The sequence below is a fragment of the Streptomyces sp. NPDC059696 genome, from assembly GCF_042733745.1.
Taxonomy (GTDB): domain Bacteria; phylum Actinomycetota; class Actinomycetes; order Streptomycetales; family Streptomycetaceae; genus Streptomyces.
Map to the genome: position 1 here is coordinate 54,985 of NZ_JBHWFG010000011.1, position 57,374 is coordinate 112,358.

47 protein-coding genes and 3 tRNA genes (1 of these 50 running past the window's edge) are annotated in these 57,374 nt (G+C 73.7%); 31 read left to right on the forward strand and 19 right to left on the reverse strand.

Features of this window, described 5'->3' with window-relative positions:
- Positions 1-125 precede the first annotated feature (125 nt).
- The 3 genes from ACFV20_RS14620 to ACFV20_RS14630 form a co-directional block, all read right to left on the reverse strand.
- Positions 126-974: an SMP-30/gluconolactonase/LRE family protein gene (locus ACFV20_RS14620; RefSeq protein ID WP_385656204.1), complete on the reverse strand. Its 849-nt coding sequence runs from the start codon at positions 972-974 to the stop codon at positions 126-128.
- Positions 971-1,744 (reverse strand): IclR family transcriptional regulator, encoded by a 774-nt coding sequence (locus tag ACFV20_RS14625; RefSeq protein WP_385656205.1) that lies wholly within the window; start codon positions 1,742-1,744, stop codon positions 971-973. Before ACFV20_RS14625 ends, ACFV20_RS14620 begins: the two co-directional genes overlap by 4 nt.
- A gap of 248 nt (positions 1,745-1,992) precedes the next feature.
- Complete coding sequence (locus ACFV20_RS14630; protein ID WP_385656207.1) at positions 1,993-2,952, reverse strand: trypsin-like serine peptidase; 960 nt, start codon at positions 2,950-2,952, stop codon at positions 1,993-1,995.
- A gap of 314 nt (positions 2,953-3,266) precedes the next feature.
- Here ACFV20_RS14630 and ACFV20_RS14635 point away from each other — a divergent pair, with 314 nt between their 5' ends.
- Positions 3,267-4,889, forward strand: a complete 1,623-nt coding sequence (locus tag ACFV20_RS14635; RefSeq protein ID WP_385656209.1) for a M6 family metalloprotease domain-containing protein — start codon at positions 3,267-3,269, stop codon at positions 4,887-4,889.
- Positions 4,890-5,118: 229 nt separating this feature from the next.
- Positions 5,119-5,424, forward strand: a complete 306-nt coding sequence (locus ACFV20_RS14640) for a hypothetical protein (protein WP_385656211.1) — start codon at positions 5,119-5,121, stop codon at positions 5,422-5,424.
- A gap of 406 nt (positions 5,425-5,830) precedes the next feature.
- Here the strand turns inward: ACFV20_RS14640 and ACFV20_RS14645 are convergent, their stop codons facing one another.
- Positions 5,831-7,084: a PucR family transcriptional regulator gene (locus ACFV20_RS14645; protein ID WP_385656213.1), complete on the reverse strand. Its 1,254-nt coding sequence runs from the start codon at positions 7,082-7,084 to the stop codon at positions 5,831-5,833.
- Between the two features lie 2 nt (positions 7,085-7,086).
- Entirely contained in the window at positions 7,087-7,239 is a 153-nt protein-coding gene (locus ACFV20_RS14650; protein WP_385656215.1) for a hypothetical protein, read from the reverse strand.
- 215 nt (positions 7,240-7,454) lie between these two features.
- On the opposite strand from ACFV20_RS14650, the gene ACFV20_RS14655 reads away from it, so the two are divergent.
- From ACFV20_RS14655 to ACFV20_RS14700, 10 genes are all read left to right on the forward strand, one after another.
- Complete coding sequence (locus ACFV20_RS14655) at positions 7,455-8,450, forward strand: DUF3068 domain-containing protein (RefSeq protein ID WP_385656217.1); 996 nt, start codon at positions 7,455-7,457, stop codon at positions 8,448-8,450.
- A gap of 219 nt (positions 8,451-8,669) precedes the next feature.
- A complete protein-coding gene (locus tag ACFV20_RS14660) occupies positions 8,670-9,821 on the forward strand; it encodes a glycosyltransferase family 4 protein (protein WP_385656218.1) in 1,152 nt (383 codons plus the stop codon).
- The gene (locus ACFV20_RS14665) at positions 9,818-10,597 is read left to right on the forward strand and encodes a class I SAM-dependent methyltransferase (protein WP_385656220.1); all 780 of its coding nucleotides are present in this window, start codon (positions 9,818-9,820) and stop codon (positions 10,595-10,597) included. The genes ACFV20_RS14660 and ACFV20_RS14665 overlap by 4 nt, the downstream gene beginning before the upstream one ends.
- Positions 10,594-14,769, forward strand: coding sequence for an alpha-(1->3)-arabinofuranosyltransferase family protein (locus ACFV20_RS14670; RefSeq protein WP_385656221.1), 4,176 nt, complete (start codon positions 10,594-10,596; stop codon positions 14,767-14,769). The genes ACFV20_RS14665 and ACFV20_RS14670 overlap by 4 nt, the downstream gene beginning before the upstream one ends.
- Complete coding sequence (locus ACFV20_RS14675) at positions 14,766-16,013, forward strand: condensation protein (RefSeq protein WP_385656223.1); 1,248 nt, start codon at positions 14,766-14,768, stop codon at positions 16,011-16,013. The genes ACFV20_RS14670 and ACFV20_RS14675 overlap by 4 nt, the downstream gene beginning before the upstream one ends.
- Positions 16,010-16,756, forward strand: a complete 747-nt coding sequence (locus tag ACFV20_RS14680; protein ID WP_385656225.1) for a methyltransferase domain-containing protein — start codon at positions 16,010-16,012, stop codon at positions 16,754-16,756. The genes ACFV20_RS14675 and ACFV20_RS14680 overlap by 4 nt, the downstream gene beginning before the upstream one ends.
- A 15-nt stretch (positions 16,757-16,771) precedes the next feature.
- Positions 16,772-17,677 (forward strand): hypothetical protein, encoded by a 906-nt coding sequence (locus ACFV20_RS14685; protein ID WP_385656458.1) that lies wholly within the window; start codon positions 16,772-16,774, stop codon positions 17,675-17,677.
- On the forward strand, positions 17,674-17,895 hold the full coding sequence (locus ACFV20_RS14690; protein WP_385656227.1) for a Trm112 family protein: 222 nt from the start codon (positions 17,674-17,676) through the stop codon (positions 17,893-17,895). The genes ACFV20_RS14685 and ACFV20_RS14690 overlap by 4 nt, the downstream gene beginning before the upstream one ends.
- Complete coding sequence (locus ACFV20_RS14695) at positions 17,892-18,719, forward strand: FkbM family methyltransferase (RefSeq protein WP_385656229.1); 828 nt, start codon at positions 17,892-17,894, stop codon at positions 18,717-18,719. The genes ACFV20_RS14690 and ACFV20_RS14695 overlap by 4 nt, the downstream gene beginning before the upstream one ends.
- A complete protein-coding gene (locus tag ACFV20_RS14700; RefSeq protein ID WP_385656231.1) occupies positions 18,685-19,293 on the forward strand; it encodes a hypothetical protein in 609 nt (202 codons plus the stop codon). Before ACFV20_RS14695 ends, ACFV20_RS14700 begins: the two co-directional genes overlap by 35 nt.
- Here ACFV20_RS14700 and ACFV20_RS14705 read toward each other — a convergent pair.
- From ACFV20_RS14705 to ACFV20_RS14720, 4 genes are all read right to left on the reverse strand, one after another.
- On the reverse strand, positions 19,284-20,030 hold the full coding sequence (locus ACFV20_RS14705) for a hypothetical protein (protein WP_385656232.1): 747 nt from the start codon (positions 20,028-20,030) through the stop codon (positions 19,284-19,286). The two genes, ACFV20_RS14700 and ACFV20_RS14705, sit on opposite strands and share 10 nt — an antisense overlap.
- 41 nt (positions 20,031-20,071) lie before the next feature.
- A complete protein-coding gene (locus ACFV20_RS14710; protein WP_385656234.1) occupies positions 20,072-20,908 on the reverse strand; it encodes a hypothetical protein in 837 nt (278 codons plus the stop codon).
- A 199-nt stretch (positions 20,909-21,107) separates the two neighbouring features.
- Positions 21,108-22,478 (reverse strand): MFS transporter, encoded by a 1,371-nt coding sequence (locus ACFV20_RS14715; protein ID WP_385656235.1) that lies wholly within the window; start codon positions 22,476-22,478, stop codon positions 21,108-21,110.
- A gap of 66 nt (positions 22,479-22,544) precedes the next feature.
- The gene (locus ACFV20_RS14720; RefSeq protein ID WP_385656237.1) at positions 22,545-23,423 is read right to left on the reverse strand and encodes a RimK family alpha-L-glutamate ligase; all 879 of its coding nucleotides are present in this window, start codon (positions 23,421-23,423) and stop codon (positions 22,545-22,547) included.
- A gap of 335 nt (positions 23,424-23,758) precedes the next feature.
- On the opposite strand from ACFV20_RS14720, the gene ACFV20_RS14725 reads away from it, so the two are divergent.
- The 7 genes from ACFV20_RS14725 to ACFV20_RS14755 all read left to right on the forward strand — a co-directional run bounded on the left by ACFV20_RS14725 (position 23,759) and on the right by ACFV20_RS14755 (position 35,401).
- Positions 23,759-25,264, forward strand: coding sequence for an acyl-CoA synthetase (locus ACFV20_RS14725; protein WP_385656238.1), 1,506 nt, complete (start codon positions 23,759-23,761; stop codon positions 25,262-25,264).
- Positions 25,257-26,621: a carboxyl transferase domain-containing protein gene (locus ACFV20_RS14730; RefSeq protein ID WP_385656240.1), complete on the forward strand. Its 1,365-nt coding sequence runs from the start codon at positions 25,257-25,259 to the stop codon at positions 26,619-26,621. The genes ACFV20_RS14725 and ACFV20_RS14730 overlap by 8 nt, the downstream gene beginning before the upstream one ends.
- A gap of 80 nt (positions 26,622-26,701) precedes the next feature.
- Positions 26,702-27,040: a CU044_2847 family protein gene (locus ACFV20_RS14735; protein WP_385656242.1), complete on the forward strand. Its 339-nt coding sequence runs from the start codon at positions 26,702-26,704 to the stop codon at positions 27,038-27,040.
- The gene (locus ACFV20_RS14740) at positions 27,037-28,725 is read left to right on the forward strand and encodes a trypsin-like peptidase domain-containing protein (protein ID WP_385656244.1); all 1,689 of its coding nucleotides are present in this window, start codon (positions 27,037-27,039) and stop codon (positions 28,723-28,725) included. The genes ACFV20_RS14735 and ACFV20_RS14740 overlap by 4 nt, the downstream gene beginning before the upstream one ends.
- A gap of 78 nt (positions 28,726-28,803) precedes the next feature.
- Positions 28,804-29,811 carry an AAA family ATPase gene (locus ACFV20_RS14745; RefSeq protein ID WP_385656246.1) on the forward strand — a complete coding sequence of 336 codons (1,008 nt, stop codon included), beginning with the start codon at positions 28,804-28,806 and terminating at the stop codon, positions 29,809-29,811.
- The gene (locus tag ACFV20_RS14750; protein WP_385656247.1) at positions 29,801-34,195 is read left to right on the forward strand and encodes an SAV_2336 N-terminal domain-related protein; all 4,395 of its coding nucleotides are present in this window, start codon (positions 29,801-29,803) and stop codon (positions 34,193-34,195) included. Before ACFV20_RS14745 ends, ACFV20_RS14750 begins: the two co-directional genes overlap by 11 nt.
- Before the next feature lie 168 nt (positions 34,196-34,363).
- Positions 34,364-35,401 (forward strand): rod shape-determining protein, encoded by a 1,038-nt coding sequence (locus ACFV20_RS14755; protein WP_385656248.1) that lies wholly within the window; start codon positions 34,364-34,366, stop codon positions 35,399-35,401.
- A gap of 15 nt (positions 35,402-35,416) precedes the next feature.
- Here ACFV20_RS14755 and ACFV20_RS14760 read toward each other — a convergent pair whose 3' ends face one another.
- Both ACFV20_RS14760 and ACFV20_RS14765 read right to left on the reverse strand, forming a co-directional pair.
- Positions 35,417-36,370, reverse strand: a complete 954-nt coding sequence (locus ACFV20_RS14760) for an anti-sigma factor RsbA family regulatory protein (RefSeq protein ID WP_385656249.1) — start codon at positions 36,368-36,370, stop codon at positions 35,417-35,419.
- Positions 36,367-36,711, reverse strand: coding sequence for an STAS domain-containing protein (locus ACFV20_RS14765; protein ID WP_385656250.1), 345 nt, complete (start codon positions 36,709-36,711; stop codon positions 36,367-36,369). Before ACFV20_RS14765 ends, ACFV20_RS14760 begins: the two co-directional genes overlap by 4 nt.
- A 188-nt stretch (positions 36,712-36,899) precedes the next feature.
- Between ACFV20_RS14765 and ACFV20_RS14770 the strand changes: the two genes are divergently transcribed.
- The 6 genes from ACFV20_RS14770 (at position 36,900) to ACFV20_RS14795 (ending at position 42,306) form a co-directional block, all read left to right on the forward strand.
- Positions 36,900-37,598 (forward strand): ANTAR domain-containing protein, encoded by a 699-nt coding sequence (locus ACFV20_RS14770; protein WP_385656252.1) that lies wholly within the window; start codon positions 36,900-36,902, stop codon positions 37,596-37,598.
- A 158-nt stretch (positions 37,599-37,756) separates the two neighbouring features.
- On the forward strand, positions 37,757-37,918 hold the full coding sequence (locus ACFV20_RS14775) for a hypothetical protein (RefSeq protein WP_385656253.1): 162 nt from the start codon (positions 37,757-37,759) through the stop codon (positions 37,916-37,918).
- Between the two features lie 175 nt (positions 37,919-38,093).
- Complete coding sequence (locus tag ACFV20_RS14780) at positions 38,094-38,336, forward strand: DUF6411 family protein (protein ID WP_385656255.1); 243 nt, start codon at positions 38,094-38,096, stop codon at positions 38,334-38,336.
- A gap of 69 nt (positions 38,337-38,405) precedes the next feature.
- Positions 38,406-39,371, forward strand: coding sequence for a YihY/virulence factor BrkB family protein (locus tag ACFV20_RS14785; RefSeq protein ID WP_385656257.1), 966 nt, complete (start codon positions 38,406-38,408; stop codon positions 39,369-39,371).
- A gap of 67 nt (positions 39,372-39,438) precedes the next feature.
- Positions 39,439-41,364: a polyprenyl diphosphate synthase gene (gene uppS, locus ACFV20_RS14790; RefSeq protein WP_385656259.1), complete on the forward strand. Its 1,926-nt coding sequence runs from the start codon at positions 39,439-39,441 to the stop codon at positions 41,362-41,364.
- A 168-nt stretch (positions 41,365-41,532) separates the two neighbouring features.
- Complete coding sequence (locus tag ACFV20_RS14795) at positions 41,533-42,306, forward strand: sulfite exporter TauE/SafE family protein (RefSeq protein WP_385656261.1); 774 nt, start codon at positions 41,533-41,535, stop codon at positions 42,304-42,306.
- 20 nt (positions 42,307-42,326) lie between these two features.
- Here the strand turns inward: ACFV20_RS14795 and ACFV20_RS14800 are convergent, their stop codons facing one another.
- The 4 genes from ACFV20_RS14800 to ACFV20_RS14815 all read right to left on the reverse strand — a co-directional run bounded on the left by ACFV20_RS14800 (position 42,327) and on the right by ACFV20_RS14815 (position 44,811).
- The gene (locus ACFV20_RS14800; protein ID WP_385656460.1) at positions 42,327-44,105 is read right to left on the reverse strand and encodes a cation:proton antiporter; all 1,779 of its coding nucleotides are present in this window, start codon (positions 44,103-44,105) and stop codon (positions 42,327-42,329) included.
- Between the two features lie 291 nt (positions 44,106-44,396).
- Positions 44,397-44,470 (reverse strand) — tRNA-Ile (locus ACFV20_RS14805).
- 190 nt (positions 44,471-44,660) lie between these two features.
- Positions 44,661-44,733: transfer RNA gene (locus tag ACFV20_RS14810), tRNA-Asn, on the reverse strand.
- A 5-nt stretch (positions 44,734-44,738) separates the two neighbouring features.
- Positions 44,739-44,811 (reverse strand) — tRNA-Asn (locus ACFV20_RS14815).
- Between the two features lie 159 nt (positions 44,812-44,970).
- Here ACFV20_RS14815 and ACFV20_RS14820 point away from each other — a divergent pair.
- The 4 genes from ACFV20_RS14820 (at position 44,971) to ACFV20_RS14835 (ending at position 50,646) form a co-directional block, all read left to right on the forward strand.
- Positions 44,971-45,276, forward strand: a complete 306-nt coding sequence (locus ACFV20_RS14820) for a YtxH domain-containing protein (protein ID WP_033306263.1) — start codon at positions 44,971-44,973, stop codon at positions 45,274-45,276.
- Between the two features lie 147 nt (positions 45,277-45,423).
- On the forward strand, positions 45,424-46,872 hold the full coding sequence (locus tag ACFV20_RS14825) for an FGGY-family carbohydrate kinase (protein ID WP_385656263.1): 1,449 nt from the start codon (positions 45,424-45,426) through the stop codon (positions 46,870-46,872).
- A 112-nt stretch (positions 46,873-46,984) separates the two neighbouring features.
- Positions 46,985-48,718, forward strand: coding sequence for an ABC transporter ATP-binding protein (locus tag ACFV20_RS14830; RefSeq protein WP_385656265.1), 1,734 nt, complete (start codon positions 46,985-46,987; stop codon positions 48,716-48,718).
- Positions 48,718-50,646 (forward strand): ABC transporter ATP-binding protein, encoded by a 1,929-nt coding sequence (locus tag ACFV20_RS14835; protein ID WP_385656267.1) that lies wholly within the window; start codon positions 48,718-48,720, stop codon positions 50,644-50,646. Before ACFV20_RS14830 ends, ACFV20_RS14835 begins: the two co-directional genes overlap by 1 nt.
- 156 nt (positions 50,647-50,802) lie before the next feature.
- On the opposite strand, the gene ACFV20_RS14840 is transcribed toward ACFV20_RS14835, so the two are convergent.
- Complete coding sequence (locus ACFV20_RS14840; protein ID WP_385656269.1) at positions 50,803-52,101, reverse strand: RNA polymerase sigma factor; 1,299 nt, start codon at positions 52,099-52,101, stop codon at positions 50,803-50,805.
- A 139-nt stretch (positions 52,102-52,240) separates the two neighbouring features.
- Between ACFV20_RS14840 and ACFV20_RS14845 the strand changes: the two genes are divergently transcribed.
- Both ACFV20_RS14845 and ACFV20_RS14850 read left to right on the forward strand, forming a co-directional pair.
- Positions 52,241-52,858, forward strand: coding sequence for a hypothetical protein (locus ACFV20_RS14845; RefSeq protein WP_385656271.1), 618 nt, complete (start codon positions 52,241-52,243; stop codon positions 52,856-52,858).
- Positions 52,855-53,853 carry a nucleotidyl transferase AbiEii/AbiGii toxin family protein gene (locus ACFV20_RS14850; RefSeq protein ID WP_385656273.1) on the forward strand — a complete coding sequence of 333 codons (999 nt, stop codon included), beginning with the start codon at positions 52,855-52,857 and terminating at the stop codon, positions 53,851-53,853. Before ACFV20_RS14845 ends, ACFV20_RS14850 begins: the two co-directional genes overlap by 4 nt.
- Positions 53,854-53,859: 6 nt before the next feature.
- Here the strand turns inward: ACFV20_RS14850 and dnaG are convergent, their stop codons facing one another.
- The 3 genes from dnaG to ACFV20_RS14865 form a co-directional block, all read right to left on the reverse strand.
- Positions 53,860-55,779 carry a DNA primase gene (gene dnaG, locus ACFV20_RS14855; protein WP_385656274.1) on the reverse strand — a complete coding sequence of 640 codons (1,920 nt, stop codon included), beginning with the start codon at positions 55,777-55,779 and terminating at the stop codon, positions 53,860-53,862.
- A gap of 47 nt (positions 55,780-55,826) precedes the next feature.
- The gene (locus tag ACFV20_RS14860) at positions 55,827-57,092 is read right to left on the reverse strand and encodes an NAD(P)/FAD-dependent oxidoreductase (RefSeq protein ID WP_385656276.1); all 1,266 of its coding nucleotides are present in this window, start codon (positions 57,090-57,092) and stop codon (positions 55,827-55,829) included.
- A 134-nt stretch (positions 57,093-57,226) separates the two neighbouring features.
- On the reverse strand, positions 57,227-57,374 hold the end of the coding sequence (locus tag ACFV20_RS14865; protein ID WP_385656278.1) for a deoxyguanosinetriphosphate triphosphohydrolase. It continues 1,130 nt past the right edge of the window; 148 of the gene's 1,278 nt are visible here — the last part of the coding sequence; its start codon lies off the right edge, out of view — the gene reads right to left on this strand; it ends in the stop codon at positions 57,227-57,229.

The window sequence follows — 57,374 nt, forward strand, 5'->3', positions numbered from 1 at the left end:
CACGGGGCCCGGGGGGGGCCCACCGTGGGGGGGGCCCCGCACGGCCACCCTGGGCCCCCCCGGGGGGGGGGCCCCCGGCGGGGACGCGGCGGCGAGGGCGTTTCGTCCGGTGCCCCGGCGCCTCGTCAGCCGGCGAACGCGGGCTGGGCCAGTCCCTTGCCCGCCCCGGGCACCACGAACAGGGAGCCGGCGAGTGCGGGCGGCTCGGTCAGTCCCACCCGGGCCGTCGTCACATACAGGTCGGTCAGCCCGTCCCCGCCGAACGCACACGCCGTCACCAGCGACACCGGCAGCTCGATCACCCGGTCCAGCTCACCGTCGGGTGTGTAGCGCCGCACCGCCGACCCCTGCCACAGGGCGACCCACACGCACCCCTCGGCGTCCACGGTGAGACCGTCCGGGAAACCGGCGCTCTCCTCGATCACGGCGAGGGTCCGCCGCCCGGAGAGCCGCCCGTCCGCGTGGTCGAAGACGTCCACGCGCCGGGTCGGGGTGTCGATGTAGTACATGAGGCGCCCGTCGGGGCTCCATCCCGTGCCGTTGCTGACGGCCACGTCGTCGAGCACGACCTCGGCCGTGCCGTCGCCGGTGAGGCGGGACAGGGTGCCTCCCCCCGGCGCCTCGTCGTAGCGCATCGTGCCCGCCCACAGCGCGCCGTCGGGCGCGACGGCGGCGTCGTTGGCGCGGCGGCCGGGGACCGGCTCGTGGTGGAGCCAGCGGAAGGTGCCGTCGGGGTCCAGGAGGCCGACCCCGTCGCGCAGGTTCAGCACCAGGCCGCCGCCGGTACGCGGCTTGACGGCACCGATGTGCTGTTCCGTGCGGCGCAGGGTGCGGCGTCCGGTGGCCGGGTCGTAGGTGTGCAGGCGGGAGCCGAGGATGTCGATCCACAGCAGCCGGCCGGCCGCCGCGTCCCAGGTCGGCCCCTCGCCGAGCTCGGCCTCGGCCCGCACGGCGACCTCGTAGGGCACCGTCATGCCGTGCCCCGGTGCCCGAGGTGCTCGGACAGCTCGGCGGCGCCCTTGGCGGCGAGCTGCTCCAGCTCGGCCCGGCGCTCCTCGCTCCAGCGGATCATGGGCACGGAGATCGACAGGGCGGCGACGACCTGCCCGGTGCGGTCGCGGACCGGTGCGGCCACGCAGGACACGTCCGGGTTGGACTCGCGGTTCTCCACGGCGAGGCCGCGCTCACGGATCTCGGCCAGGGCCTCGCGCAGGGCGGCCGGGTCGGTGATGCTGTTGGGGGTCATCGCGGCCAGCTCGGCACCGTCCGGGATCCGCGCGGTGAGCTCCGGCTCCGGAAGGGAGGCCAGCAGCATCTTGCCGACGGAGGTGCAGTGGGCGGGCAGCCTGCGCCCGGCCGCCGACACCATCCGTACGGCGTGCGTGGAGTCGACCTTGGCGATGTAGATGACGTCCGTGTCCTCCAGGATCGCCACGTGCACGGTCTCGTCGCAGGTCTCGGCGACGGACCGGGCGACCTGCTGGCCCTCGGCGGCGAGGTCGAGCTGCTCGGAGTAGCGGGCTCCGAGCTGGTACGGGCGTACGCCGAGCCGGTAGCGTCCGGGCTGGCCGGGCACCGGGACGATGTACTTCCGCGCGGCGAGCGTGGTCACCAGTTCGTGCACGGTGGTGCGCGGCAGCTGGAGCCGGCGCACGATGTCGGGGGCGGAGAGCGTCCCGTCCCCGTCGAGAAAGAGCTCGAGAATGTCGAGAGCCCGGGTCACGGCTGGTACGAGGCGTCCCACGACCGGCCCCCTCCCTTGTACGTCTCAGGCGCCTGTGTTCGAGATATCAACAGGCGATCGGCATGACGAACACAGGCTAGCCATAGAGGTAGGCCCGGGCAATGGGCGGAGGCGGGGAAGGGTCCGGGGACGCCGGGACCGGGCACGCGGGCGGGCGAGGCGGACACGCGGCGGCGAGGGAACGGACGCGCACCGGCAGGAGCCGCGTTCCTGCGGCGGCTCCTGCCGGTGCACAGGCGGGCCGTGTATCAGGGGAAGTCGGCCCTGGCCTTGTTGACGAGCCGGGTCAGGTTGTTGCCCCCGGCGATGGCGTTGTAGTTGCCGAAGACGCCGCCGTTGGCACCGGCGCTGGCGACGCCGACCACGAAGGGGCCCTCGGGCCAGAAGCCGAAGACCGGGCTGCCCGACATGCCCTTGAGGAAGTCACCGGTCTTGGTGATCAGCATGCGGCCGCCGCCGAGGTCGAAGTCGTCCTCGTCGAGGAAGAAGCCGGTCTGGAAGTTCGCGGCGGTGGCGTGCAGGAGCGGCTCGTAGGCGATGTTGAACCAGTTCGCGGTCTCGTTGTCCCAGCCGGAGTCGTAGGTCCGGCAGCCGAAGGCCCCGAAGCTGTCGCCGAGCCTGCGGTCCAGCATCACGATCGCGTAGTCGTCGTCGGCGCTGCTGTACGTCACGTCCACGATGTGCTCATAGGCCATGATGTGGGTCGCCCCGGCGGCGGCGATCTGGGTGGCTCCCTGGACCATGGTCACGGAGACGGTGAGCTGCTGCCAGTCGATGCAGTGGCTGGCGGTCAGGACGTGCCGCGGCCCGATCAGCGCGCCGGATCCGCTGCGCGATCCCGAGAAGACGTGACAGGCCAGCACCCAGGGGAAGGTCCGGTCGTCGTAGACGCGCCGGCCGTCGGGGTTGAAGACCAGGAGCGGTTCCAGTTCCTGTCCGGCGAAGACCAGCTGCGGGGGCTCGCCGACCGGGAAGCGGTTCGGTTCGAGCCGGACGCCGTCCTGCCCGGCCGGCATCGACGGCGCGAGGTCGGGCGCCGCCGGCTCCCCGGCCGGTGGGGCCTTCACCGGGACCACCGTCGACTTGGGCAGTTCGGCCGGCTTGAAGCCGTTGGGGTCCGGGGCGTCGTGCTGCGGGACCCGGAGGGGGGCGGTGCGGATCTCCGCGGCGGAGAGCGGAGGGCGGTGGGAGTCCGGGGTGCCGGTCATGGCGGTGCTCCACACAGAGGTGTGCGACGGGAGCGGCGCTGGGGGTGGTGAGTGCGAGGGCCCGCGCCGGGGATCGGGGGCGACCCGATGAAGTTGAACGTTGTGCCGTCCTGTTGAGGACTTCGCGCGGGCTCGGCGGCCCGGCGCTCCCTTCCATCAAACCTCGGATCGGCCCGGCGCGCATATGCACACCGAGGGCCCCGCGACGGGGAGATGGACCGCGCGCGAAGGGGGCCGGCCCGTGCGGTTGCGACGGTTCGGGCGGCGTGCGTCACTGGCCGAAACCCGACCTTCTCACTCCGAGAGGCACCACCATGTCCGACCATCTCCCCCGCCGTAGGGGCGCGGTCGCCGTCCGCTCCGACTTCTGCGCCGTATCCCCGAGTCCCGAACTGCGCGAGCGGCTCCAGGAGGAGCGGCTGCGCATCGAGTCCGCCTCGCCGCTGGGCAGCCAGTTCGTCGTGGGCGGCCAGCCGCGCCACCCCGGCTTCAACGACGGCACGATCAAGCCACCCGACGAGTTCCCCGTGGGCACGCCCCGGGAGTCCATCGCCGCAGCGGCGGCCGAACGCGCCCCGCTCACCGGCGCGGTCCGTGTGGTCGTCATCCTCGCCGACTTCGCCGACAAGGAGATGACGGCCACTCAGGAGCACTTCGAGGAACTGTTCTTCTCCCTCGGCTCGATGCCCCACGGCAGTGTCCGCGAGTACTTCCGGGAGGCCACGCACGGTCTGGTCGACATCGTCGGCGAGGTCGTCGGCCCGGTGCGGCTGCCGAAGAAGCTGTCCTTCTACGCCAACGGCAACTTCGGCATCGGCCGGCCCTCCGGCGAGGCCCGGGCGCAGCTGATGGCCCGGGACACCGCGCTCACCGCCGACCCGCAGATCAACTACGCCCCGTACGACAACGACGGCAACGGGTTCGTCGACGCGTTCATCGTCGTGCACGCGGGGCGGGGCGGCGAGGTCACCGGTGACCCCGGGGACATCTGGTCGCACAAGTGGGTCCTGCCGGCGGCCTACAACGCCGACGGCGCACGGATCTTCGCCTACCTCACCATCCCGGAGGACGCCAAGATCGGTGTCTGCGCGCATGAGTTGGGACACCTCGTCTTCGGTTTCCCGGATCTGTACGACATCGACGACTCGTCCGAGGGCGTCGGCAACTGGTGCCTGATGGGCGGCGGTTCCTGGGGCGGCGGCGGTGACATCCCGACGCATCCGTCGGCCTGGTGCAAGATCGACCAGGGCTGGGCGACGGTGTCCAACGTCACCGGTCCGACGACGCTGTCCCTGCCCGATGTGAAGAACAGCCACCAGGTGCACCGGCTGTGGACCGGGGGGCTGCCGGGCAGCGAGTACTTCCTGCTGGAGAACCGCCAGCGCACGGGGTACGACCAGTCACTGCCCGGCGAGGGGCTGCTGATCTGGCACATCGACGAGCACCAGCCGGACAACTCCGACGAGACCCACTACATGGTGGGTCTGGTGCAGGCGGACGACGAGCGGGATCTGGAGCTCGGAGGCAACCGCGGCGACGCCGGGGACGCCTACCCCGGCAGCTCCGGCAACACCGCCTTCGGCCCGTCCACCGCCCCCAGTTCGCACTCCTACGCGGGCGCCGCGACCGGCGTCTCCGTCACCGGCATCTCCGCCTCGGGCCCGACGATGACGGCCACCGTCGAGGTCACCGTGCCGGGTCCCGTCCACATGCCGGTCCACGCCGGCGCGGGACGCCCGGCGCCGGCCGCCGAGACCGGGCTGGCCGAGACGGTCCACGCCCTCCAGGCCCGGCTCGACGCGCTGGAGCAGCGGATGAGCGGCCCCTCGCGCGCGCCCGAACCGACCGCCGAGGCGGGTTCGCAGCCTGACCTCAACGGCGCGCCGCGTGCGGCGAACTCGGCCGGCGGCGTGGGGCACTCGTACCGTCGGCCGTAGGTCCTCGTACCCGTCGGGCCCCGTCGCCCGTCCTCCGGGCGGGCCGGGCCCCCGCGGCGTCCGGTGCGGCGAGCGCGCGTGCCGGGCGTCGCGGGGCCGGCGGGACTCCGCGGGCACGGGCACCGGCACCGACACCGGCACTGGCACTGGCACCGGCACCGGCACCGGCACCGGGGGCGGCAGCGAGGGCGGCAGCGGGGACGGCAGCGGGCGCGTGGAGGTGAGCGGGATGGTGCAGGCGATCGAGAATCTCACCGCGCTGGACACCCGGCTGGTCGCCTCCGGTCCGCACCCACGGCTGGACGGCTGGGCCCAGCTGCTCGTCGACGTGCTCGACGCGCGGCCGGTCCCCGGCTACGCCGACCTGCTGTCCCGGTACGTGGGCGAGCGTTTGGAACTCGCGGTGCCCGGCGCACGGGTGGAGGGCCTGCCTCCGGGGACCGTCATCCGGCTGAGGGCGAAACTCGCGGGCGGCCGCGCGGTGGCCGAGAAGCAGCCCCCGCCGGGCACGTTCGCGACGGAGCCGCCCCCCTGAGAGACACCTGCCCCTCCCCGGCCGCGGGAAAGCGCGTGCACCCCCGTCCCACCGGCCACTGCGGGCCGTGCGCCCGGGTCCCCGCAGGAACGGCATTTCCGCCCCGGGCTCCCCGCTGGCGCGGCATACCGGCCCGCGCGTGCACCCCCGTCCCACCGGCCACTGCGGGCCATGCGCCCGGGTCCCCGCAGGAGGGGCATTCCCGCCCCGGGCTCGGCGCGGCATACCGGCCCCGGGCTCCCCGCAGGCGCGGCATACCGGCCCGCGCGTGCACCCCCGTCCCACCGGCCACTGCGCGCCGTGCGCCCGGGTCCCCGCAGGAACGGCATTCCCGCCCCGGGCTCCCCGCAGGCGCGGCATACCAGCCCGGGCTCCCCGCAGGCGCGGCGTAGCGGCGCCGGGCGTCTCACGCTCGTCTTCGTCGTTCTGCCATCGCTCCCAGCTCGCCGCGCAGCCGCTGTGCCCGCAGCACCAGTTCCAGTTCGAAGCGGCGGTCGGGGTCGTCGATCTCGTCGCCCCACAGTTCGCGGATCTGGCGCAGGCGGTAGCGGACGGTCTGGGGGTGGACGCCGAGGCGGGCGGCGACCTCGGGGGCGCCGCCGCGGGTCTCCAGCCAGGCCAGGAGGGTCTCGGCGAGGCGGCGGCCGTGCGTGGGACCGCAGTGGGTCAGGGGGGCCAGGCATCTGAGGGCCAGGTCGTCGATGAGTTCCTCGGGCTGGAGGAGGACCAGGGCCTCGGTGTGCTCGGTGCAGTGGAGGATCTCGCCTGAAGGAAGGAGGTCACGTTCCATCAGACGGACCGCCGCCTCCGCCCAGCGCAGCGACTTCGCCGCGTCGGTGAGCGGGACGGGCGGCCCGATCGCGCCGGACCATCCGGCCAGGGCCCGGTGCAGCAGCTCGGGGCGGCCCGCGGCGTCCGGCTCGGGCACGACCATGCGCGGCTGCTCGTACTCCATGTCGAGCAGGACGCCCTGGCCGACCGCGGGGGCCATCGCCTCCCGGGCCGGGCGGAGCAGCACGCCGACCGCGACCTTCGCCGGTAAGGGCCAGCCGATGCGGGCGGCGCGTTCGGTCAGGGCCTCGGCGGGGTCGCCGCGGTGGTGCTCGGTGAGCAGCAGCTCCATCAGGCGGCGTTGCAGACGCAGGCGTTCACCGGCCTGGCGGGCGGCGGCCTCGGCGTAGCCGCGTACGGACTGGTCGACCAGTCCGTCCAGGTACTCGTAGCCGGCGTCGACGAGTTCGTACATGGCCGGAGGCGGGATCTCCACGCGCTGGCCGATGTCGGCGAAGCGGCGCCAGGCCAGGCGTACGCCCATGCGGTAGATGGCCTGGAGGGAGTCGAGGGAGCGGCCGTTCAGGCCCTCGCCACGGCCGAAGTCCTGGAAGACGCCCGGCGGGACGGTCGGGCGGCCCTCCGCGTGCTCCAGGTGCTGCACGAACACCTCGATGGCGCGCCGGATGCCGACCAGGGCCATCGGCTCGCCGGAGTCGTCGAGGACGACGGGCAGGTGCGGGTATTCCCGCTGGATCTCGCGGAGGATCTCCTCGGCGAGCCCGGGCGCCTCGGCCATGGCGATCGCGGCGAACCGGCGCACCTGGAAGCGCGGTACGGCGTGCCAGGCCGAGAGCGTCGTGACGGCTGCGGTGCGGGCGGCCGTCACCGTCAACTCCCCTGACCGTCTCGTTCGTACGTGATCAGGGGGGTGTTCGGCTGGTCGGGTGTGGCTTCGAGCAGCGCGACCACGCCCAGCGCGGCGCCCACGGCGAGGGCGGCGGCGAGCGCGACGGTCAGCGCGGCGGCGAGCAGTCTGGACATCGCAGGGTCAGCCTCTCTGTCCGGATGCGTCCGGAGGTCCTCCGGAGGTCGCCCCACCCCGGGCACCCCGTCCCTGCCTGTCGCGCCCAGTCTCGACAAGCATTGACACCCCGTCAAGAGCGGCCTACGGTTCCCGGCCCAGCCGCACGCGCGCATCCCGCCGCCGTGCCGGCCCTCTCGTACGTCGAGCCGTCCCAAGCCACTGGAGTGCCCGGATGCGCCGTACAACCTCTCCCTTTTCGCTGGTCATGCTGGGTCTCGGCACGTTCCTGCTGGTGCTGGCGCCGCTGCTTGCCTGGTACGTGGAGCCGCGTGCCGCGGTCAACCCGATCGACATCGACACGACCGCCGTCTACACCGGCCGGGGCAGTGTCTTCGACACCGACCGGATCGAGACGGTGCCCGACCGGAAGATCACCGTGACCCAGCGGGTACGGGGCAACGTCGAGGACAGCGAACGCAGCGGCACCACCGTCTGGGACGTGACGACCACGGTCGACACCGACAAGTCCCTGCCGGCCGCCGATCCGCACGACGCGCTGGACTTCGTGCCGCACCGCTGGGTGATGGACCGCCGGACCACGCGCCCGGTGCACTGCTGCGGGGAGAAGCCCTACATCGAGGGGGAGGCGTATCTGAAGTTCCCCTTCGACGTGCAGAAACGCTCCTACCAGTGGTGGGACAACAGCCTCGGCGACACGGTCGTGCTGCGCTACCGGGGCACCGCGAAGATCCAGGGGTACACCGGCTACCGGTTCACCGGCTCGGTGCCGCCGACGCGGACCGGGACCCGGATGGTGCCCGGCAGCCTCGTCGACCAGCCGAACCGGCCGCAGGTGCTGGCCGAGGAGTGGTACTCCAACCATGGCTTCGAGCTGGTCGTGGACCGGGCGACGGGCCGGGTGGTCTACGCGCGGACCGGTCCCCGGCGGACCCTGCGGGCGCCGGGCGGGAAGAAGGACGCGGCGGTGCTGCTGGACAGCCGGAACGTGGCGTTCACGACCGCGACGCAGAAGGAAGCGGTGCGGCAGGCGAAGCGGGACAGCGGGCAGTTGCGGCTGGTGGGCACCACGCTGCCGATCGGGGCGGCGGCGGCCGGTCTCGTGCTCGCCGCGGTGGGTGGCGTTCTGGTGGTGCGCGGGCGGAAGGAGCCGGAGAACCCCGTTCCGGCCGATACGTCCGGTACGCCCCAGCCCAGCCTCACGATGTGATGTGACGTCAGCTCCAACAAAGCCCGAAATTGTCACGCCGGTGAGTAGCCCTGGAGAACGTCCGGGCGAAAACTGTCCAACCCCACCCGAGCACCTCCCGTCCACACTCCCCTCCCAGGAAGAGCTCAGGCTCCCCACGGGCCGACCCCACCGTGGCCGACCCTCCCCCCACGTCTTCCCCACGCTGAGTTCCGCACCCCGAGACGAGTTGGAGCACCCATGCCCCAGCACGTGCCGTCCTCGCTGCGCACCGCGTCCCTCAGCGCGCCGCAGCACTCCCCGGCGCTCCCCCCACATCCGCGCCGGATCGTCTTCCTCGCCCATCGTGATCTGGGCAATCCGTCCGCCGGCGGGTCCGAGCTGCTGGTCGACCGGCTCGCCGACGGCCTGACCGGCCTGGGCCACCACGTCACCCTGCTGTGCGGGGGCCCGGCGTCGTTCCGCGCGTACCGGGTCGTGTCGGCGGGCGGCCCGTACGGGCACTACCTGCGCGCCAGATCGGCGTTCACCCGCCGGGTCGGCGACTGCGATCTGCTGGTCGAGGTGTGCAACGGCATGCCGTACCTGGCGCCGCTGTGGCACCGGGGGCCGACACTGACCCTGGTCAACCACGTCCACACGGACCTGTGGAGGATGCGCTTCGGCGGGCCGCTGGCACCGGCGGCACGGATCGGCCGAAGACTCGAACACTGGGCGCTGACCGGGGCGCAGCGGCGGAACCTGCTGGTCGCGGTGTCCTCCTCGACCGCCCACGCGCTGCGGGCGATCGGGGTCGAGCGGGACCGGATCAGAGTCGTGCACAACGGGGTCGAGGAGCCGGGACCGAGGGCCGACCGCTCACCCGAGCCGCTGTTCGTCGCCGTCGGGCGGCTGGTCGAGTACAAGAGGGTCGATCTGCTGCTGCGGCTCTGGGAGCGGGTGCGGCCGGTGACCGGCGGGCGGCTGGTGATCGTCGGTGACGGGCCGGAGCGGGAACGTCTGGAGCGGCTCGCCGGTCCGGGTGTGGAGTTCACCGGGTACGTGACGGAGGCCGAGAAGCACCGGCTGCTGTGTGCGGCCTGGCTGTTGCTGCATCCGTCCGCGGTGGAGGGATGGGGTCTCGTCGTGACGGAGGCCGCGGCCCGGGAGACGCCGAGTGTGGCGTTCGACGTGCCGGGGCTCAAGGACTCCGTGGTGGACGGTGAGACCGGGATCCTGGCGCGGGGTGAGTCGTCGTTCGCCGCGGCGTGGTGTGCGCTGGCGCTGTCCGGGCGGCGGCGGGAGCTGATGGGCAAGGCGGCCCGGGAGCGTGCGGCGCAGTTCCGGTGGGACCGGACGGTGCGGCAGTTCCGGGTGGTGGCCGCCGAGGCGGTGAGGGGCTTCGGGCCGTGAGGCGGCCTGCGGTACGTCGTGGCTGGTCGCGCAGTTCCCCGCGCCCCTATGAGCACGACCCCTCGTTGAGAAGATCTCTTGCCCTGTTCCGTGCCTTCCTGCACGAGCAGGACGATCCCGAGGGCTGCTACTCGTTGCTCGCCCGCGACGCCGCCGATCAGGTCGAGGCCTACGACGGACCGGTCGACGGGCGTACCGTCCTCGATGTCGGCGGCGGCAGCGGGTACTTCACCGAGGAGTTCCGGCGCCGCGGGGCGAACGCGTTCCTCTTCGAGCCCGACATGGCCGAGCTCGGTGAGAGGCCCCCCGGCTCGGCCGTCGTCGCCGACGGGTACCTGCTGCCGCTGCGGGACGGCGTCGCGGACGTCACCTTCTCCTCCAACGTGCTGGAGCACGTGGCCGATCCGGAGACGTTCCTCAGTGAGCTGGCCCGGGTGACGCGGCCGGGCGGGCTGATCTACGTGTCGTTCACCAACTGGCTGTCGCCGTGGGGCGGGCACGAGTGGGCCCCGTGGCACTGGTTCGGCGCCGAGCGGGCCCGGGCCCGCTACCAGCGGCGGACGGGCCGGCCGGCCAAGCACACCCTCGGCGCGAACCTGTTCGCGGTGCACATCGGCTCCACCCTGCGGCAGGTGCGCGCCCGGGACGACGTCAGGATCGTCTCGGCGCGTTCCCGCTACTGGCCGTTCCTCGCGGAGACCGTCGTCAAGGCGCCCGGCATCCGTGAGTTCGCCACCTGGAACCTCCTCCTCATTCTGCGGCGGTGTCCTACATGACAACCACGGTCCAGGCTCCTCCCCCGGCGGCCGTCCCCACCACCGCGACCGCCTCGGGCCCGCCCGACGGGCCGCGGTCACGGCGCTGGCTGGTGGGCTTCTGGGCCGTGATGTTCATGCTGTTCCTCGCGGTGCAGCCCGGGCGGCAGACCTTCGACACCAAGCTCGGGGTCACGGTCGATCCCGGCCGCTTCCTCGCCGATCTGGGCCAGTTGTGGCACGACCGGGCCGGGTTCGGCGGGATCCAGGACCAGTACGTCGGCTATCTGTGGCCGATGCTGCCGTTCTACTGGCTGTGCGACCTCGTGCGGCTGCCGGTGTGGCTGGCGGAGCGGCTGTGGCTGTCGCTCATCGTGTCCGTCGCCTTCTGGGGGGCGTTGCGGCTGGCGGAGCGGCTGCGGGTGGGCAGCGGGGCGTCCCGGCTCCTGGGGGCCGTGGCCTATGCGCTGTGGCCGGTGTTCACCACGGTCATCGGGTCCACGTCGGCGGCCGCGCTGCCCGGGGCGTTCCTGCCGTGGGTGCTGCTGCCGCTGGCGGACGAGCGGTACACGGCCCGGGTCGCGGCCCTGCGGTCGGCGCTGCTCGTGCCGTTCATGGGCGGGGTGAACGCGTCGGCGACCCTGGCCTCCCTGCTGCCGGCCGGGCTGTATCTGCTGTCGAGGCCGCCCGGGCCCCGGCAGCGCAAGCTGATCGCCTGGTGGGCCCCGGCGGTGCTCGTGGTGACCGCCTGGTGGTGGGTGCCGCTGCTGCTGCTCGGGGTCTACGGCGAGAACTTCCTCCCCTATATAGAGACCGCGCGGACGACGACGGACACCATGGCGGCGACCGAGGCGCTGCGCGGGGCCGGGAACTGGGTCGCCTATCTGCACCTGGGTGAGGCGTGGTTGCCGGCCGGCTGGGCGGTGGCGTCCTCCGTCGTCGTGATCGTGTGTTCGGCGCTCGCCGCCGGACTGGGCCTCGCCGGACTGGCCCGGCGGGACATGCCCGAGCGGCGGTGGCTGGTGCTGACGGTGCTCGTGGCGGTGCCGGTGCTGCTCGCCGGGTACGGCGGGGCGTTCGGGGCGCCGTTCCACGGGGTGGTGCAGGGCTGGCTGGACGGGTGGCTGTCGCCGTTCCGGAACATTTACAAGTTCCAGACCGGTGTGGCGCTGGCGCTCGTGCTCGGTCTGGCGCACCTGGTGGGGGTGGCCGCCGAGCCGCGCGGGGCCCGGCCGGTGCGCGGGCGGCGCTTCGCCCCGCTGGTCGCGGCCGTGCTGATCCTGCCCGGGCTGCTGTGGCCGTACCTCAACGGTTCGATCCTCAATCCGGGTTCGTTCCGGAAGCTCCCCGCCTACTGGCAGGCCACGGCCGACTGGCTGGAGAAGTACTCGCCCGACTCGCGGGCCCTCGTCGTCCCGGCGACCGCGCACGGCCTGTACACCTGGGGCTCCCCCATGGACCAGCCGCTCGACGTGCTCGCCGCATCCCGGTGGGCGCAGCGCGACTACGTGCCGTTCGGCACCCCCGGCAACCGGCGCGCGATGGACGCCGTCGAGCAGGCCCTGATGTCCGGGGCCGAAGTCCCCGGTCTGGCGGACTACTTGAGCCGGGCCGGGCTGTACTACGTCGTGGTACGCAACGACCTCGACCCCGACCAGATCGGCTACGTGCCCACCACGACCGTCAAACGCACCCTCGAACAGTCGGGGTACGAGCGGGTGACGGGCCTCGGGCCGGTGATGACCGGCGGCCGGATCGCGCAGGACGCGCCGCTCCAGGTGGAGGGGCTGTACCCGCGGCAGCGGGCCGTGGAGATCTACCGGCCCACGGGTGCGGACGTGCTCCGGCCCGGGCAGGCCGGGCTGGCCCCGGTCGCCGACACGGCCGTGGTGTCCGGCGGGCCGGAGGCGCTGCTGCCGCTGGCGGAGCGGCTGCGGGGCCGGGCGACCGTGCTGACCGGCGACAACCACCCCGGGCTCGGTACCCCGGCCGTGCAGGTGCTGGGCGACGGGCTGCGGCGGGCGGACACCCGGTTCGGGCTGGTCAACGCCGGTACGTCGTACCCGTACACGCGCGACGAGCGCAACGCGCCGGACGCCCTCCAGGACGCGGGCGAGAAACCGCGGCAGATCCTGCCCGCCGAGGGCGCCGGCCACCAGACGGTGGCCGAACTGCGCGGCGCCCGCTCGGTGTCGGCGTCCTCGTACGGCAACTGGCTGTTCCACCTGCCGCAGTACGACCCGGTGAACGCCTTCGACGGCAACCCGGACACCGCGTGGGCGGAGGGCGCCCCGGACACACCGGACGGTCAGTGGCTGCGCATCGCCTTCACCGGCCCCTACGACATGCCGTCCTCCTTCACGGTGGCTCCGCTGCCGCAGGAGAGCGTGCGGGCGGCGGCGACGAAGGTGCGGGTGGAGACGGAGAAGGGCGAGAAGACCAGCTTCCTCCGGCCGAACGGCAGGACCCAGCGGATCAAGGCCCCCGAGGGCGCCACCCGTTGGATGAAGCTGACGATCGTGGACTCCGTGGAGCGCCGGGCCGGTCTGACCGGCGCCGGCTTCTCCGAGATCGGCCTGCCGGACGTGCAGGTGACCCGGCTGCTGCGGCTCCCGACGGACGCCGAGGACGCCACTGCGGCGGCGACCGTCGTCTCCCTGCACCGCGCCTCCGACCCCACGGGCCTGTCCGCGACCGGCACCGAGGCGGGCCTGCACCGCCGCTTCACGACCCCGGCCGCCGGGACGTACCGGGTGACGGCGAGCGCGGTGCCCGTGCCGGGCACGGAACTCGACGAGCTCCTCTACGAGGTCGCGCCCGGGCAGCGGTCCCGGATCGTCGCCACCGCCGACTCCACGGCGCGCCTGGGCGCGGGCCTCGCGGCCCGCAACCTGACCGACGGTGACCTGACGACGGCGTGGATCGCGGGCGACCGGCCGACGATCCACCTGCGCTGGGAGGGCAAGCAGCCGGTCGGCGAACTGGTCCTGGCCCCCGCGGGCGGCCTGTCGGCCCGCGCGTCCCAGGTGCACATCAGCTCCCCGGACGGCGCGGCCATCGCCGGCGCCGACGAGAACGGCTGGGTCCGCTTCCCGCCGATCACCACCGACCGCCTCGACATCACCGTCACCGAAACGGCCCCGCTGACCCTGCACAACCCGGTCGCCGACGAGGATCTGCGCCTCCCGGTGGGCCTCACGGAGGCGTATCTGCCCTCCCTCGACCAGTACCGCACCCCGCAGCCGGACGGCACCCGGACGTTCTCCCTCCCGTGCGGCAAGGGCCCGGACGTGGCGCTGGACGGTGAGCTGTACCGGACGGGTGCGAAGGGGACCGTGCGGGATCTGGTGGAGCGGCGGGGCGTGGAGGTGACGCTCTGCCAGGAGGGCCGCGACGACGCCGAGGTGCGGCTGGACGCCGGCGAGCACCGCCTGGAGGGCGGCGACGCGGGCCCCCTCGCGCTCACCGACGTGACCCTGACCCGCGGCACGGTCCCCGAGGCCGTCGCGGGCGGGCGGGACCTGCGCATCCGGGACTGGCTGGGCGACCGCCGTAAGGTGACGGTCGGCTCGGGCGCGGCCTCCTACCTGACGACGTACGAGAACTTCAACGACGGCTGGAAGGCCACCCTGGACGGCAAGGAGCTGACCCCGGTGCGGCTGGACGGCTGGCAGCAGGGCTGGCGGGTCCCGGCCGGGGCGGGCGGCAGTGTGACGCTGACCTACGAACCGGCCACGACGTACGACGCCGCCCTGATCGGCAGCGGTGTCGGCGTCGCGGTCCTGCTGGGCCTGGCGCTGTGGCGCCGCCGCGCCCCCGGCCCCGACGCGCCGCAGCCGGTCCCGCCGCGGCCCGGACTGTGGCTGGGCACGGTGGCGCTGACGCTGGTCGGGGTGGTGATCGCGGGCTGGTTCGCGCTGCTGGTCCCGGCGCTGGCGCTGCTCGCCGCGCGACGGCACGCCCTGCTGGTGCCGATCGCGTTCGCCGCCCTGGCCGGGGCGGGGATCGTCGCGGCGTTCGGGGCCGGGGAGCCGGTGGGCGCGGGCGAGGGCGCGTTCGGGCGTCTGGCCCAACTGCTGGCGCTGATCGGCCTGTTCGCGGGGCTGGTGAGCCTGCGCGAGGAGCCACCGCCGTCGCAGGCGCCGACGCGCCGGCTGCCGCGGTCGGACGCCGGGGAGGGCAAGACCGTATGACGGCACCGGTACGCATCCCGTTCCCGGTGGTGGACGAGGTGTCCCGGCACTGCCTCCAGGAGGCGGAGCCGGAGACGGTCCACATCGAGGTGCACCTCCCCGGGACCCTCGACCACGCGCGGCTGCGCAAGGCGTTCCTGGAGGCCCTGCACCGGCATCCGCGGATCTTGATGCGGGAGGCGCGGGGGCCCTGGTACCGGCGGCGCTACGAGTGGGAGCTGACACCGGAGCCCGACGTGGAGGTGGTGTCCTTCACGCCGCCCGGCCCGCGCGCCCTGCGGGACGCCAGGACCCGGGCCCTCACCCACGCCCCGCCGCTGTCGACGTCCCCGCCGATCCGCCTGGAGGTGGTCGGCCCGGTCCTGCTGCTCACCATCAACCACACCGCCCTGGACGGCCCGGCGTGCCTGCGGGTCCTGGCCACCGCCGCCGAGCTGTACGGGGGCCGGGACAACGCCCCGGCCGCGCCCCCGAGCCGTCCCGCCGAACCCCGCCGGGAGGTCCCGGACACCCCGGCCGTCTGGTCGCCCCCCGCGCGGGTCGCACACGGCACGCCCGAGCCCTCCCCCGGCAACGGCCTGCTCGTGACCGAGTTGCCCCTCCCGCACCGGCCCAAGGGCTCCCCGTACACCGTCAACGACCAGCTCATGGTGACCACGGCCCTGACCATCGCCCACTGGAACAGGGAGCACGGCGCCCGCCCGCGCCCCCTGCGCATCACGATGCCGGTGGACGACCGGCCCCGCGACACCACGATGCCCATCGGCAACGGCACCCGCCTGGTGGAAGTCCCGTTCGCGCCGGGGGAACTGGACCTCACCGACCTGCCGGGCCTGCTGCGGCGCACCGCGGAGCGGACCCGGGCCCTCAAGTCCCTCCCCCGTCCCCAACTCGGCCACGGCGCCGCCGTCCTGACCGCGCCCTGGGCGCCCGTCGCGGCCCGGGCCGCCCTCACCCGCACGCTGCGCCGGGCCGCCGCACCCTGGACGTCGACGACCCTGCTCAGCAACATCGGCCGCATCCCCTACCCCCTGGACTTCGGCGAGGAGGCGGGCCGCGCGCACGCGGTCTGGTTCTCCGCCCCGGCCCGGATGCCGCGCGGCCTGACCGTGACCACCGCCTCCACGGCGGGCCGCCTCCACCTGGCCCTGCGCTGGTCGAGAACGCTGCTCGGCAGCGGGGACGGCGCCCACCTCCGCGACCTCTTCGAGCACTACCTGCACACCACGGAGGTGACCGGGTGACGACACCGACCACGACCGGCCCCCCGCCGCGCGACCTGCGCGACTTCTACGAGAACCCCGCCGTGCCGGTCGCCTCCGGCACCCCGCGCAGCGTCCGCCAGGCCCGCATGCTGGCCCGCGCCCTGGGCGGCCCGGCGTCCGCGGGCCCGCGGACGATCCTCGACATCGGCTGCGGGGACGGCACCGCCGCCGCCACCGCCGCCCCGCTCCTGCCCGGTCACCGCGTCATCGGCGTCGACTGGTCCCAGGACGCCCTGCGCCGCGCCCGCACCCGCATCCCGTACGCGGTTCGCGGTGAACTCACCGGCGGCGGGCTGCCGTTCGCGTCCGGGTCGGCCGACGCGGTGCTGTTCAGCGAGGTGATCGAGCACCTCGTCGACCCGGACGCGGCCCTCGACGAGATCCGGCGGATCCTGCGCCCCGGCGGGCACCTGATGCTGTCCACGCCGAACCTGGCCGCCTGGTACAACCGCGGGCTGCTGCTGGCCGGGGTGCAGCCGGTGTTCTCCGAGGTCAGTCTGCGCGGCATCCACGGCCGCCCGGGCACGGAGGTCGTGGGGCACCTGCGGCTGTACACCGCCCGCGCGCTCAAGGAGTTCGTCGCCGCGTCCGGATTCACCGTCGTACGGCTCGAAGGGGCCCCCTTCCACGGCGTACCGCGCCCGCTGCGCCCGCTGGACCGGCTGGTCTGCGCCCGGCCGCAGCTCGCGTCGATCCTGCTGCTGCACGCCAGGAGGACGTAGCCCATGGGGTGGGGAGTGGCCGCGGCCCTGCTGGCGAACACCCTGTACAGCCTGGGCTTCGTGCTGGAGAAACGTGCCCTCACCGCTCTGCCCGAGGTGACGGTCCGCCGGCCGGCCCGGCTGCTGCGCCTGGTCCTCTCCAACCCCCTGTGGATCGGCGGGTCCCTCGCCCTCGCGGCCGGTTTCGCCGCGCAGCTCGTGGTCTACCGCACCCTGCCGATCGCCGCGGCGCAGGGCATCTTCGTCTCCGGCCTGGTGCTGCTGGTGCTGCTGTCGGCGCGGCTGCTCGGCGAGGAGACGTCGGGCCGGGAGCGGTACGCGCTGGGCGCGATCCTGCTGGCGCTGCTGATGGTGGTGCTGTCGCTGCGCGAGGGCACCGACACCGTCGGCCAGGACGCGCCCTACCCGCTGATCCTGCTCGTGTGCGTGCCGTCACTGGCCGCCGGGGTGTGGCTGTACGGCTCCGCCGAGCGGCGGGCCCGCAACCGGCACCGGCGCCCGACGACCGGCGTCGAGTACGGCGTGGCCGTGGGCCTGCTGTACGGGGTCAGCTCGCTGGCCATCAAGGGCGTCGCCGGCCGTCTGACGACCGACGGGGTCGGCGGCGCGGTGCTGGGCCTGCTGGCCTCCCCCTATCCGTATCTCCTGCTGTTCACCGGCGTGTTCGGCCTGGTGATGTCCCAGGCGGCGCTGCAGCGCTGCCGGGCCTCGCTGATCGTGCCGGTGTGCACGACCGTGACGTCTCTGTTCACGGCGGTGCTCGGCACGCTGTCGTTCGGCGAGGCCCTGCCGCACGAGCCGCTGCGCCTCGCGCTGCGGGTGGCGGGCACGGCCCTGGCGGTGGCCGTGCTGCTGACCATGCCGAAGCACGACGCTTCTCCCGAACCCTCCCCACCCGCCAAGGAGCCGGCATCCCCATGAAGCCCGACGACCCGCTGCTGAAGATCCTGGCCTGCCCGATCGACAAGGGCCCGCTGCACCTGCTGGCCGAGGAGGACGGGCAGGAGGAGGCGCTGTACAACCCGCGCCTGCACCGCCGTTACCCGATCGCCGACGGCATTCCGCAGCTGCTGCCGTCGTCGGGCGAGCAGGTGCCGGACGACGAACACGAGGAACTCCTCAAGAGGATGGCCCGGTGACCGGCCTGGCGGCCCGGGTCGCCCCTCTGCTGCCCACCCGCCTGGTGGCCGCGGCGGCCCGGGCGCTGTACCCGCGGTTCGAACCGGAGCTGGCCCGGCTCACCGAGCTGTGCCCGCCCCACTGCCGCACGGCCGTGGACGTGGGCGGCTGGTACGGGCCCTGGACGCACCGTCTGTCCGGCCTCGCCGAGCAGGTCGTGACGATCGAGCCGGTGCCCCATCTGGCGCGGCTGCTGACCGCCGCCGCGCCGTCCAACGTCCGCGTGGTCCGTGCGGCGGCCTCGGACCGGCCGGGCATCGCCCGCCTGTGGCTGCCACCGGACGACTCCGGCGACCGGGGTGTGTCGTCGCTGGTCCGGCGCGACATCCACGCCCGCGCCCTGGACGTCCCCTGCGTCACGCTGGACGAGCTGGGGCTGCGCGACGTCGGCTTCATCAAGATCGACGTGGACGGCAACGAGCCCGCGGTGCTGCGCGGGGCGACGGGCCTGCTCGCCCGGGACCGCCCGGCCCTGTTCGTGGAACTGGAGTCCCGCATCCAGCCGATCGCGCCGGTGGTGACCTACCTGGCCCTGCTCGGCTACGACGGCTGGGTCCTGCCCGGCGACGCCTGGGTGCCGCTCGCGAAGTTCCCGCTGGAGGACCACCAGGCCCGCGTGTCCTACGTCGTCTCCCACGGCCTGCTCCGCCGGGTCCTGCCCTCCCCCGCCCTGCGGGGCCCGCGCTACGTCAACTCCGTCCTGTTCCTGCCCGACGGCCGCCGCCCCGGCAGGGCACCGGTGGGCGACGATGGGTCCCATGCCCTCCGGAAAGCCCCCCGCTAGCCCCTTCACCCCCCTCGACTTCCAGCTGGTGCTGCTGCGCCGCATGGCCGACCACAACCCCGGCCTGGTGGAGGACGCCCGCCATGAGCTGGGGGTGTCCATCGCCGAGATGCGCGAGGCGAACCGGCGCTGGCAGGCGATGGTCCGCTCCCCGCACTCCCGCGCACCCCTGTCCCGCTACCGCTCGGTGCTGGGCGAACCCGAGTCCCGGACGCCCCGCCGGATCGGCGACCTCGACTGCGAGGCCTGGCTGTGGCCCGTGCCCCTGTGGCCCACCCTGCGCTTCGAGGTGCTGACCGCCCCGAACCGCGCCGTGTGGAACGAGTGGCTGGTCCGCGCGCCGGGCGCGAAGGGCCCCGAGCTGCGCACCCTGGACGACCTGGCCCCCTGGTCCTGCACGGTCGACGAGGTGGCCCGCGCCTTCGCCCCCGCCCGCCCCCTGGAGGGCACGGCACCGACCCGCTGGGGGCTGGCGTTCACCGCGCCCGACGCCGGGGGCGTCCGGCGGGAGGCCGTCGCCGAGTTCACCTGGGGGCTGGTGCAGCGCGTGGCCGTCACCGGCACTCAGGACTGAGGGGCACCGACCCGGTCCAGGGCCGGCAGGAACTGGTCGTAGAAGGCGGCCTTGAGGCGCAGGGCCCGCTCCTCCGTCTCGCGGAAGGCCTCGGCTCCGCCCGGCCGGGCCAGGAGGTCGCTGATGCGGGTGGCCAGGCGGTCGGAGTGGGTGGCCGACAGCAGCGAGACGCTGGTGAGGGGGTGGGCCTTGGCGTCGTGGACGTAGTGCGGGTAGTAGAAGCGGGAGCGGTTGCGGCCGCCCTCGCCGGTCAGCACCGGTTCCATGCGCCGCCACAGGTGCTCGTACTCCACGGACACCAGGACCTCGCCCCAGAACCGCAGGAACGTGAGCAGCCGCAGGTCGGCGTCGGCGTGGCTTCCCGCGTCGGCGATCAGCGCGAAGGCGTCCTCGACGGCCCGCCGGGTGGCCTCGGTCGGCCGGGACGCGACCAGCTCCTCGCGGGTGATGCCCAGCTGGAGCAGGTCCTCCTTCATGTCCTCGCGGTGCGAGCGGGTGTGGCCGCGGCCGTCGGGGTACTCCTCGCGCAGGATGGCCCGGGCGATCCGCAGGCCGGCCTCGTCGGTCAGCAGGTCGATCGCCAGGTCGTAGGAGGGTGTGAAGGCCAGGGAGACGAAACGCCGCTGGAGGAGCAGCGCGGCGAAGTCGTCCGGCGCCAGCCGTCCGGTGCCGGCCAGCACGGGATGCTGCCGGAACCGCTCGATCAGCCCGTCCTCGAAGACGTCCAGGTCTTCCATGTGCGTACCCCTTTCCGAGGGTCACGGGTGGTGCCGGTGGCTCACCGGCCGGTGTCGACGGACCTGCGCCAGTCGTCCAGATCCACGTCGCGGCCGATGCTCCACAGGGTGTCCAGTTCCTCCTGGATCTCCCCGCCCATCACGGTGTCACTGCCCTCGATCTCCAACTGGGTCGAGTCGATGGCGAGTTGGCCGTGCAGGAAGGAGCTGACCAGATAGTGTTCGTCGGCCTTGTACACGGCGATCGACGGCAGCGCCTGGTAGACGCGCACCTGCAACCGCGCCCGGTCGCCGTCGCGCACGCAGCGGAAGAGGGACGCGAGGGTCGACAGACAGCGGGCGACACCGGCCTGGACGTCCTCCTCCAGGGCCGGGTCGCGCAGGCCGCGCAGCGCCTCGTTGCGCAGGTCCGCGACCGGGGAGGACGGATGCAGCAGCAGGACCCGCACGCTGACCCTGCGGTCGGCGATGGCCTGTTTCAGCGCCGACTCGAAGCGGTGCACGTTGGGGATCCAGGTCTGCAGGATGGTGACCTCGCGCTCGGCGCTGTTCAGGAAGCCTTCGAAGGCCTCCTCGGGAAAACGCCGGTGCACCCGCACCACACCGCCGTAGTGCTCGCGCTTGCGGTCGCGTGCGAGGGCGTCGATGTCCAGCTTGGACAGCTGGGTGCTGATGTTGTCCAGCGCCTTCAGCCGGTCGATCTCGAACAGCAGGAACAGGGTGACGGTGCTGAGGATCAGCAGCGTGAGCTTCGGGACGGTGTCGCTCGCCAGGCCGTCGAGCAGGTCGAGTTGGTCGGCGAGGGTGACGACGATGCCGACCGCGGCGGTGAGGCCCAGCACGATGCGCTCGGTCCAGTAGCGAAAGGTGCTCCCCATGCCCACTCCCCCGTGCGGCTCGACGACGTCGGCGATGACCGTACCTCGCGACTTTGGGCCAAGTGGGGGATATGCGCCAGTAGTTCGCCCGGATACGTGAGCACCGGACACCGAGACCGGAGCAGCGGGGCCACGACGGGCATCGACGAACCGCCACCGCCCCCGCGCCGGCCGGACCAACGGACGACAACCGCTCGCCTCAACCGCTGCCCCCGCGCCCGGCCGCTCTCGGTACGCACCTCCACGCGAGGGCCGCCGCCGCCAGATACGCGGCGGCCCCGATGCCCATGCTGATCCGGATGCCGGTGCCGTAGGTCGTGGCCGAGGCGAGGAGGCTGCCGCCGAGCGCGACGCCGGTGGCGCTGCCGATCTGGCGGGTGGTGTTGAACAGGGCGGAGGCGGCGCCCGAGTAGGACGGGGGCGCGGCGCCCATCACGGTGGCGGTCGAGCCGGTGAGGGCGAAGGACGTGCCGAAGCCGGCGGCCATCATCGGCAGCACCAGGAGCCCGTAGGCGGGGTCGGGGCCCGCCGCGGCCCAGCCGGCCAGGCCCAGTGCGGCGAGGAGCATGCCCGAGACGACCAGGGGGCGGTGGCCGGTGCGGCGGGACAGCCGGCCGGACAGGACCGAGGCGAACATGGTCATGGCCACCGCGGGGAACAGCGCGAGTCCGGTACCGAGGGCGCTGTAGCCGCGCTGGTGCTGGAACTCCAGGCTGGCGGTGAACACCATGCCGTAGAAGCCGAAGTTGAACAGCAGGCCGATGGTGGCGCCGCCGCCCAGGGCGCGTGAGCGCAGCAGGCCCAGCGGGAGGGCCGGGGACCGGGCCAGCCGCTCGCGCAGGGCGAAGGCGGCGACGGCCAGTGCGGCCAGGCCGAGTCCGGCGAGCACGGCCGGGTCGGACCAGCCGCGCCGCCCGGCCTCGTTGAGCGCAGCGGTCAGCAGAGCCACCGCGGCGACGACCGCGACCTGCGCGGGCAGGTCCAGGGCCCGGTCGGCGCGGCGCGGCGAGCGGGCCACGTGCCGCAGGGTGAGCGCCAGGCAGGCCGCGCCGACGGGCAGGTTGATGAGGAACACCCAGCGCCAGCCCACGGTGGAGACCAGCAGTCCGCCCAGCAGCGGACCGGCGGAGGCCGCGATGCCCGCCATCGAACCCCACAGCCCGAAGGCCCGCGCGCGCAGCTCCGGCTCCGGGTAGGCCTGTTGGAGCAGGGCCAGCGACCCGGGCACGATCAGCGCCGCGCCGAGTCCCTCCACCAGCCGGGCCACGACCAGGAAGGCCGCGCCGGGCGCCAGCGCGCAGGCCGCGGACGACGCGGTGAACACCGCCACGCCCCAGCAGAAGACCCGCCGGTTGCCCAGCCGGTCCCCCAGCGCCCCGCCCGTCAGCAGGAACCCGGCGAAGACGAGCGTGTAGCCGTCGGTGATCCACTGGATGCCGGTGAGTGAGGCCGACAGCTCCCGCCCGACCACCGGCACCGCGACGTTGATGACCGTCACGTCCAGGATCACCATGAAGTACCCGGCACACACCGCCAGCAGCGGTGCCCAGGACCGTCGTGCGGAGGGCATGACCCCAGCAGTACACCAAAAGCCGCATCACGGGACGCCGGCGGACGTGTGCCCCGCGCGTCGTGCTCAGCCGGCGGCGGCCAGCACCGCCTCCACCACCCGGGGCACCGAGTCCGGGTGCAGGTCGAGGAACAGGTTCGGTTCGATCAGCTCCAGCTCCATGACACACGGCTCGCCGTCCGGGCCGGTGACCAGGTCCACGCGCGCGTACAGCAGCTCCGCGTCGCCGGGCACGGCGGCCAGCGCCCGCTCGGCGACGTCCAGTTCGGCGGGGGTCGGCTGCCACGGGCGGATGCCGGGGTGGGCGATCTTGTCGGCGTCGTACGGGGTGCCCGGCGTGAGGACGGCGCCCTTGACGCCGGCGTGCAGCAGGCGCCCGCCGAAGAACTGCACGGCCCGCTCGCCGTGCGTGTCGATGCTGCTCAGGTAGGGCTGCACCAGGACGGTGAACCCCTCGGCGTGCAGACGCTCGGCCTGCCGCAGGGCGGCGTCGCGCTCCCCGGCCGGGTAGCGGGCGGCGTACCGGGCTCCGGCCCCCGACGCGGGCTTCACCACGTACGCGATGTCGGAGGGCAGCTCGACGGGGTCGCCGGGCGCGAAGTACCGGGTGGGCACGGTGGGCACCCCGGCCTCGGCGAGCTGCCCGAGGTAGCGCTTGTCGGCGTTCCACCGCACGACGGCGAGCGGATTGGCGAGCCGCGTCGCCCGTGCGCACCGCTCGGCCCACGCCGTGAACTCCCCGGCGCGCCAGCTGTAGTCCCAGGTGGACCGCAGGAGAGCGAGATCGAACCCGGCCCAGTCCGCGTCCGGCTCGTCCCAGGCGACGGCGAGAGCGTCGGCCCCGGCCTCCCGCAGCGCGTCCACGAGCACCGGCAGATCGCGATCCTTGTGCTCCTCGCCGCGGGGGTCGTAGGTGACGACGGCGATGCGCGGGGTGCCGGCCACGGCCACTCCCTCTTCGTACGGACGATCGACGAGATGTCGTCGCAGGCTAACAACCCCATCGGGAACCGCGACACCCTGTGTGACCTTCACCTTCGGTGCGGCGGTGAACCCGGCGGGCGGCCCGGACGCCGGGACGGCGTCAGCCGTGCGGCCGGGGACGGGGAGGAGACATCGGTGCCCCGCACATCGACCGCGAGCGTTTCTTCCGGCGGCTGGTGGTGTACGGAGGGATTGTGGTGGCTGTCGTACCGGCGGCCGACCGGGTGGGGACGACCAGGCCGCACCCGGGCCGCCGCCCACGGCAGCAGCAGGCAACAGTCAAGGAGACGTGACGCGTGCCCCCTCTCTTCCCGGCCCTGACCGACAGCACGGCCGACAGCACGGCCGACAGCCGGGCCGGCAGCGCGGCCGACAGCCCGGCCGGCAGCGTGGCCGACCGTCCGGCCCTCCGGTTCGGTGAGCGCTCCCTCACCTACGCGCAGCTCGCCGCCGCGGCCGGTGCGCTCACGGGCCGCATCGGCGGTGCCTCTCGGGTCGCCGTCTGGGCGACGCCCACGATGGAGACGGCCGTCGCCGTGGTCGCCGCGCTCCTGGCCGGGGTACCGGCCGTGCCGCTCAATCCCAAGTCGGGCGAGAGGGAACTCGGGCACATCCTGTCCGACAGCGCGCCCGGGCTCGTGCTCACCGCTCCCGACGACCTGCTCCCCGCGCCCCTGCGGGACCTCCCGCGTGTGGACGTCGACGTGGACGCCACCGGCCCGGCCCCCGAGGAGCGCGCCGCGGACGAGGATCCGGCCCTGATCGTCTACACCTCCGGCACCACCGGCCCGCCCAAGGGCGCCGTCATCCCGCGCCGGGCCGTCGCGAGCACCCTGGACGCGCTGGCCGACGCCTGGCGGTGGACCGGCGACGACGTCCTCGTCCACGCACTGCCGCTGTTCCACGTGCACGGCCTGGTCCTGGGCGTCCTCGGCCCGCTGCGGCGCGGCGGCTCGGTGCGGCACCTGGGCCGCTTCAGCACCCAGGGCGTCGCCCGCGAGCTGAACACCGGGGCGACCATGCTGTTCGGCGTGCCGACGATGTACCACCGCATCGCCGAGGCCGTGACGAGCGACCCGGAGCTGGTGAAGGCGCTGACCGGGGCGCGGCTGCTGGTCTCCGGTTCCGCCGCGCTGCCGGTGCACGACCACGGCCGGATCGCGACCTCGACCGGACGGCGGGTGATCGAGCGGTACGGCATGACGGAGACGCTGATGAACACCGCCGTCCGCGCCGACGGCGAGGCCCGCCCGGGTACGGTCGGCGTGCCCCTGCCGGGGGTGGAGCTGCGGCTGGTCGAGGACGACGGCACGCCGATCACCGCGTACGACGGGGAGACGGTGGGTGAGATCCAGGTGCGCGGGCCGAACCTGTTCACCGAGTACCTCAACCGCCCCGACGCCACCGCCGCCGCGTTCACCCCCGACGGCTTCTTCCGCACCGGCGACATGGCGGTGCGCGACCCCGACGGCTACGTCCGGATCGTCGGCCGCAAGGCCACCGACCTGATCAAGAGCGGCGGTTACAAGATCGGAGCCGGTGAGATCGAGAACGCGCTCCTCGAACACCCGGGGGTGCGGGAGGCGGCCGTCACCGGGGAGCCGGACGCCGACCTGGGCGAGCGGATCGTGGCGTGGATCGTGCCGGCCGATCCCCAGGCGCCGCCCCAGCTGGACGAGCTGGCCGGCCACGTCGCCGAGCGCCTCGCCCCGCACAAGCGGCCCCGGGTCGTCCACCATCTCGACGCCCTGCCCCGCAACGACATGGGGAAGATCATGAAGCGGGCGCTGCCCCATGACTGAGCCCCGGTCCTCCCGCACGGCCGAGCCCCGGTCCGCCCGCGCGGTCCTCACCGCCCTCGCCGACGACGCCACCTTCGCCGAACTCCCCGCCCCGGAGCGGAATTGCAGGCCCGACGGCCCGCTCGCCTGGCCCGGCTACGACGCCTCCCGCGCCCGTGCCGTCGAACGCACCGGCGAGCAGGAGTCCGTGGTGTGCGGGACCGCCCGCGTCGGCGGCACCCGGGCCGTGCTGATCGCGTTCGAGTTCGGTTTCCTCGGCGGCTCCCTGGGCGAGCGCACCGGCGACCGGCTGGAGGCGGCGTACACCTACGCCCGCGAACGCCGCTTCCCGGTGGTGCCGTTGGTGGCCACGGGCGGCAGCCGCATGCAGGAGGGCATGCTCGCGCTGTCCCAACTCCAGCGGGTGGCACGCCAGTCGGCGCTCACCCGGGAGGCCGGCCTGGCGCAGGTGGCCGTCCTGCGCGACCCGACGACCGGGGGCGGCTGGGCCACCCTGGGCGCGGGCGCCGACGTGACGCTCGCACTGCCCGGAGCCCAGGTGGGCTTCGCCGGCTCCCGGGTGCGGCCGGCCGGCGCCGACCCGGCGGCGTACACGGCGGAGGCGCAGGTCGCGGCGGGCGCGGCGGACGCGCTCGTACGGCCCGGGGAGCTGCGCGAGACGCTGGGGCGCTGGCTGCGGCTGCTGACGTGCCCGTCCACCACGCCCGCCCCGCCGCCCGAGCCGCTCGGCGGGTCCGCGGACCTGCCCGCCACGGGCTGGGACGCCGTCCGCCGCGCCCGGTCCCCGCGGCGGCCGCGCGCCGCCGCCTACCTGGACGCCTACTTCACCGACCGGGCCGCGATCAGCGGCGACCGCTGCGGCGGCACGGACCCGGACGGCATGCTGTGCGGCTTCGGCATGCACGAGGGCCGCACGGTCGCGTACGCCGCGCAGACCGGGACCGCCACCCGCCCCGCCGGGTTCCGCACCGCCGCCCGGCTGATCCGCCTGGCGGACCGGCTCGGCATCCCTGTACTGACCCTCGTGGACACCCCGGGCGCGGCCAACGACGCGGAGGCGGAACGGCAGGGCGCGGGCCCGGCGATCGCCGACCTGTTCGCCGCGGTCGCGGGCGCCCGCACCCCGGTGACCACCCTGGTGATCGGCGAGGGCGGCTCCGGGGGCGCCCTGGCCCTGGCGGCCCCCGGCAACACCTGGGCCACACCCGACAGCTACTTCTCCGTGATCGCGCCGGAACTCGCCGCGGCCATCCTCAAACGCCCCCCGCGCGAAGTGGAGACGACGGCGGACCAGCTCCGCATCCGGCCGCAGGACCTGGTGGAGCTGGGGGTGATCCGGGGGACCGTGGGACCCTGAGGTATCGGTGGCTGCCTCACGCGGCATCAAGTACCGTCCGTCACAACGGGAATGCCGGGTGCGACGACGACGGGGGTGCCGTGGACGGGTTGGTCGAGTTCAGAACCGGTGACGGTGCGGTGGTCACGGTCGAGGCGGCCGAGGAGCACCTCGGCTCCCGCCCGGTCTCCCGGGGCGACGGCACGGTCCGGGCGACCCGCACGTTCGAGGGTGCCCTGGACGGGGTGCGGGCGGCCGCCGAGTCCGCGCTGCGGGTGTTCCGCGACGGGTCCCTGAAACCGGACGGCGTGGAGATCGAATTCGGGGTCAAACTGGCCGCCGAGACAGGCGCGTTCATCGCCAAGGGCACCGCCGAGGGCCACCTGGTGGTCAGACTGACCTGGTCCCCGGCCGACGCGGAGGCAAGCCCGGCCCCATGAACAGCGCCGAGTGGCACGCGCGGATCGAGTTACGGGGCCGGGTGGCCGGAGCGGGCTTCCTCGTCGCGCCCCGTACGGTGCTGACGTGCGCCCATGTGGTGGACGACGGCGAGGATCCGGTGGTGAGCTTCACCGAGCTGCCGGGCACGCCGCCCGTGCCCGCCCGGGTCGTCGCCCACGGCGGCTGGAGCGGCGGCGCCGCCGACCCCGGTGACCTCGCCGTACTGGAACTGGACCGGGACATGCCGATCGCCCCCGCGGCCCTCGCCCCGGTCGACACCGCCCACGGCACACCGCCGCGCAAACTGGTCGTCCACGGCTACCCGGTCGGCTTCGACGAGGGCACCCTCGCTGAATTCCGCGTCACCGCGCCGCAGTTGATCCGACAGGAGTGGCTCCAGCTGGAGGCCTGGCACGCCGGCGGGCAGCCGCTGGCCCCCGGCTTCAGCGGAGCCGCGGTCAGGCTGGCCGACACCGGCGAGGTCATCGGCATGGTCACGTCGGCGGCCGGCGCCCGGGACGTGCGCACCGGCCGGATGATGCCCACCGAGGTCATGGCCCGCTACTGGCCCGCCCTGCGCGGCCTGGTGCCCACCTCCGACCACACCACCGCCGACCGGGCCCGGCTGCGCGCTCTGGTGGAGAGGGCGGCCCGCGCGGGCGTCGACTGCGATCCGGTGCGGCTGTACCGCGCGGCGGCCGACCCGTTCGATCCGCCGGCGCCCGAGGAGGGCTTCGACTCGCTGTGGTCGGCGGCCCTGTTCGTGCTGTGCGAGCTCGACGGCCCGGGCGCCGCACGGACCGTCGCCCGGTTCGCCGACCGGCTCGAAGCGCTGCTGCACACGCCCGCCGTGACGCCCGCGGCGCCCGACTGGTCACCGATCCTCGTCGAGCTCGGCCACAGCGGGGCGGGCGACGGACTGGTCCGTGTCGAGGTGTCCGCGTACAGCGAGGGGCGGCGGCACCCGGTCGACTCCGGCACCGTGGAGCAGCACGGGCTGTCCGCGTACGTGCGGGACCGCATCGAGACGGCGTTCCGGTACCTGACGCCCGGGGCCGACGAGCTGGTGGCGTTCGCACTGCCCCGGGACTGGCTGGACTGGCCCGTCGACCGCTGGGAGAGCGCCCCGGACGACACCACCCCCCTCGGCTGCCTCTATCCGCTGGTCGTCACCGACCACGCCCGGCGCAAGGCCAGTACCCGGCACGTGCTGACCCGGGCCTGGAAACGGCTCGACGCCTTCCCGGGCGCGCGGCTGCACCGCGTGGAGTGCGGCGGCCCGGAGGAGCCCGGGCGGCTCCGGCTGCGGCTGCGGCGGCCCGACGCCTGCCTCGCCGGGTTCGGCACCGCCCCGGCCGCCTCCCACACCCGGCAGCACTTCGACGTCTCGCTCACCGCGCCGGCCCCGGTGATCGTCTGGTCGCGCGGCGGCTGCGGCTCCGGGCGGGAGGAGTGCGCCGGGACGGACGGCTGCACGGGCAAGGCCTTCCTCGACGCGCTCGACGCGTGCGTGGCGGCCGTGCCCCCGGCCGAACTGCCGCGTCACATCCTGGCATTGCGCGAGGAGGCTCACGCGGAGGAGGACCACTGGGCGCGCGGCATCCAGCTGCTGTGGGACGACCCGCGGGTCTTCGCCGACCCGCACGCCGTCACCGCCGCGCACGCGGGGTCGCCGGTGTCCTGACCCTGCCCGGGGCCGCCGGACAGCGGCCCGACGCCCCCTGACACAGCCGCACGCAACGGAAAGCGGAGAGCAACCCCCATGCCGCACTGGTCCGTCTACACCGGCGACCACGAGCCGCACGACGGCATCGACGACCTCCCGGCCCCGCCGCCCTGGCGGGCCTTCGACGGCGGTCCCGCGCTGCCGCCGCCGCACGAGGGCGACGACACCTCGGCCGTCTCCCCGGACCGGGTGCACCGGGCGAAGTCGTACGTCGCCACCCCGGAGACCGTCCGGCTCGTCAACGCGGCACTCGTGCTGCGCCGGCCGCTGCTGGTCACCGGCCCGCCCGGCACCGGCAAGTCCTCGCTGGCCTACGCGGTCGCCCGCGAGCTGCGGCTCGGCCCGGTGCTGCGCTGGAACATCACCAGCCGCAGCACCCTCGCCGACGGCCTCTACCAGTACGACCCGCTGTCCCGGCTGTACGCGGCCCGGGAGGGGCTCGACCGGCCCGGCGGTGTCGAGGACCATCTGCGCCTGGGCCCGCTCGGCACCGCCCTGCTGCCCTACGACCGGCCGCGCGCGCTGCTCGTCGACGAGATCGACAAGAGCGACCTGGACCTGCCGAACGACCTGCTGAACGTCCTGGAGGAGGGCCAGTACGAGATCCCGGAACTGGTCCGCGCCGCACGTCACTCCCGCGGCGGGGCGGCCGAGGTCCTCGCCGACGGCACGGACACGCCCGTCACCGTCCGGCGTGGCCGGGTCCGCTGCCGGGCGTTCCCGTTCGTCGTCCTGACCAGCAACGGTGAACGCGAGTTCCCGCCGGCCTTCCTGCGGCGCTGCGTCCGGCTGAAGCTGCGCCGCCCCGACCGCGACCGGCTGACCGACATCGTCCGCGCCCACCTCGACACCCCCGACGGCGACGCGGACCGGCTGATCACCCGCTTCCTGGAACGGGCCTCCGGCGGTGAACTGGCCACCGACCAGCTGCTGAACGCCCTGTACCTGACCGGCGTGGCCGGCCTGGACGCCGACTCCCGCGACGACCTGGCCGAGCAGCTGATGCCCTACCTCAGCGCGTCGGCGGACGGCGATGGCTTCTGACCCGCCCCCGCACCCGTCCTCCCGGCGCACCGCCGAGCCGGCACCACCCCCGGTCCCACCGGTGCCGGCCGGCACCGCGGACCGGCACACCACCACAACCGCCCCCTCCCCCATCGCCCGGCTCGACGCGGTCCTGGTCGCGGCGGGGGCCGAGCCGACGCCGCGTGAGATCGCCGAACTCGTTTGGCTGGCCCAGCAGTTGGGTGCCGAGCGGCGACAGGACGCGACGCCCGGGACACAGGCGCCGGCCGAGGCGCCGGTGCCTGCGGCCGGCCCACGGACCGCGCCTGCCCCGCCCGCACCCGCCGAGGACGCACCCCTCCCCCCGCGTCGGGAGCCGGCCGGGCGCGTGCCGCTGACCCTGCCCGGCCCCCGGTCGCCGGACCATCCCCCGGGCGGCGGCGGAACCCCCGTGCTGGCCCCCGCGCCCCCGATGCTTCCCCACCCCCTCGCGCTGCAGCGCGCCCTGCGTCCGCTGAAGCGCAAGGTGCCCTCCCCGCACGTCCGGGTGCTGGACGAGCGGGCGACGGCCGACCGGATCGCGCGGCTCGGCGCCCACCCCGACGTGTGGATCCCGGTACTGCGCCCGGCCCCCGACCGCTGGCTGCGCCTGAACCTCGTGCACGACACGGGCCCGACCATGCCGGTCTGGCGTCCCCTGGTGAGCGAACTGCACACGGCCCTCGCCCAGTCGGGCATCTTCCGCACGATCACCCTGCACCCGGCCACGCCGGACGGCCACGCCCACCGGGTGCCCGACCCGGACGACGGGCGGACCGTCACGCTCGTCGTCAGCGACTGCATGGGCCCGCAGTGGCGCCCGGGTGAGGCCGGCGACCGCTGGTACCGCACCCTGCGCCACTGGTCCCACCGCATGCCCGTGGGCGTCGTGCAACCCCTGCCCGAACACCTGTGGTCCACGACCGCGCTGCCCGCCGAACCGGGTCTGCTTGCGTCCCCGGCCACGGCGGCACCGTCGGCGGCCCTGTCCTTCACCCCGTACGACCCCGCCGACCCGCCCCCGGAGCGCGCCCTGCCCCTGCCGGTGCTGGAGCCGGGCGCTGCCTGGCTCGCCCACTGGGCGGCCCTGGTCGCCGGCCCGGGCGGCGCCCGCACCCCGGGGGCGGCGGCCTGGCTGCCGCCCGCTCCCGCGCCGCCCGCGGAACCCACCGCGGACGTCGCCGGCTCCTCCCCCGAGGACCTGGTGCTGCGCTTCCGTGCGACCGCGTCCCCGGAGGCCTTCCGGCTGGCCGGGCACCTCGCCCTCGCGGTCCCCTCGGTCCCGGTGATGCGGCTCGTGCAGCGTGCCGTGGAGCGCGACCCGCGCCCCCAGCACCTCGCCGAGGTGATCCTCAGCGGCATGCTCACCGCCGCCCCCGGCCCGCCCGGCTCCTACGCGTTCCGGACCGGCGTACGGGAGTTGCTGCTGCGCTCCCTGCCCCGCACGGCCCGTGGCCGCACCCGGGAGTTCCTCGCGGAGATCGGCGAACTGATCGACGAGCGGGCGGGGCTGGCGGCCGGGGAGTTCCGGGCCCGGGCCCACGGCGGGCAGGACGACGCGGGCCCGGCGTTCGCCACGGTCAGCGAGGAGACCGTGCGGCGGCTGGGCGGACAGGGGGCGCCGGAGCCGTTGTTCGCCGGCCGGTACCGGCTGACCGACACACGCGCGACGCACCCGGCCGTGTGGGAAGCGGTGGACGTCGACACCGGCCGGCGGGTGGTCGTGCGCCCGTACCGCGCCCAGCCCGCGCCGCAGGAGCGGTTCCTGAGCGAGGCCCGCACCCTGGCCGGACTGGAGGACCCGCACGTCGTACGGGTCCTGGACTTCGGTGTGGCGGACGGCAGTCCGTACGTGGTCACCGAGTTCGTGGACGGGCTGACCCTCGCCGAGGTGCTCTCCGGGCTCTCCTTCCGCACGTTCGCCCGCTTGGTGGCCGAGGGGCTGGCCGGACTCGAAGCGCTGCACGGCCGCGGCCTGGTGCGCGGGGAGCGCGGGCCCACGGGTCTGCTGCTGCGTCCCGACGGGACCGTGCTGCTGAGCCGGGTGGCGCTCGGCGAGGAGTCGCGGGACAAGGACCCCGCGTGGGACCTGAGCGAGTTCCGGTGGCTGCTCAAGCAGTTGGCGACGAGTGTGCCGGTGCCCGCCGAGCACCGCGAACTGCTCGACCTGATCGACGGGCGCAGGCTGCCCGCGGCCGCCCGGTACGCCGCCGGCCTCGCCGCGACGGCCCCCTGGCCTCCTCCGCTCGACGTCACCCTGCTCGGTCCCCTGCGCATCAGCCACGGCACCCGGCCCGTGGAGCCTCCCGCCCCCGAGGTCCAGGCGCTGCTGTGCATGCTGCTCCTCTCCCACGGACGCCGTATGACGCACAGCGAGCTGGCCCGGGGCCTGTGGGAGGAGCCGCCGGACGAGCGCCGGGCCGCGGCCCGCATCGAGGACCTCGTCCCCGAGCTGCGCCGGGTCCTGCCCCCCGGCGCCCTGGTCACCCTCCCGAACGCCTACGCCCTGCATGTGCCGGAGGTGCGCGTCGACGCCTTCCACTGCGAGGAACTGCTCGACGACCCGGCGTGCGGCCCCGCCGACGCCGAACGGGCGCTCGACCTCTGGTACGGCCCGGCCCTGGACGGTGTTCCCGGCCCCGCGGCAGCCGCGGCCCGGGACCGTCTGCGAATCCTGAAGGCGAAACTCCGGGCCCTGCACGCCGAACGGGACGAGGCTCGGGAGGCCGCCCCCACCATCACGTTCGAGGCCGACGACCTCACCGGCCGCCCCGAGGCCCGCATCACCCTCGAGTACGCGGTGCACGAGATGCTCTCCCGCGGCGCTCTGGCCCCCCACCGGTACGACGTACGGGTCCGCCCCGACGGCTACGTCGTCCACACCGAACCGGGCACCTTCGTCCTGCCCGTCCTGGTGGCCGTCCTGCGCGGCCTGCCCGAGGTCCTCACCGGGCCGGCGGACCCGCCGCCGCTGACCGTCACCTTCTGGGACCGGCCCACTCCGCCACCGCCCGCGCCGGCCGCACCGGCCGGCATCCGGGTGATCGTCTCCCCGGCCGTGTACGAGCAGTTCGCCGCCAGCTCCGCCGCCCAGGGCCCCCGGCGTCTCCAGCCCCTCTACCGGGACGGCGCCACCGACACCCCGCCCGTCGCCTGGTACTGCCCGCTCACCCCCGCCGCGGCGCCCGAGCCCGCGGCCCGCGACCTGGTGGAGGGGCCTTTCATCACGCACGACCTGCGCCGGCTGGGGATACCGGCACCCGGCCGCACGGCCGTCGTCCACACCCGGCCCGACGGCCCGCTCACCCTCTTCGACCCGGCCCGGCCGCACGGCGGCCGGCCGTCGCGGTCCGTGACGTACTACCGGGTCGACCTGACGACCCATCACTCCCACCAGCGGGTCTCGCTGCCGAGCTCCGGCAAGGGCGCCTTCGCGGCCGCGGTCGAGCTGTCCTGGCACGTGGAAGACCCGGTGGCCTTCGTCCGCGCCGAGGTCACCCGCGTCTCCGAGCAACTGCTCGGCCATCTGCTGGAGGAGGCGGCCCGGATCACCCGCCGGCATCCGCTGCGCCGGGCCGGAGCGGCCCAGCGGGCGGTCAACGCGGGCCTGCGCCACTGGCCCGTGCCGGGGCTGTCGGTGTCGGTGTCGGTGCGGCTGGCCCCGCAGGGCACGGCCCTGCCCGGGCCGCAGACCACGGCCCCGGCGGGGCGCCCGCCGGCGGACCTCCTCGCCGAGGCCGACTGCGTGCTGCTCGGCTTCGACGGCCCCCTGGCCCGGCTGTTCTCGGCGCAGGCGGCGGGCGAGGCGGCGCTCGACCTGCTCGCCCTGGTCGCCGAGCACCGCGACCCCCGGGACGTCCCGACGGCCGCGGTGCGGGAGACGTTCACCCATCCGCTGGACGTGCTGCGGGCCTTCGCCCGGGACCCGCTGGGCCCGCTCCTGCGCGAGCGTCTCGACGCCCTCGAACTGCGCGCGGTCCCGGACGCGCCGACCACGCACAACTCCGTGCCGCTGGTGCGCGCCCTGCACGCCTCCGGCCGCCGCGTCAGCGTCGTCTCGGACGTCAGCGCCCCGGCCGTCCACCGCTACCTCGCCCCGTACAGCCTTCCCCTGGCCGGCATCCACGCCCGCGGCAGCGACCTCTCCCTGCTCACCCCGCACCCCGACTGCCTGCTGCGCGCCGTGCACGCCTGCGCCGGCGACGCCGCGACGGGCGTCCTCATCGGCTCCACGGTGGCCGAACTGACCGCTGCCCAGCAGGCGGGGCTGCGCTTCGTCGGCCTCGCCCGGAACACCACCGCCGGCCGGCTGCTCGAAGAGGCGGGCTGCGAGACGACCGTCGGCTCCCTGGCTCCGGTCCTGGAGGCCGCCCGCTCCCTGTAGTACGGCCCGAACCCCCCGTTCGGCGGCGCCCCGCCCGGCCCCCTTCGAAAGGCGGCCCGGCCCCCTCCCGCGCACGATGCGAAGGAGGCCCGCCACCCGGCGGACCCACGTCTGCGAGGCCCGCCACCTGGCGGCCCCCCACGGTCTGTGCTCTCGGGAGGACCTGCCATGACCGCCAGTCTGGAGCAGCTGCGCCGCTGCCACTTCGCCGTCGACCTGGGAGCGGCCCGCACCCGCGTCTACGTGAAGGGCGCCGGGCTCGTCGTCGACCAGCCGTCCGCCGCCGCCGTGAACACCCGTACCGGAGCGCTGATCGCCGTCGGCGAGCTCGCGGAGAAGATGACGGGCCGTACCCCGCACTACATCCGGGTGGTCCGGCCGGTCTCCGGCGGCACCGTCGTCGACATCGAGATGGCGCAGCGCATGCTGCGCCATCTGCTCGGTGACAAGATGCGCCGCGCGCTGCGCCGCAAGCCGATCCTGCGGGCCGCGGCCTGCACCCCGCACGACGCCGACCCGCTCGCCCAGCGTGCCGCGATCGAGACGCTCGTGGGGCTGGGGGCGCGCCGGGTGGAACTGGTCGACACGCTCATCGCCGCGGCCGTCGGCTGCGGGCTTCCCGTGGAGCAGCCCGAAGCCACGATGATCATGGTGTGCGGGGCGGCGGCCACGCAGGTGGCGGTGCTGTCCCTGGGCTCGATCGTGACCGCCGAGCGGATCCCGGTGGGCGGCGAGGCCGTCGACCACGCGATCGTGCAGCACCTGCGGCACGAGCACGAGCTGATGCTGCCGAGCCAGTCGGTACGGCCGTTGCAGCTGGCCCTGTCCGGCAACGGCCTCACCGCGCAGGGCCCGGCCTCCACGGAGATCCACGGCCGGGACGTCGCCACCGGCCTCGCCCGCTCCGTCCAGGTCGACACCGCGGCCGTGCGGAACGCCATCCAGACGCCGCTCACCGCGATCCTCGACGGCATCGGCAAGGTGCTGCGGGACTGCCCGCCCGACCTGGTCGCCGACCTCGCCGACCGGGGGATCATGATGGTCGGCGGCAGTGCGCTGCTGCCGGGGCTGGACCAGATGCTGCGGCAGGCCACGGGCATGCCGGTGCACATCGCCGAGCGTCCGGACGTGTGCGCGGTGCAGGGGCTCGGCGCGATGCTGGAGGGCAGGATCGCTCCGCTGGCGCTGGACCCGCTGGGCACCTGAGCGCCCCTCACCGCGTCAGCGGGCGAACCAGCAGCGGACGGTCGTACCGTCGTCGCCCCGGTGCACCCGCACCAGGTCCGCGATCAGGTTGACCAGCAGGATGCCGCGTCCGCCGCGCTGGTCGCGGGGCACCGGCCGGCGCCCGGCCAGGACGTCCCCGAAGTGCCCGTCGTCGCGGACCTCGCACACCACGTACCCGTCCTCGGACCACACCCGCAGCACGCCCGAACCGCCGCCGTGCACCACGCTGTTGGTGGTGAGCTCGGCCGTGGCGAGGGCCAGGTCGTCGAGTTTCACACCGGCCAGGCCCAGCCGGGCGCTCTCCCCGACGGCCACGTGCCGGGCGTGCGAGAGGGAGTCGGCCTCGAAGGCGAACGTCAGCGCCTGCGGCACCGGCGGCAGCACCTGGTTGTAGCGCAGCACCACGTCCTCGGGGTCGTACGCCGTGCTGTCCTGCTCCGCCCGGGTGCCGGGGTGGATGACGGAAGGATGGGTGGCGTGGGCGTCGGCGACCACGTGCTCGGGCAGCCGCGCGACGTCGTACGGGCACATGATCGTCGCGGCGCGTCCCCGGAAGGCGGCGTTGATGAGCGCCTCGTGCTGGGCGCAGGCCGGGTACTCGGCGGCGGAGCGGCCGGCCCAGACCGGCTCGCCGATGATCCGCACCCGGCGTCCGGCGGGCTGGGCGTCGGCGAAGGCCAGCAGCACGCCGGGGATGATCCGCCCCGGGTTGCGTCCGGCCTCGCGCATGTCCACCAGGCGCACGGACGCGGCGGCGTCCCCCAGCGCGTCCCTGATCAGGTCGAGGTTCTTGCCGGGCACCGCGACGGCGACCGGGTCGCCGGCCTCCAGGCCGTCGCGCACGAAGGGCAGGGTGCCGTCGAGGTACTCCTGCTCGTCCCGGTAGAGGAGTGCGGGGTGGGCGAAGGCGTCCAGGGGGCCGAAGGCCTCGGTGACGGCGGCGGTCATGACGTCGACACCTCGATTCCGCTCTGGCCGGGCCACAGCAGGTCCAGCGTGCGCCGCAGGGCGGGCGGCGGCCGGCGCACCACGAACCGCCGGCCGTCCCGGAGCCGCCCGGCGGCGGCCGCGAGGGCACCGGCGCCCGCGACGTCGACGAACGTCACGTCGGACAGCTCCAGGCAATACACGTCGTCACCTTCACGGACAGCCTCTTCCAGGACACCTTCCCAGATCGCACGCGTCGTCAGACCGACCTCCCCGGACGCCCGGACGCCCTGCTGCCCGGCCAGCGGAGACACCGCCAGGCCCGGCACGGGGCCGGTCTCCGAGAGTTGCTGCCGCGTCATCAAGGCCCTCTCCCCACGTTTCGGACCACTGCGCTCGTACCCGTACGGCGAGAGCTCATTCCCCCGAAGCGGGTGTAGTAAGCCGTACGGCGGGCAGGCGCACGAGCACACCGACGTCCACGGGGGTGAGAGACGTCGTGCAGTCCGGCGAGACGCACACGACCGATGAGGACAGACAAGGCGGTGACATGACCTCAGCGGCATCACCACATCTCACAGGAGGGCTGGACACCCTGGTCATCCCCGGCCGCGTGGACGCGGACCGCGCCGAGCTCACCCCGCGGGGTGAGCTCGTCCACGGTTGCGCGGACGTCCTGGCGAGAACCCTGGCCGGCCTGCCGGCCACCGTCACCCGGGTGGACCTGGACATGGCGGGTGTGCACTTCATGGACACGGCGGGCCTGCAGTTCCTGGACGTGCTGGCCGATCACGGCCGCCGGCGGGCGCTGACGGTGACGGCGACGAACTGGAACGGCCAGCCGCGCCGGATCCTGGAGCTGGCCGGCCTGGACACGACCGACCCGCTGAGCGGCCTGGACGCCACCGGCCCGGCCCCCGCCGCGCCACCGGCCGCGCCCACCGTCTCGGCGGTCGCCCTGGAACGCGCGGAGCGCCTGCACGTCCTCCAGGAGGAGGTCGAGCAGCTGCGGCAGGCCATCGCCTCCCGCCCGGTCATCGACCAGGCGCGGGGCATCCTCATGGCCACCCACGGCTGCACGTCCGACGAGGCGTGGCACATCCTGCGGGAGACGTCGCAGCTGTCGAACACCAAGCTGCGGGACGTCGCGGCGGCGGTGACGGCGAGCGCGGAGGCGGGCGGCCCACCGCCACCGGCCGAGCTGCGCACGGCACTGAGCCGGGCGGTGGCGCGGCGCCGCCGGGGCTGAGGGGCCGGGAGCGCCGGGGGCGGATGGCCGGGAGCCGGGAGCCGGGAGCGCCGGGGGCGGTGGCCGGGAGCCGGGGGCCCGGGGGAACACGTGCGGGGCCGGTGCGCCTCGCCCCACCGGGGTACCCGGCAGCCGACCGCCGCCACCGGAGGTGCACCATGAGCGACCACACCCCGTCCCAGGCCGAGGGCGACCGCGACGACGAGCCGGAACCGACCCCGCGTCCCACCCCCTCCCAGGCGGAGGGCGACCGCGACGACACGACCGCTCCGGAGGAGGGCGACCCGCCGGAGGACTCCGGCCAGGAGCAGGACACGTAGGGAACAGAAGCAGGACGCGTAAGGAAGCAGCCCGCCGACGGAGCAGCCCGCCCCGCCCGACGGAGCGATGCCCGTATCCGAAACGGCTCGGATCTCGGAGAAGGCCACAAGGAGGCCACATGGAGGCGAGCCGGCGGGGCACCCGTATCTCCCCGACCAGTCAAGGGAGTTACTCGTGATCATCGCCGTCGTCATCGCCGGGTGCGTGCTGCTGGCCGTGCTCGCCTTCCTCGTCCCCCGCCTCTCGCGCCACCCCGAACGCGGCACACAGCGTTCGCTCGGCGCGGGCGCCCGGGCCGGCAGCAAGGCACCCGGTGTCCTGGGCAGGCTCTTCGCCAAGCCCTTCCACTCGAGTTCCCGCGCGGTGAGCCGCAGCGGCTCGGCCGGCCGCCGCACCCGCGGACGTATGCCCTTCTGACCCACCGCGCGGCCGCCCGCCCGGCATGCTGGACCGGTACGCAGGGCAGGCAGAAGGAGACCTTTCTCGATGGGCACCGCAGTGCACGTCCCGCAGACGCGGGACATGATCGGGGAGGAACTCTCCGGGGACGAGGCGTTCACCGCGCTGCGGCGCTACGGAGGCCGCCGGCTGCTCGTCGACGCGTTCACCCGCTTCCGCTACGCCGACGGCTTCAGCAACTCCCGCTCCCTCGCCTTCCAGGTGGTCCTGGGCATGGTGCCGTTCACCATCGCCCTGGTCGGCGTTGCCACCACCGTGCACACGGAGAGCGTGGGGCGGATCATCGAACGCACCCTCGGCCGTATCGTGCCCGGCGCCAGCACGCGTCTGGTCGAGGACGCCCTGCACGGCACCGAGCGCAGCGCCGGCTCCGGGGCCTGGGGCGCCGTCGCCATGTGGCTGGGTCTGGTGTTCGCCCTGCTCAACCTGGCCTCGGCGATGGCCCAGGTCGAACGCGGCGCCAACCGCATCTACGGCATCGAACGCGACCGGCCGTTCATCGCCAAGTACGGCCGGTCCCTGGTGCTGGCCCTCGCGGCGGGCATGCCGATGGTTCTCGGATTCCTCGTGCTCGTGGCCGGTCACGCCGTCGGGGCCGCGGTGGTGGAGACCCTCGGCTGGTCCCATGCCTGGCTCGACTGGTGGGAGGCCCTGGACGTGCCGCTGGGTGTGCTGCTCGCGTGGTTCGCCTCCGCGGTGATCTTCCGCTGGGCGCCCCGCCGGGACCAACCGGGCTACACATGGCTCGCGTTCGGCTCCGCGGTCCACCTGGTGCTGTGGATCACGGCCACCTGGCTGCTGGCGCTCTACGTCGCCGAGAGCGGCTCGTTCGGCGCCGTCTACGGGCCGTTGACGGCGTTCGTCGCCCTGCTGCTGTGGGCCAACCTGACGGGTGTGGCGCTGTTCCTCGGCATCGCCTTCGCCGCCCAGCTGGAGGCGGCCCGGGCCGGCATCACCGAGGCCGTGCGGCCGGACCCGGGACCGGGCCCGTGACGCACGCCACTGACGCGCGCCCCGCCCCTGTGATCACCGCGCCGAACCAGGACGTATCGTCCTCGGTGTGAGCGATGTGCCCCCCGCGACCACGGCCCCCGCGGACCGAGAGGCGGCCTCCGCGTCCCCGGAGCGCGCCGGAGCCCCGGAACGAACCGAGCCCCGGGAGCCGGCCGGACCTCCGGTGACCGGCGACGACGACCCGGCCCTGCGGGCGGCCTACCGACTGTGCCGGCGCCGGACGAAGGAGCAGGACCCGGCGGAGTACGCGCTGATCCAGCTGGTGCCCGCGGCCCTGCGGCCGGCCCTGCACGCGCTGTGGGCGGCCGCCAACGCCCTCGACGACCTCGGCGACGACCGCACCGCGCCCGCCGCCGAGCGGGCCGCCCGGGTCGGGGCCTGGATCACCGCCCTGCACCGCGAACTGCCCACCGGAGCAAGTCCGGACCCCGTCCGGCACGCCCTGGTGGACACCGCGCACCGCTGGCGCCTGGACCTGTCCGAGCTGCGGGACGCCATGGCCCAGGTCCGGGACGACACCCGGGGCCGGGACTTCGCCGACTGGGCGCAGTGGCGCGCCTGGGGCCGGGACAACCTGCTGCCCTGGTTCGGCCAGGTCCGCACGGTCTTCGACCGGGCCGGCGTCCCCGTGGCACTGCGCCTGGACACCCGGGAGGCCTACGAGGAGTTCCTCGACGGCGTCCGGCTCACCGACATCCTCACCGACCTGTCCGCGGACCTCGCGCAGGGTGATCTGCTCCTGCCCGCCGAGGCCCTCGACCGGCACCCCGGTGCGGCTGCCGACCTCGCGCGGCGCCGCTGGAGCCCCGCCGTCGCCGCGCTGATCACGTACCTGACCGGTCTGGCCCGCCAGTGGGTGTCCCAGGAGGGCCTCACCCGCGGCATGCACCCCGGCCCCGCCACCGTCCTGGAGACGATGGCCGCCCTGCTGCGCGCCCAGCTCGACGCCGTCGACGCGGCCGGCCCGGACCTGCTGCGCTCCCCGCCCCGGCCCGCGCTGCACACCCGGGCCCGCGTCCTCGCCCCCGCCCGGGCCCGTGCGGCCCTGGCCTGGAGTCTGACCCCGCTGACGGTGCCGCCGAGGCGACGCCCCGCCGCGCACCGGCCGCCGGCACCCGCCGGGCCGGCACCCACCGGTACCTTCCGGCGGCCGCCGCCCCACCCGAGCGGCGCGCGTCCCCCGGAGATCGCGCCCGGTCTGCTGCCCGCCCACGTCGCCGTGATCATGGACGGCAACGGCCGCTGGGCCCAGCAGCGCGGCCTGCCCCGGCACGCGGGCCACCGCGCCGGTGCCACGGCCGTGCGCGAGGTGGTCCACGGCGCCCTGGACATCGGCCTGCGCCATCTGACGCTGTACACGTTCTCCACCGAGAACTGGCACCGCGATCCGGAGGAGGTCGACGCGATCCTCGACCTGCTGCGCGGTGAACTCGCCGAGAACCCCTTCCGCGACCTCGACGTCCGGCTGCGCTGGCACGGCCGCGCCGGCCGTCTGCCCCCGGACCTCGTCGACCTGCTCCACCTGCGGGAGCGCACCACCCGCGCCCGCACCGGCCTGACACTGACGATGTGCATCGACTACGGCGGCCGGGACGAACTCACCCGCACCGCCGCCGCCCTGGCGGCCCGGGCCCGGGCCGGCCGTGTGGAGCCCGGCCTGATCGACGAGGACGACTTCGCCCGGCACCTGCCCCACCCGGACATGCCCGACGTGGACCTGCTGTGGCGCACCGGCGGCGAACAGCGGATCTCCAACTTCCTGCCCTGGCACTCGGCCTACGCCGAACTGCACTTCACCCCCGGGCTCTGGCCGGACGCCGACCGCCGCGACCTCTGGCAGGCGGTCACCGCCTACACCCGGCGCCGACGCCACCTCGGCGCGACTCCGGCACAGCCGGGCGAGCCCGCCGGGGCCGACGGGCCGTCAGGGGCCCCCTGGGTGACGGCGCCTGCCGCGGGCCCGGGTGACTGAACGCGGCACACAGCCGCGACGGGACTGCGGGGCTGTGTGTCCCTGCCCGACGGCGCCCACATACTGGGCCCGCGGGCCGGGCCGTCGCCCCGCTGGTGCATGATCGGTGCGAGCCCCTCGACCGCCGTCGGGGCAGCGGGGAGGCGATACACCGAGCCCTGTGAGGAGATGGCGTTGTCCATCTGGGAAGCACTGGCGGTCTTCGCGGCCGGCACGGCAGCCGGCACGATCAACACCATCGTGGGCTCCGGCACCCTGATCACCTTCCCGGTGCTGCTCGCCATCGGGCTGCCGCCGGTCACCGCCAACGTCTCCAACGCCCTCGGTCTCGTCCCCGGTTCCATCAGCGGCGCCATCGGCTATCGCGCCGAACTGCGCGGGCAGGGCCGCCGGGCGCTCGTCCTCGGCCTGACCGCTCTCGTCGGCGGGCTCGGCGGCGCCGTCCTGCTGCTCGCACTGCCCTCCGAGGCCTTCGACACGTTCGTCCCGGTGCTGATCGCCCTCGCACTGGTCCTCGTCCTGCTCCAGCCCCGCCTCGCCGAGGTCGTACGGCGCCGCCGCGAGGACAACGGCTCCCCCGGCCGTCCGCACGGCGGGCCCGTGCTCCTGACCGGACTGCTCCTGGCGAGTGTGTACGGCGGCTACTTCGGCGCCGCCCAGGGAGTGCTGTACCTCTCCCTGATGGGCCTGTTCCTGGACGAGGATCTGCAACGCGTCAACGGCGTCAAGAACATCCTCGGCGCCGTCGTCAACGGCGTCGCCGCCTGCTTCTTCCTCTTCGTCGCCGAGTTCGACTGGACGGCCGTCCTGCTGATCGCCGTCGGCTCCGCCCTCGGCGGTCAGATCGGCGCCAAGGTCGGCAGGCGCCTGCCCCCCACGGCACTGCGCGCGGTCATCGTCGCCGTCGGCGTCGTCGCCATCGTCCAGCTCCTGCTGCGCTGAGCCACCGCGCCGGAGGCTCCTCAGTCAGGCCCGGCGGGGCCGTCCGGTACCGGTCCGAGCAGGACGGCGACGTCACCGGGCCGCGGTGCGGGTGCTCCGTCGTCGCCGACGGGTGCGAGCCGGCCGCCCGGGCGTACCAGGAGCAGCAGGTCGTACCCCTGCGGGACGGGTCCGTCGAAGGGCCGCGCGACGATGCGGGCCCCCTGCCGGTGGCGCTGGAAGACGGTGAGGCGGGTGAGTTCCCCGGCGAGCAGGGTGTCACCACCGCCGTAGGGGGCGACGACGCCGTACTCCCGGCTGCGCGGCCCGAGGCGGTAGACCGGGACCTTCCCGCCACGGTGCAGCACCTCCGACGCCAGGGCGTTGAAATCGTCCTCGTCCGTGAGGAGCAGTACCGACGTGATGCCTTCCAGCCGGGCGCCCCGGCCGGTGGCCGCTGCCAGCAGCTCCCCCGGCGCCAGTTCCAGGCCGGCGGCGCGGATCCGCTCCCTCTGTTCCTCGGTGCTCGCCCACATCAGCACCTCCAGACCTGCCGACCGCAGAGCGCGCCCCAGGTCGACCGCCCAGGGGTCACCACCGACCAGCAGGGGCCGGGCGCGGGTGGCGCGGGTGACGCCCAGGTGCCGGGCGACGGGTACCGCTGTCAGGCCGTAGAGCGTGACGGTGGCGGCGATCACCAGGAACGTGACCGGCAGGATCTTGCCGGCCCCGCCGGTGCCCGCCGCGACGAGACCGGCGGAGAAGGTCGACGCGTTGGCGGCGGCCACGATGCCCCGGGGCGCCATCCACGCGAGGAAGCCGCGCTCGCCTCGGGTCAGGCCCGCTCCCAGCGTCGCCAGCCAGGCGGCGAGGGGACGCGCGACCAGGACGAGGACCGCGACCAGACCGAGCGCCGGCAGCAGCACGTGCCACACGGAGGCAGGGGTGACCGTGGCGGAGATGGAGACGAACAGCAGCCCGATGATCAACCGCACCAGCGTCTCGAAGAAGGGACGCTCCTCGGGCACATCGAACCCGGGCAGATACACCACCGCGAGCCCCATGACGATCGCGGCGATGAGCCCCGAGTCGTCACGGACCATGTCGCAGGCCGCGGCCACCGCGATCACCGTGGCGAGCTGCGCCGAGGTGGCCGGCACGTCACCGAGCCGGAGCTTGGCCAGCAGCAGCCACAGCAGCGCCGTCCCCACGACGGCGCCGGCCAGACCGACCCCGACACTGGTCGCGAACTGCACCACCCGGTGCCCGAAGCCGCCGCCGGACCCGTCGTGGAGGACGGCCGCGTAGACCAGGGCGCCCAGAATGCCCCCGACGGGGTCCACGAGGGAGCCCTCCCAGGTGAGGATCCGCTGGAGACGGTCGTCGGGCCGGACGAAGGCGAGCAGCGGCCCCACGACCGTGGGACCCGAGACCACGAGGATCGCACCGAGCACGAGCGCCGCCTGCCCGGACATCCCCAGCACGGGCGCGGCGTACACCGTGGTGGCCGCCCAGGACAGGACCACCCCGGCCACGATCAGTCTGCCCACGGTGCGGCGCTGGCGTCCCCGGAGCTTGCGCAGGTCGAGTCCGAGCCCGGAGTCGTAGAGGATGACCGCCACGGCGAGCGACACCATGGGTGCGAAGGCCGCCCCGAGCAGCCGGTCGGGGTGGATGTCGTCGGTCAGCGCCCCCGCGGTGAACCCGGCCGGGAGGAGGACGATCAGCGCCGGCACCCGTAGGCGGGCCGCGAGGATCTGGGAGCCGACCGCGAGCACGAAGGTCAGCCCCACGCCGAAGAGGATCTCGTCGGTCGTCACCGCTCGCCCTGCCTCCGGCTTCTCCCCACCCTCGACGTCGACCCGGTCGCGTCTCATGCTCACCCGGTGGAAAGCCCCCCGCATCTCCGATCCGACCCGCGCCGGGCCGTCACCAGAGGGGAGAACGTACGTATAGAAGGGAGAGCGTACGTATAGAGGGGGGAAGAAACGGCACCCGGCCGTGCTGCGCGGACACCTCGGCGCTCGCGAGCGGTGATTTCCCGCCACCGGAGCCGGAGTTGACGTCCGGCATCCACGAGGAACGTTTCGGCAGGCTGAAGACCTGCGCAGTGGGGCGGGTGGGACTCGAACCCACGGCCGACGGATTATGAGTCCGCTGCTCTAACCGGCTGAGCTACCGCCCCATAGCGGCGTGTCGCGTACATGTGTGCGCGCCGTCTGCCGCAGCATAGCCGCTCATACGATCTCCTGCTTCGGCTGGGCGGCTCCGCACGGCCTACGTGACCATGAGGACTGCGCCGGGCACCGCGCGGTTCCCGGACCAGCGGATCGGGCATGAAAAAGGACCCCTGAGAGGGGTCCGTTTCCCACCTGCTCCCCCGACTGGACTCGAACCAGTAACCTGCCGGTTAACAGCCGGCTGCTCTGCCAATTGAGCTACGGAGGACCGAGCTCCCCGGACTGGACTCGAACCAGTAACCTGCCGGTTAACAGCCGGCTGCTCTGCCAATTGAGCTACCGAGGAAGGTCTCGTTTGCATCGAACGTACCTACCTGGGTATCCGCCAGGGGGCGCGCGTTCGCTGCGACACATACATTAGCGCAAGCAGGGGGGTGCTCCGCCAATCGGTACTCCCCGGCACCGACGCCGCACCGGGAACCTACGCAAGGGAAGGGTGGCCGCCATGCGTTACCGGCTCACGTTCGTCGCCGGAGTCGTCCTGGGTTACGTGCTGGGCACGAGGGCCGGACGAGAGCGCTACGAGCAGTTGAAGAAGTCAGCCCGGCAGTTCGCGCAGAACCCCGCCGTGCGCAACACCGCGGAGACGGCGGCCCACCAGGGCCGCGAGTTCGCGGGCAAGGCGTACCACGTGGTGAGCGACAAGGTCGGAGACCGTGTCCCCGAATCGGTGGCCGACCGCGTCCGCCACCTCCGCGACCGCGCCACCCACAACGGCGGCGAGGACGACTGGGGCACGACCAACACCTGATCTTCCGATGCCGAGAAGGACCGCGCCCCCGGAAGGGGCGCGGGGAACTGCGCGACCAGCCACAACGCGGCCCGCACCCGGAACCCGGCGACCCCCCTGCGGCTCCCACGGCTCAACCCGAGCGGAGCGTACGGCAGAATTTTCGCCATGGGGATAGTCGCCGGGTTGGACAGTTCACCCGATTTCACTCGTATCGTCGTCTGTGACACGGACTCCGGAGCCGTGCTCAGGCAGGGATATGCACCACATCCGGTGGAGAGCCCCGAGGGCGGCGGCCGGCCGTCCGACGTCGACCCGCAGGCCTGGCTGCTCTCCCTGGGCGAGGCCGCGGGCGGCGGGCTGCTGGAGGGTGTGCAGGCGATCGGCGTCTCGGCGCAGCAGAACGCCGTCGTGCCGCTGGACGCGCAGGGCAACACCGTGCGGCCCGCGATGGTCGGCGGCGACAAGCGGACGCAGGTCGCCGCGGCCGATCTGATCGACGCGCTCGGCGGCCGCGAGGCGTGGGCGCAGGCGGTGGGCTGTGTGCCGCAGGCCGCGCAGCCGGTGACGAAGCTGCGCTGGCTGGCCCGGACCGAACCGGAGAACGCGCAGCGCACGGCGATCCTGCTCCAGGCGCACGACTGGCTGGTGTGGCAGCTGCTGGGCCGGCCGGTCAGGAGAACCACCGACCGTGGCGGTGCGTCCGGCACCGGCTACTGGTCGGCGGCGACCGGCGGCTACCGGCCCGACCTCGTGGAGCTGGCGCTCGGGCACCAGGTGATGCTGCCGGAGGTGATCGGCCCGGCGGACGCGGCGGGCAGGACGCCGGAGGGGCTGCTGATCTCCGTGGGGACCGGCGAGACCATGGCGGCGGCGTTCGGGCTCGGTATCGGCCTCGGTGACGCGGTGGTGTCGCTGGGCGCGTCCGGGTCCGTGATGGCCGTGCACCCCGAGGCCCTGGTCGACGGGTCCGGGATGATCACCGCGCTCGCCGACGCGACCGGCATGCACCTGCCCGTCGTCACCACGCTGAACGCCGTACGCACGCTGCGCGGGGCGGCCGAGCTGCTCGGGCTGCCCGATCTGGAGAGCCTGTCCGATCTGGCGATGAAGTCGACGCCCGGGTCGCACGGGCTGGTGCTGCTGCCGTATCTGGAGGGCGAGCGGACACCGAACCTGCCGCACACGGCCGGGACCCTGGCCGGGCTCCGGCGCGAGTCGATGAAGGCGGAGCATCTGGCACGGGCCGCGTTCGAGGGGATGCTGTGCGGGCTGGCGGACGCGCTGGACGTGCTGCGCGGCCGGGGCGTGGAGGTGCGGCGGGTGTTCCTGCTGGGGCCGGCCGCCGAACTGCCCGCCGTGCAGGCCGCGGCGCCCATGCTGTTCGGGACGCAGGTCGTGGTGCCGCAGCCCGCCGACTACGCGGCGATCGGCGCCGCCCGCCAGGCGGCCTGGGCACTGGGGGCCTCGCAGGGCACGCTCGACGTGCGCAACCCGCCGGCCTGGCAGGGCGCGGTGGCTCAGGTGCTGGAGCCCGGGGAGGAGCTGGCCGTGGGGCAGGCGGTGCGGCAGCAGTTCGTGGCGGTGCGGGAGCAGACCCACCCCGGCGCCCTCTGAAGGACTTGACCGCCTGTTGGGTTAATTCGGTTGAGGTAACGCGGGTGGAGTGTTCGACGATAGGGGCCAGGGGCAACCACTCGGCCCCGTCATCCACTCCGAGAGAAGCAGCGTGCTCATACGACTTCTGCGGACCTATCTCAGGCCCTACAAGAGACCCATCGCCCTGCTGGTGCTGCTGCAGTTCCTGCAGACCTGCGCCACGCTCTACCTGCCCACACTGAACGCGGACATCATCGACCAGGGTGTCGTGAACGGCGACACCGGCTACATCCTGGGCTACGGCGGCCTGATGATCGGCATCTCGCTGGTCCAGGTCGTGTGCAACATCGGTGCCGTGTACTACGGCGCCCGCACGGCGTCGGCGCTCGGACGGGATCTGCGGGCGTCCGTGTTCGACCGGGTGCAGTCGTTCTCCGCGCGTGAGGTCGGTCACTTCGGGGCGCCGTCGCTGATCACGCGGACGACGAACGACGTCCAGCAGGTGCAGATGCTGGCGCTGATGACGTTCACGCTGCTGGTGTCGGCGCCGATCATGTGCGTGGGCGGCATCGTGCTGGCGCTCGGTCTCGATGTGCCGCTGTCCGGGGTGCTGGTGGCGGTCGTGCCGGTGCTGGGCATCTGCGTGACGCTGATCGTGCGGCGGCTGCGGCCGCTGTTCCGGGCGATGCAGGAGCGGCTGGACTCGGTGAACCGGGTGCTGCGCGAGCAGATCACCGGCAACCGGGTGATCCGGGCCTTCGTGCGCGACGAGTACGAGCAGCAGCGCTTCCGGAAGGCCAACACCGACCTCACCGACTTCGCGCTGGGCACCGGCAACCTGTTGGCGTTGATGTTCCCGATCGTCATGACGGTGGTGAACCTGTCGTCGATCGCCGTGGTGTGGTTCGGCGCGCACCGGATCGACAGCGGCGGCATGCAGATCGGCGATCTGACGGCGTTCCTGGCCTATCTGATGCAGATCGTCATGTCCGTGATGATGGCCACCTTCATGTTCATGATGGTGCCGCGCGCTGAGGTGTGCGCCGAGCGCGTGCAGGAGGTGCTGGACACCTCCTCCAGCGTCGTCCCGCCGTCGGCGCCGGTGCGGGAGCTGCGCCGGCACGGGCATCTGGAGATCCGGGGTGCGGGCTTCCGCTATCCGGGTGCCGAGGAGCCGGTGCTGCGGGCCGTGGACCTGGTGGCCCGGCCGGGTGAGACGACCGCCGTCATCGGCTCGACCGGCAGCGGCAAGTCCACCCTTCTCGGGCTGGTGCCGCGGCTGTTCGACGCGACCGAGGGGCAGGTGCTCGTCGACGGCGTCGAGGTGGCGGACATCGACCCGAAGCTGCTCGCGAAGACCGTCGGGATGGTGCCGCAGAAGCCGTACCTGTTCGCGGGGACGGTGGCGACCAACCTGCGCTACGGCCATCCGGACGCCACCGACGAGGAGCTGTGGCACGCGCTGGAGGTGGCGCAGGCCAAGGACTTCGTGGAGCGGCTGGAGGGCGGCCTCGACGCGCCGATCGCGCAGGGCGGGACGAACGTCTCCGGTGGTCAGCGCCAGCGGCTCGCGATCGCCCGGACACTGGTGCAGCGGCCCGAGATCTACCTGTTCGACGACTCCTTCTCCGCGCTCGACTACGCCACGGACGCCGCGCTGCGGGCCGCGCTCACCGAGGAGACCGCCGAGGCGACCGTGCTGATCGTCGCGCAGCGGGTGGCGACCATCCGGGACGCCGACCGGATCGTGGTCCTCGACGAGGGCCGGGTCGTCGGGACCGGCCGGCACCACGAGCTGATGGCGGACAACGAGACCTACCGGGAGATCGTGCTCTCCCAGCTCACGGAAGCGGAGGCTGCCTGATGGCGGGGCCCATGGGGCGGATGATGGCCGGGGGCGGCCCCGACCAGCGCTCGCTCGACTTCAAGGGGTCGGGCAAACGGCTCGTCGCGCGGTTCGGGCCGGAGCGGGTCACCATCTACGTGCTGCTGCTGTGCGTGGTGCTCAGCGTCGGCCTGAACGTCGTCGGGCCGAAGATCCTCGGCAAGGCGACCGACCTGGTCTTCGCGGGCATCGTCGGCCGGGGCATGCCGCAGGGGGCGTCCAAGGAGCAGGTGCTGGAGCAGATGCGGCAGCGCGGGGACGGTGACGTCGCCGACATGCTGCGCAGCACCGACTTCACCCCGGGCGAGGGCATCGACTTCACGGCCGTCGGGCACGTACTGCTGCTGGCGCTGGGCGTGTTCACGGTGGCCGGGCTGCTGATGGCGGTGGCGACACGGCTGGTGAACCGGGCCGTGAACCGGACCATGTTCCGGATGCGTGAGGACGTCCAGACGAAGCTGTCGCGGATGCCCCTGTCGTACTTCGACCGGCGGCAGCGCGGTGAGGTGCTGTCCCGGGCGACGAACGACATCGACAACATCGGGCAGACCCTCCAGCAGTCGATGGGGCAGCTCATCAACTCGGTGCTGACCGTCGTCGGCGTGCTCGCGATGATGTTCTACGTCTCCTGGATCCTGGCGCTGGTCGCGCTGGTGACCGTGCCGCTGTCGTTCGTCGTGGCCACGCGGGTGGGCAAGCGGTCGCAGCCGCACTTCGTGCAGCAGTGGCGCTCGACGGGCAAGCTGAACGCGCACATCGAGGAGATGTACACCGGGCACGCCCTGGTGAAGGTGTTCGGGCGGCAGGAGGAGTCGGCGCGGCAGTTCGCCGAGCAGAACGACGCGCTGTACGAGGCGGGGTTCAAGGCGCAGTTCAACAGCGGGGTCATGCAGCCGCTGATGATGTTCGTGTCGAACCTGAACTACGTGCTGGTGGCGGTCGTGGGCGGACTGCGGGTCGCCTCGGGCTCGCTGTCCATCGGTGACGTGCAGGCCTTCATCCAGTACTCGCGGCAGTTCTCCATGCCGCTGACGCAGATCGCCTCGATGGCGAACCTGGTGCAGTCGGGTGTCGCCTCGGCGGAGCGGGTCTTCGAACTGCTCGACGCCGAGGAGCAGGAGGCGGACCCGGTGCCGGGTGTGCGCCCCGAGGAACTGCGCGGGCAGGTGGCGCTGGAGCACGTGTCGTTCCGCTACGACCCCGACAAGCCGCTGATCGAGGACCTGTCGCTGAAGGTCGAGCCCGGACACACGGTCGCCATCGTCGGCCCGACCGGTGCCGGCAAGACGACGCTGGTGAATCTGCTGATGCGGTTCTACGACGTCACCGGCGGGCGCATCACGCTCGACGGGGTCGACATCGCGCGGATGTCCCGGGACGAACTGCGGGCCGGGATCGGCATGGTGCTGCAGGACACCTGGCTGTTCGGCGGCACGATCGCGGAGAACATCGCCTACGGCGCCTCCCGGGAGGTCACCCGCGGGGAGATCGAGGAGGCGGCCCGGGCGGCGCACGCGGACCGGTTCGTGCGGACGCTGCCGGACGGGTACGACACGGTGATCGACGACGAGGGCACGGGGGTGAGCGCGGGTGAGAAGCAGCTCATCACCATCGCCCGGGCGTTCCTGTCCGACCCGGTGATCCTGGTCCTGGACGAGGCGACGAGCTCCGTCGACACGCGGACCGAGGTTCTCATTCAGAAGGCCATGGCGAAACTCGCCCATGGGCGGACCTCGTTCGTCATCGCCCACAGGCTGTCGACGATCCGGGACGCGGACACGATCCTGGTGATGGAGAACGGGTCGATCGTGGAGCAGGGCGCGCACGAGGAGCTGCTGGCGGCGGACGGCGCGTATGCGCGGCTGTACAAGGCGCAGTTCGCGCAGGCGGTGGCGGAGGTGGACTGAGCGGCCTGTGGCGGTGCCGAGTGGGGTCGTGGGGCGGCTGCGGGTCCGGTGGGGGCTGGTCGCGCAGTTCCCCGCGCCCCTTGGGTACGTGCGGCTGACGCCCCTGAAGGGGCGCGGGGAACGGCGCGATCCGCCCCCACCGGCCCGCGGCCGGCATCAGTCCAGATAGCCCCTCAGCTGGTCCGCGAAGGCGTGATCCCGCAGTTTGTTCAAGGTCTTCGACTCGATCTGCCGTATCCGTTCCCGCGTCACTCCGAAGATCCTGCCGATCTCCTCCAGTGTGCGCGGACGGCCGTCCGCCAGGCCGTACCGCAGCTGGACGACCTTCCGCTCCCGCTCGCCCAGGGTCGACAGGACCGCCTCCAGGTGCTCCCTGAGCAGCAGGAACGCCGCCGACTCCACCGGGGAGGCCGCGTCGCCGTCCTCGATGAGGTCGCCGAGGGCGACGTCGTCCTCCTCGCCGACGGGCGCGTGCAGCGACACCGGCTCCTGGGCGAGGCGCAGGACCTCGCGGACCCGCTCCGGCTGCAGGTCCAGTTGGGCCGCGACCTCCTCGGGTGTCGGCTCGTAGCCGCGCTCCTGGAGCATGCGGCGCTGGACGCGGACGACCCGGTTGATGAGCTCCACGACGTGGACGGGGACCCTTATGGTGCGCGCCTGGTCGGCCAGGGCGCGGGACATGGCCTGGCGGATCCACCAGGTGGCGTACGTGGAGAACTTGTAGCCGCGGGCGTAGTCGAACTTCTCGACGGCCCTGATCAGGCCGAGGTTGCCCTCCTGCACGAGGTCGAGCATCGTCAGGCCGCGGCCGACGTAGCGCTTGGCGACCGAGACGACCAGGCGCAGATTGGCCTCGATCAGGCGGCGCTTGGCCATGCGGCCCATGACGACGAGCCGGTCCAGATCGAGGGCGAGCTGGCTGTCCAGGTCTGGGGTGAGCCGCAGCTTCTCCTCCGCGAACAGGCCGGCCTCGACGCGGCGGGCGAGTTCGACCTCCTCGGCGGCGGTGAGCAGGGGGATGCGGCCGATCTCCCGCAGGTACTGGCGGAACAGGTCCGAGGAGGGGCTGCCGGACTCGGTGCGGACCGGCGGGGGTTCGACCGCCTCGGGAGGTTCCGCCGCCTCGATGGCCTCGGCGGGCGGCTCCTCCGGCTCCGGCCCCGACTCGGGGTGGTGCGCGGCGCGGCCCTGCGCCGGGACTCCTGACAGGGCGTCGGCCTCCGCGTCCGGCGCGGCTCCGTCGGCGTCGGCGACGGCACCGGCGTCGGTCTGGGTGAGGGTCTGGGTCTGCACGGGGGCGACCTCCAGGATGATCGCTGCCAAGGAGTACGACAGCGGTACTTCGGGGGCGGAGTCGGCGGCCTCGCCGCTTTCCGTCCCGTACGCGATGAGCGGAACCGCGGGGGTCTGGGACCCGTCGGTGACGGATCGGCCGCGCTCCGAGGACTCAGGCACCGGAACCCAGTGTGGGGTAAGACACATCGTCGCCACGAGGGGCGTGCGATGACTTTTTGCTTCCGGTCCGTGACCGCGCGGTCGCCCCTCGTGGAAAACCCGGATGCCTCACGCGTCCCTGGTCTGCGACGATCGTGCGATGTCCGCTTCCCTGTACGAGTCGCATGTGACGGTCCGCTGCGTCGGTCCCGACGAGTTCGCCCGGTTGCGCCGCTGGGCGGCGGCGGGTGGGTTCAAGCTCACGCACATCGTGCTGGCCAGGGGCCGGATGCGCGACCAGCCCATGCTCACCCTGTCCGGTTCGTCGTCGTACGCCCGTGAAGGGGCGCGGGTGCGGGACGTGGTGGCGCGTCTGCGGGCGGACGGTTTCGATCCGGTGCGCGTGAAGATCGAGTCGTCGCCCTGGTCCCCGGAGGTACCGCGCCGTCCCTGCGACGACGGACGGTACTTCGAGCACCATGTGAAGCTGCGGCTCAGCGCGGACACGGACCTGGCGGCTCTCGCGGCGCGCGTCACGCCGCACGGCGCCCATCTGTCGTGGAACGCCCGGCGGGTGCGGGGCGAGCATCACGAGCGGTTCGTGACCCAGCGCTGCCACGCGGTGGACGCCGAGGGCGCGGGCCGGGCGCTGGAGCGGCTGCTGACCGAGCTGGGTGGTGGTGAAGTGCTGGGCGTGGAGCGGGAGTTCGTGCTCCACGACAGTGATGTGTCGGTGGACGAGGGATGGCTGGAGGAGCCGGTGGGGGTACGGACATGACCGGGTCGGCGTGGGAGCGGTTCGGGTGGCAGAGCTCCGAGATCCCCCGGGAGCCGCTGGACGACGCCACGCGCCGGGTGGAGCACCTGCCGAAGACGCTGTGTCCGGTGCCGGGGGACGACGTGGTGCAGCGCCCGGTCTTCGACCCGGCCCTGAAGCACCTCAACAAGGCTTATCGGGCCACCGACCCGTGCTTCGGCGACCCGACGCGGGACGAGGCGTGGCGGGCGGCCCGCCGCCGGGCGCTGCATCTGGTGCTGGCCGCGATCAGCGGCTCGCCGTGGGTGGACTCGCTGGTGCTGCGGGGCAGCGTGCTGATGTCGGCGTGGTTCGGGGAGGCCGCGCGCGAGCCCGGTGACCTGGACTTCGTCGTCGTTCCGCACACCTGGCGGATGGAGGACGGCCGGACGGACCGGATGCTGACCGGGATCGCGACGGCAGCGCAGGAGCTGGCCGAGGCACGGGGGCCGGGCATCGGGATCTCGGCGCGGGGCATGGTGGCCGAGGACATCTGGACGTACGACCGCGTGCCCGGCCGGCGCATGGTGCTCCCCTGGGCCGCGCCCGGTCTGCCCGGCGGCCACGTCCAGCTGGACTTCGTCTTCAACGAGCCGCTGCCCGAGGAACCCGAGCTCGTCGAGCTGCCGGGCGGTGTGCTCGTCCGGGCCGCGACGCCCGAACTGTCGCTGGCCTGGAAGCTGATGTGGGTGATCAACGACATGCACGCCCAGGGCAAGGACCTCTACGACGCCGTGCTGCTGGCCGAGCGGTACCCGTTGCGCTACGAGCTGCTGCACAAAGTGTTCCGGCTGTCGGGCGAGTGGCCCTACCCGTACCGCGAGAAGGTCCTCCTGGAGGACGTGGTGGAGGCGGTCGGCTTTGTGGAGTGGGACCACTTCGTCACCGAGTACCCCCGGTTCCGGGACGACGAGCGGGCGTTCGCCGAGCGGCTGGTGCGCGCGGTGGCACCGGCCTTCGAGGGGGCCGGGGCCTGAGCCGGGTCAGAGCGCGGCGGCGCCGTGTTCCCGGAGGGCCTGGTCGTACTGCTGGAGGACCCACAGTTCGTTCTGCACGGCGGCGAGTTCGGCCGGGTCGCCGTGGGTGCCGAGGCGGGTGAGCCGGCTGGTGATGTCGCGGATGCGGCGCTCCACGGCGCGGCGGCGGACCGTCACGAGCTGGGCGCCCGCGTACACCTCGTCGGCGCCCTTCACGCCCTTGTGCAGCAGGATCGCCTCGACGGCGAGCTCCGTCACCGTCGCGCGGACCGCGTCGTCCGGGGCGGCCTCGCGGACCTTGACCAGGTAGTCCTGGGGGTCGGCGACGCCCAGTTCGGCGCCGCCGGCGTCCTGGATGGCCTGGCGGACGGCGGCGTAGGGCGGGGCGGTGAACTCGTCCACCCCGTAGGCGTCGAAGGCCGGGGAGACCAACTCGGGGCGTTGCAGGGCCAGTTTGAGCAGTTCGCGTTCGGTTGCGAAGACCGGGTTGCGGAGGTTCAGGGCCGGGCCGCGGGAGGTGGTGGGGGCGGGTGGGCCGGCGTACTGCTGTGTCCGGTGGTGCCGCTCGGGGGCCGGGCCCTTGCCGCCGCGGTCGCGGGCCCAGCGGGCCAGCTGGGCGACGCGCTTGACGACGAACTGGGTGTCGAGGATGCCGAGCATGCCGGCGAGCTCGACGGCGACCTCGTGCTGGGCGCCGCTGTTCTTGATGCGGGCGACGATCGGCGCGGCCTCGTCCAGGGCGGCGGCGCGGCCGGCCGGGGTGTCGAGGTCGTAGCGGCTCACGATCTGGCGCAGGGCGAACTCGAAGAGCGGGGTGCGGGGTTCGACCAGGTCGGCGACGGCCTCGTCGCCCTTGGCGAGCCGCAGGTCGCAGGGGTCCATGCCGTCGGGGGCGATGGCGATGTACGTCTCGGCGGCGAACTTCTGGTCGTCCTCGAAGGCGCGCAGGGCGGCCTTCTGGCCGGCGGCGTCGCCGTCGAAGGTGAAGATCACGCGGGCCGAGCCGTTGTCCATGAGCAGCCGGCGGAGGATCTTGATGTGGTCGCCGCCGAAGGCGGTGCCGCAGGTGGCGATGGCGGTCGTCACACCGGCGAGGTGGCAGGCCATGACGTCCGTGTAGCCCTCGACGACGACCGCGCGGGACGCCTTGGCGATGTCCTTCTTGGCGAGGTCGATGCCGTAGAGGACCTGGGACTTCTTGTAGATCGCCGTCTCGGGCGTGTTCAGGTACTTCGGGCCGTTGTCCGCCTGGTAGAGCTTGCGGGCGCCGAAGCCGACGACGTCACCGCCGATGTCGCGGATGGGCCACATCAGCCGGCCGCGGAAGCGGTCGATGGGGCCGCGGCGGCCCTCCTGGGAGAGGCCGGAGAGGATCAGCTCCTTGTCGGTGAAGCCCTTGCCGCGCAGGTAGCGCGTGAGGTGGTCCCAGCCCTGGGGGCTGTAGCCGACGGAGAAGTGCTGGGCGGCGGCCTGGTCGAAGCCGCGCTCGGCGAGGAACTGGCGGCCGGTGTCGGCCTCCGGGCTGGTCGCGAGCTGTTCCGCGTACCAGTCGGCGGCGATCTTGTGGGCCTCGACCAGGCGGATCCGCTCGCCGCGCTGGTGGGAGGGGTTGTAGCCGCCCTCCTCGTAGCGCAGGGTGATGCCCGCCTGGCCGGCCAGGCGCTCGACCGCCTCCGAGAAGGAGAGGTGGTCGATCTTCATCACGAACGTGATGGTGTCGCCGCCCTCCTGGCAGCCGAAGCAGTGGAAGAACCCCTTGCTCGGGCTGACCTGGAAGGACGGCGACTTCTCGTCGTGGAACGGGCAGAGACCCTTGAGGTTGCCGCCGCCCGCGTTGCGCAGCTGGAGGTACTCGGACACCACGGCGTCGATCGGGACCGCGTCCCGTACCGCCTTCACGTCCTCGTCGTTGATCCGTCCTGCCACGAGGTGAGTCTACGGGGCCGCACCGACACTCCTGACAGCCCCGGCGGCTAGGAGGCGAGGCTGTCCAGCGGCGTGTGCGGGTCGGCCAGGGCCTCGGTGTTCACCCGGGTCTTGGAGCGAATCAGGCGCTGGATCTTGTCCGTGACGTCCCATACGTTCACGTTCATCCCGGCGAGCACGCGGCCGTCCTTCACCCAGAACGCGATGAACTCGCGCTTCCCGGCGTCCCCGCGGATCACCACCTGGTCGTAGGAGCCGGCGGGTGCCCAGCCGGAGTACTCCATGCCCAGGTCGTACTGGTCGGAGAAGAAGTAGGGCACCCGGTCGTACGTCACGTCGTGGCCCAGCATGGAGCGCGCGGCCGCCGGGCCGCCGTTCAGGGCGTTGGCCCAGTGCTCGACGCGCACCCGCGTGCCGAACAGGGGGTGCGGGAAGGAGACGACGTCACCGGCCGCGTAGACGGCCGGGTCGGAGGTGCGCAGCCGCTCGTCGACGACGATGCCGCCGCCGTGGGCCCGGTCGGCGATCTCCAGACCGGCCGCCTCCGCGAGGTGGGTGCGCGGTGCCGCGCCGATCGCCGCCAGCACGTCGTGCGCCGGGTGCTCCTCGCCGTCGTCGGTGCGGGCCGCGAGGACCATGCCGTCCTGGCCGACGATCTCGGTGAGCCGCCTGCCGAAGTGGAACCGCACCCCGTGCTCGCGGTGCAGCTCCGCGAAGAGCCCGCCGAGCTCGGGGCCCAGCACGCCGTGCAGCGGGGTCGGCCCGTGCTCGACGACCGTGACCTCCGCGCCGTACTCGCGGGCCGCCGCCGCGACCTCCAGGCCGATCCAGCCGGCACCGGCGATGACGAGGTGGCCGTTGTCCCGGCCGAGGTGGGTCAGGACGTGTTTGAGGCGCTCGGCGTGGGCCAGGCGGCGCAGGTGGTGCACGCCGGCCAGGTCCGTGCCCGGGATGTCCAGGCGGCGGGGTTCGGCGCCGGTCGCCAGGAGCAGTTTGTCGTAGCGGACGACGGTGCCGTCCTCGCCGAAGCGGACCGTCTTCGCCGTGCGGTCGACGGCATCGACGGTCTGGCCGAGGTGCAGCTCGATGTCGTGGGCCGCGTACCAGGCGGGTTCGTGGACGAAGACGCTGTCGCGTTCCTCCTTGCCGAGGAGGTAGCCCTTGGACAGCGGCGGACGCTCGTAGGGGTGGTCGCGTTCGTCGCAGATCAGTATCACGCGGCCGGTGAAGCCCTCCGCGCGGAGCGTCTCGGCCGCCTTCGCGCCGGCCAGTCCGCCTCCGACGATGACGAATGTCTGATCCGCGTCGACCACTTGTTGCCTCCTCGTCAGGGTGTCGCCACTTGCGAGCGTCCCGCACGGAGCGTGATGCGGGAAGAGGGAGTGACCCGATCAGGCCACGGAGGGTCACATTCGGGGGTGCTCCCGTCCCGTCCGTCGCGTCAGTCTCATCCCTGCCCCGTCAGACGGGCGTGAAGCGAACGGGCGGAGGTGTCGGTGAGGGAGGCGATCTGGTCGACGATCACCCGCTTGCGCGCCCTGTCGTCCGCCGCCCGGTCGAACAGGGCGCGGAACTGCGGGTCCAGGCCGTCCGGG

Excerpts from the sequence above, each read along its gene's own strand:
- ACFV20_RS14740 (WP_385656244.1), top strand. The coding sequence starts at position 27,037 with ATGAACAGCGCCGAGTGGCACGCGCGGATCGAGTTACGGGGCCGGGTG.
- ACFV20_RS14655 (WP_385656217.1), top strand. The coding sequence starts at position 7,455 with ATGCGCCGTACAACCTCTCCCTTTTCGCTGGTCATGCTGGGTCTCGGC.
- ACFV20_RS14635 (WP_385656209.1), top strand. The coding sequence starts at position 3,267 with ATGTCCGACCATCTCCCCCGCCGTAGGGGCGCGGTCGCCGTCCGCTCC.
- ACFV20_RS14690 (WP_385656227.1), top strand. The coding sequence starts at position 17,674 with ATGAAGCCCGACGACCCGCTGCTGAAGATCCTGGCCTGCCCGATCGAC.
- ACFV20_RS14710 (WP_385656234.1), bottom strand. The coding sequence starts at position 20,908 with ATGGGGAGCACCTTTCGCTACTGGACCGAGCGCATCGTGCTGGGCCTC.
- ACFV20_RS14620 (WP_385656204.1), bottom strand. The coding sequence starts at position 974 with ATGACGGTGCCCTACGAGGTCGCCGTGCGGGCCGAGGCCGAGCTCGGC.
- ACFV20_RS14770 (WP_385656252.1), top strand. The coding sequence starts at position 36,900 with ATGACCTCAGCGGCATCACCACATCTCACAGGAGGGCTGGACACCCTG.
- ACFV20_RS14760 (WP_385656249.1), bottom strand. The coding sequence starts at position 36,370 with ATGACCGCCGCCGTCACCGAGGCCTTCGGCCCCCTGGACGCCTTCGCC.
- ACFV20_RS14630 (WP_385656207.1), bottom strand. The coding sequence starts at position 2,952 with ATGACCGGCACCCCGGACTCCCACCGCCCTCCGCTCTCCGCCGCGGAG.
- ACFV20_RS14820 (WP_033306263.1), top strand. The coding sequence starts at position 44,971 with ATGCGTTACCGGCTCACGTTCGTCGCCGGAGTCGTCCTGGGTTACGTG.
- ACFV20_RS14705 (WP_385656232.1), bottom strand. The coding sequence starts at position 20,030 with ATGGAAGACCTGGACGTCTTCGAGGACGGGCTGATCGAGCGGTTCCGG.
- ACFV20_RS14825 (WP_385656263.1), top strand. The coding sequence starts at position 45,424 with ATGGGGATAGTCGCCGGGTTGGACAGTTCACCCGATTTCACTCGTATC.
- ACFV20_RS14755 (WP_385656248.1), top strand. The coding sequence starts at position 34,364 with ATGACCGCCAGTCTGGAGCAGCTGCGCCGCTGCCACTTCGCCGTCGAC.
- ACFV20_RS14745 (WP_385656246.1), top strand. The coding sequence starts at position 28,804 with ATGCCGCACTGGTCCGTCTACACCGGCGACCACGAGCCGCACGACGGC.
- ACFV20_RS14730 (WP_385656240.1), top strand. The coding sequence starts at position 25,257 with ATGACTGAGCCCCGGTCCTCCCGCACGGCCGAGCCCCGGTCCGCCCGC.
- ACFV20_RS14660 (WP_385656218.1), top strand. The coding sequence starts at position 8,670 with ATGCCCCAGCACGTGCCGTCCTCGCTGCGCACCGCGTCCCTCAGCGCG.
- ACFV20_RS14715 (WP_385656235.1), bottom strand. The coding sequence starts at position 22,478 with ATGCCCTCCGCACGACGGTCCTGGGCACCGCTGCTGGCGGTGTGTGCC.
- ACFV20_RS14650 (WP_385656215.1), bottom strand. The coding sequence starts at position 7,239 with ATGTCCAGACTGCTCGCCGCCGCGCTGACCGTCGCGCTCGCCGCCGCC.
- ACFV20_RS14750 (WP_385656247.1), top strand. The coding sequence starts at position 29,801 with ATGGCTTCTGACCCGCCCCCGCACCCGTCCTCCCGGCGCACCGCCGAG.
- ACFV20_RS14785 (WP_385656257.1), top strand. The coding sequence starts at position 38,406 with ATGGGCACCGCAGTGCACGTCCCGCAGACGCGGGACATGATCGGGGAG.
- ACFV20_RS14845 (WP_385656271.1), top strand. The coding sequence starts at position 52,241 with ATGTCCGCTTCCCTGTACGAGTCGCATGTGACGGTCCGCTGCGTCGGT.
- ACFV20_RS14700 (WP_385656231.1), top strand. The coding sequence starts at position 18,685 with ATGGGTCCCATGCCCTCCGGAAAGCCCCCCGCTAGCCCCTTCACCCCC.
- ACFV20_RS14850 (WP_385656273.1), top strand. The coding sequence starts at position 52,855 with ATGACCGGGTCGGCGTGGGAGCGGTTCGGGTGGCAGAGCTCCGAGATC.
- ACFV20_RS14675 (WP_385656223.1), top strand. The coding sequence starts at position 14,766 with ATGACGGCACCGGTACGCATCCCGTTCCCGGTGGTGGACGAGGTGTCC.
- ACFV20_RS14775 (WP_385656253.1), top strand. The coding sequence starts at position 37,757 with ATGAGCGACCACACCCCGTCCCAGGCCGAGGGCGACCGCGACGACGAG.
- ACFV20_RS14765 (WP_385656250.1), bottom strand. The coding sequence starts at position 36,711 with ATGACGCGGCAGCAACTCTCGGAGACCGGCCCCGTGCCGGGCCTGGCG.
- ACFV20_RS14670 (WP_385656221.1), top strand. The coding sequence starts at position 10,594 with ATGACAACCACGGTCCAGGCTCCTCCCCCGGCGGCCGTCCCCACCACC.
- ACFV20_RS14640 (WP_385656211.1), top strand. The coding sequence starts at position 5,119 with ATGGTGCAGGCGATCGAGAATCTCACCGCGCTGGACACCCGGCTGGTC.
- ACFV20_RS14795 (WP_385656261.1), top strand. The coding sequence starts at position 41,533 with ATGGCGTTGTCCATCTGGGAAGCACTGGCGGTCTTCGCGGCCGGCACG.
- ACFV20_RS14835 (WP_385656267.1), top strand. The coding sequence starts at position 48,718 with ATGGCGGGGCCCATGGGGCGGATGATGGCCGGGGGCGGCCCCGACCAG.